Genomic DNA, 57,245 nt, shown 5'->3' with positions numbered 1-57,245 from the left:
AAGCTGAGCAGTACTGGGCGGCCGCTGGCTCCGGCGCAGATTGGTCGGATCCTCCAGCGCTTGGGTTTGTCGGGAAAGCTTCTGGGGAGTGACCAGGCCTGGGTTGCTGTCTGATGGACCCAGGAGGAAGCAGCGGGCATCGCGATATAAGTGAGATAGCTCCTGAACTGAGGCGCACACTGCTGGCATGGTGGGAAGTCCATGGTCGCAAGGTCATTGCCATCAAGCCGTGGATGTTCACATCAGATGGGCGTTGGCCCGAACCAAACGAAGATCTCGCGCTCTACGGCATTTGGATTGCTGAGGTGATGCTCCAACAAACCCAGTTGAGGGTGATGCGTCCCTACTGGGAGCAGTGGATGTTGGTGTTGCCAACGGTGCAGCATTTGGCTGCTGCTGAAGAGCGCCAAGTGTTGTTGCTGTGGCAAGGCCTGGGCTATTACTCTCGTGCCCGCAGGTTGCATCAGGCGGCGCGTCAATTGGCCGCTTCCCCTATGCCCTCTTCTCTTGAGGCTTGGCAGGCTGTTCCGGGTATTGGTCGTACCACGGCAGGGAGCATCCTTTCCAGTGCATTGAATAGGCGAGTGCCCATCCTTGATGGCAATGTGCGTCGTGTGCTGGCCAGAGTTCATGCTTGCTTGGATTCACCCCAAAGAGCGCAGGTAAGTTTTTGGCAGTGGAGTGAAGCCCTCCTCGATCCTTTGCGGCCAAGAGATTTCAATCAGGCCTTGATGGATTTGGGTGCGTTGGTGTGTACGCCTAGGACCCCCAGTTGTCAGTTATGTCCTTGGCAAAGTAGTTGTGCTGCCTACGCTGCTGGAGAGCCAAGCCACTTCCCCGTGAAGGATGCGAGCAAGCCCATTCCCTTCCAGCTGATTGGTGTGGGGGTCGTACTGAACGAAGCGGGTGAGGTCTTAATTGATCAGCGGCTTAATGAGGGATTACTCGGTGGTTTGTGGGAATTCCCTGGTGGTAAGCAGGAGCCAGGCGAAGCCATCGAAGCCACCATTGCTCGCGAGCTCAGGGAGGAATTGGCGATTGAAGTGCAGGTGGGTGAGCAGCTAATTGCTCTTGACCATGCCTACAGCCATAAGAAGCTTCGCTTTGTTGTTCATCTCTGCCGCTGGATTGCAGGAGAACCAAAGCCTTTGGCGAGTCAGCAGGTGTGCTGGGTGAAGCCTGAAGATCTTTCTGACTATCCCTTCCCGGCAGCCAATGCGCGCATGATTGCAGCGTTGATAGATCATCTTCGCGCAGACACGCTTAGCCAGTGTTCCTAGCTTCATCTCAGTAGCTGCTAACTGATGACGGGGACCAATCCTGTTCACAGCCTTGAGCCTGAGGTGATTTGCTTGGGCGAGGCGTTGGTGGATCGTCTTGGACCGCTGGGGGGAGATCCAGCTGTGGATCAGCCTGTCGAGGATTGCCTAGGGGGAGCCCCTGCCAACGTGGCTTGTGGCTTAGCTCGGCTTGGTAGCAAAGTGGCTTTTTTAGGACGTCTTGGAGACGATGCCATCGGGGCCAGGTTTCGAGAATTGTTTGATACTCGAGGCGTGAACCTTGCTGGTCTGCAGACCGATCAGCGCCGACCCAGTCGCATTGTGTTGGTGCGTCGTGATCTCGATGGGGAGCGGGTGTTCCAGGGTTTTGCAGGCGACCGCGGAGACGGTTTTGCTGATCAGGCTCTGTCTTTAGATGAGTTGGCGGCCAGCTGGCCTTTGCTGGTAGGTAAGGCGAGCTGGTTGTTGATCGGCTCCATTCCTTTGGCCACATCAGCTTCCGCCCAAGCCTTGCTTTGGTGCGTTGAGCAGGCACAAACAGCAGGCCTTGAGATAGCCCTGGATGTCAACTGGCGTCCAACCTTCTGGGATCCTGGCAGTTCTCCCGATAGTGGCCCTGATGAGAAGGCCTTGCAAGCGATTGCGCCGCTTCTTGAGCGTGCTGCTCTGCTCAAACTGGCTAGGGAAGAGGCCGTTTGGTTCTTTGACACTGACGATCCTGCAGTGATTGCGCGATCCCTTCCGCAGCAGCCGGATGTGGTTGTGACAGATGGGTCGCGTCCGGTGCGGTGGTGGATAGGGGGTTGTGTTGGGGAGCTTGCAGCGCTTTCTCCCCCTTCAGTTATCGACACCACCGGTGCTGGGGATGCTTTCACTGCAGGATTGCTGCATCAATTTTTGATGGATGCCTCATCTCAACGAGATCTGATCAAGGCCCGGGAGATGGTTCGTTTTGCAGCAGCCTGTGGCGCGCTTGTTTGTGGAGGGGCTGGTGGTATCGATCCGCAGCCGTCTCAGATGCAAGTGGAGGAGTTTTTGGGGTCGTTCGCAGGTGAGGTGAACTGAGCCAGACGACCTCCTTGAGCTCGATGCTGCAATTGCAATCTCCAGGCTTCAGGCAAGTTCAGGCTTAATCGATCAGGCCATTCCACGGCCATGAGGGCACCTAGTGCTTGGGCTTCTTCTTCCTCTTGCAGAAATAGCTCATTGGCAGTGCTGGGTTGCTCCAAGCGGTATAGATCTAGATGGATCAGAGGAGGATTCCCGTCCGGGTAGTGCTGAGCAAGAGCGTATGTAGGTGATGTGATCGGCTCACGGATGCCGAGAGCGGTTGCGATGCCCTGCACTAGAGAGGTTTTACCGGCCCCTAGGGGCCCTTCTAGCAACAGCACTGATAAAGAAGGTAGCCGCTGGACAAGGACTATTCCTAGGCATCGAGTGGCCTCAAGATTTTCAAGAATCCATGAGTCATCTGTAGATTGGCCCATAAGCGATGCCGAAGTCTCGGCGACTTCGCTGAGATTTCCGTCCACGATTCTCCCAAGGGAGCTTTGAACCATGGTGGCAGTGCCCACATCAACGGCCTCGTTGCAGGCCCCCTCTCAATACGTCGTAGCCGACATCGATCTAGCGGATTTTGGCCGCAAGGAATTGAGCATTGCTGAAACTGAGATGCCAGGTTTGATGGCCCTGAGGGTCAAGCACGGCAGCGAAAAACCTCTCAAGGGGGCTCGCATTGCTGGCAGTCTGCACATGACCATTCAGACCGGTGTGTTGATTGAGACGCTGGTCGCCCTCGGTGCAGATGTGCGCTGGGCTTCATGCAACATTTTTTCTACTCAAGATCACGCTGCTGCTGCTATTGCCGCTAGCGGCGTGCCTGTTTTTGCAACCAAAGGCGAGACTCTTGATGAGTATTGGGCCTATACCCATCGCATTCTCGAGTGGGGTGATGGTGGCACTCCCAACATGATCTTGGATGACGGCGGAGATGCAACTGGCTTGGTGATGCTTGGCAGCAAGGCCGAGAGCGATCGTTCTGTACTGGATAACCCTGGCAACGAGGAAGAGACGGCATTGTTTGCCTCGATTCGTACCAAGTTGGCCCAGGATTCCAGCTTTTATTCCCGCATCAAGAGCAATATTCAAGGGGTGACAGAAGAGACAACTACGGGTGTCGCGCGTCTGTATCAGATGCAGAAGAGTGGTGAATTGCCTTTCCCGGCGATCAATGTCAATGACTCGGTAACCAAGAGCAAGTTCGACAATCTTTATGGTTGCCGTGAGTCTTTGGTGGATGGCATCAAGCGGGCCACTGATGTGATGGTTGCTGGAAAGGTGGCTTTGGTGATGGGCTATGGCGATGTGGGTAAGGGTTCAGCACAATCGCTACGTGGCCTTGGTGCCACAGTGATGATTGCTGAAATTGATCCCATCTGTGCCCTTCAGGCAGCGATGGAGGGCTATCGGGTGGTACGTCTGGATGAGGTGGTTCACGATGTCGATATCTTTGTGACCTCCACAGGTAACTTTCAGGTGATTCGCCATGAACATCTGATCCGTATGAAAGACGAGGCTATTGTTTGCAATATCGGTCACTTTGATAATGAGATTGATGTTGCATCTTTGAAGGATTATCAGTGGGAGAATATCAAGCCTCAAGTTGATCACATCACTCTTCCTAGCGGCAATAAGATCATTCTTCTGGCTGAAGGGCGTTTGGTAAACCTTGGTTGTGCTACCGGTCACCCGAGCTTTGTGATGAGTAATTCCTTTACCAATCAGGTGTTGGCTCAAATTGAGTTGTTCTCGAAAGGTGATCAGTATGCCGATCAGGTGTATGTGTTGCCGAAGCACCTCGATGAGATGGTGGCCCGCCTTCACTTGGAGAAGATCGGCGCGAGGCTTACTGAGCTCACCAAGCAGCAGGCCGATTACATCAGTGTGCCTGTTGAAGGTCCCTACAAGCCCGACCATTATCGCTACTGATTGTCTCTAGGCAGGCAAGCTTGTTTTTCATAATTAGGCTTGTCTGTCTGGCAAGAAGATAACACAAGACTTGTTATAGATTGAGTGTTAAAAAGAGATAAATGCGGCTGAATGAACTCTATTTGAATGTGAAAATAAAAAAGTTGTTTTTAGCGAATTAATCCTGCCAGTTTAATATTTTGTGGCCTTGAATTATTCTGTCTGCATTCTTGGCCTATTTTATGGTGAAATTTGGTTTTTGACTGGACCGGCTGTTAATAGTCAGCTTGGAGTGAATTTGCTAGCTCAATACTTTGGTCGTGAGGCCATCAGTAATCAGTAATCAGCAAACATTGAAAGATGCCTCCCGAATGATTCGTCGGCACATTGTTGAGGCTTAAAGAGGCGTTGAGGCGCTTGACGAGTTCTGATCTCTGTGAGTCTTCTGCGAGCGTTGCTGATCGCATGACCATCAGGAACTCCGGCCCCATGGAAGACTTGCCTGGTGATGCGTAGGCTCCATGGGGCTTTCTGAACTGATTACTCAGTTGCCGGAGATGATCGGCCAGGCCGTGGAGGCCAACCAGTGGATGGGTTATGGCGCGATATTCGCGGCCATGTTTCTGGAAAATCTTTTTCCACCGATCCCATCCGAGTTGATCATGCCTCTTGGCGGTTTCTACGTGCAGCAGGGGCAGCTGCAGTTCTTACCAGTGGTGTTGGCCGGTTTGTTGGGCACCTTGCTGGGGGCTCTCCCTTGGTATGGCATTGGGCGGGTTATCAATGAGCAAAGGCTTGAGGTTTGGCTCAGTCGACATGGCCGTTGGATCGGTATCAGTCCGGCAGAACTTGCGCGCAGCCGTCGTTGGTTTAATCGTTACGGCACGGCGTTGGTGTTTTGGGGACGGCTAGTGCCTGGTATTCGTACCTTGATCTCTGTGCCTGCAGGCATTGAATTGATGCCTTTCGCACCTTTCCTGATCTGGACAACAGCAGGCAGCCTGATCTGGACTTTGCTACTCACCCTGGCTGGGTTGGGGCTTGGGGAGGGTTACAGCAATGTGGAGCTGTGGATAGATCCTGTCTCCAAGGTTGTTAAGGGGGGCCTGGTTATTGCGGTGTTGGCTGCAGTGGTGTGGCTGGGCCTGCGCATTTGGCGCAGGCGTCATCACACTCATTGATCAATGAGTCTTAAAAGGGGACTTCCTCTTCACTTGGGCCGTCCCCAAATCCCCCTCCGCCAAAGTTGCTCGCTTCTGCATCACGTTTGGAACCTAGAAGTTCTAGACGGTCCACCCGCACAACAGGCTTGGTTCGCTCTTCTCCGGTGTTGCGATCGGTCCAGCGGTCCAGTTTGAAGCTACCGATGATACCCAGCAGAGATCCTTTTTTGACATAATCCGCCGCGACTTGAGCCTGTTTGCCCCAGATCTCTAGGTTGAACCAGTCTGGTTCGTCGTCGCGACTGCGACGGTTCACGGCCATGGTGAGGTTGGCGACAACCGTTCCCGATTCGAAGTAGCGAACTTCTGGATCACGGCCTGCTCGGCCGACGAGTGTGACGGAATTTACGCTCATGAATGAAACCTATTTGTTTGAGTTTGGTCAATGATGCGCCACGGTTTAAGTGGCTGCTTATAAGGAGTTCCACCCTCATCGCTGGGTGTAACAAGCTGCATTGGCTACGACACCTATGATTCGCCGACTTGAGTCCAGCGCTTGTGTTTTTTCGTCGCTTTCAACTGTCACGCGACATCGGCATTGATCTTGGTACCGCCAATACCCTGATTTACGTGTCGGGAAAAGGGATTGTGCTTCAGGAGCCTTCTGTCGTAGCCCTCGACTTGGAGAACGGTGTGCCTCTGGCGGTGGGTGACGATGCCAAGTTGATGCTTGGCCGCACCCCTGGCAATATTCGTGCCGTGCGTCCACTGCGCGATGGCGTGATCGCCGATTTCGATGCAGCTGAGCAGATGCTGAAGACCTTTATTCAGAAGGGGAATGAAGGTCGAGGCATTGTTGCTCCTCGCTTGGTGGTGGGTATCCCGAGCGGAGTGACTGGTGTCGAACGGCGTGCCGTGCGGGAGGCAGGCATGGCAGGAGCTCGGGAAGTTCATCTGATTGATGAGCCTGTTGCAGCCGCCATTGGAGCTGGTCTTCCTGTTACTGAGCCAATTGGAACGATGATCGTTGATATAGGAGGAGGCACAACCGAGGTGGCGGTGCTCAGCTTGGGAGGAACTGTGTTGAGTGAGTCGGTTCGCGTGGCCGGTGATGAAATTAGTGATGCCATTGGGGTTTATTTGAAGAAGGTTCACAACCTTGTCGTCGGTGAGCGCACGGCCGAGGAGATCAAGATCCGCATTGGCTCCGCTTTCCCAAATCACGAGTTTGACCAGCAGGCCATGGATGTGCGGGGGCTGCATCTGCTCTCCGGTCTGCCACGTTCGATCAATTTGCAGGCTGGAGACTTGCGGGAGGCGATAGCAGAACCCCTCAACGTGATTGTGGAGGCCGTGAAGCGCACCCTTGAACGCACACCACCAGAATTAGCTGCTGACATTGTTGACCGTGGCATCATGCTTGCTGGTGGAGGAGCCTTGGTGCGCGGGATAAGCGATTTAATTAGCCATGAGACAGGCATCTTTACTCATGTTGCAGAGGATCCATTGTTGTGTGTGGTTAATGGTTGTGGTCAGGTCCTCGAGGATTACAAGCGACTTCGCAGGGTGCTTGATACTCCGGAATTCACTCGCTCTTCAATGACGGCTTGAATCGATGGGGGTTTCCCCGTGGCAGGCATCTTTCCGTTGGTGGCGTTGGCGTGGAGTTTTGCCTTGGCTGTTGTTAGTGGCAGCACTTGGTTTGGTGCGTTGGAGTAAAGGCGCCGGTTTTGCTGATGCTTATGCCCTTTTTAGTCGGCCGTTTTGGCCTGGATCAGCCCAGCGAGAATGGATCCAGTCTGGTATTCAGCTCGAGCAACAGAGCAAACTTCGGTTGCTTGAGCAGGACAATCAAAGACTGCGCGGGTTGCTTGCTCTTGGTCAGGCCTCAGGATCTGGTCGCATTTCCGCGGCTGTGATTTCCCGTACCCCGAAGGGGTGGTGGCAGCAACTGGAACTGGGCAAGGGGCGATTGCATGGGATTGCTCAGGGTGATGCTGTGATGGGGCCAGGAGGATTACTGGGGAGAATCCAAAGTGTCACCCCTGCCACTGCACGTGTTCAACTGCTCACTGCGCCAGGTAGTCGGGTTGGAGTTTGGATACCGCGAACCAAGCGTCATGGCCTCTTGGTTGGTGTGGGTACGAGTAGGCCTCAGTTGGAGTTTCTCGATAAGAATCCCTATGCAGTGCCAGGTGATCTTGTCAGCATCTCGCCTGCAAGCACATTGTTGCCCGCCAGCCTGCCTGTAGGGGTGATTCAGAAAGTGGATGACCGAGCAGTTCCGGCTCCTCGTGCAGCTGTGCAGTTAATCGCTGCACCAGAAGCCATCGATTGGGTGCAGGTGCAGATTCGCTGATGGCGCGCCTTCATCAGCAACCGATTTGCTTGGCTTCAAGCCTCTTCGTGCCTTGGCTGACCCTCGCTGCACCGACCTGGTTGAGCCTTTCTGGGGTGGGTCCCTGCTGGGCGGTGTTGTGGTTGTTGCCTTGGGCCCTTGTTGATGGACCTGTCTCTGGACTCACTGCTGGACTTTGTCTTGGCTTGGTATTGGATGGCCTCAGCCTTGGTGGTGCGAGTCAACTGCCGGCGTTGATGGCGCTTGGATGGTGGTGGGGACGGCTAGGCAGGCGTGCTCCACTGATTCAGGGCAGTTTCAATCTCGGATTATTGGCATGGATGGGTACAGCTCTGGTTGGCTTGAGTCTTTGGCTGCAAACGCTTTTGATTCAGTTCGATAGCTCGGTGTCTTGGCTTCATTCCTGGGGGTTGCATACCTTTTTGGCACAGTCGTTGGTCACTGGTTTGGTTGCTCCTCTGCTGGTGTCATGGATGCTGTTGATTTGGCGGCGGCTGGCTCGAGCTTGAACAGGTCATGAGAATGCTGCGGTCACGAAGAAAGGTTGTTGTTGCAGGCCTAGTGGTGCTTGGTGCAGCCTTGATTGGTTGGGGTTGTCGATCGAAGCAGGGATCTTTAACTGATTTGCAGCTCTGGACGTTGCAACTGGCGCCCAAGTTCACCCCCTATATGGAGGGGGTCATCAAAAACTGGCAGCAGAATCACCCCGGTGCGTTGGTGCGTTGGACAGATCTCCCCTGGGGATCAGTGGAGCGCAAGTTATTGGCTGCGGTGTTCGCGCGTACCGCACCAGACGTGGTCAATCTCAATCCCCCCTTTGCTGCAAATCTTGCCAGCAAAGGGGGGATTAGGGATCTGACGCCTTTGCTTCCAGACGATGCAGCCGACCGCTACCTTCCCTCGGTTTGGGAGTCTGGCCTGGATGCTGAGGGGCGACAGATCGCCATTCCTTGGTATCTCACGGTACGGCTGAGTTTGGTTAACCAGCAGTTGTTGCGACAAGCCGAACTGGAGGCTCCACCGCGACGTTGGCAGGATGTACCTTCCTATGCGCGCCGCATTCGTGAGCGCACAGGTCGCTATGGCCTATTCGTCACTGTGGTCCCTGACGATTCGACTGAACTGCTTGAGTCGATGGTTCAGATGGGAGTCACTTTGCTGGATTCTCGGAGGCGGGCTGGTTTTGCTACTCCAAAGGGTCAACGTGCTTTTGCCTTCTGGACCGATCTTTATCGGCAAGGTCTCCTGCCTCGAGAGGTGATAAGCCAGGGTCAGAAGCGAGCGATAGAGCTTTATCAGAGCGGTGAGTTGGCCATGTTGGCGAGCGGGGCTGAATTCCTACGCACGATCCAGACAAACGCTCCGGCTGTGGCCAGGGTGACTAACTCCTATCCACCGCTTGTCGGTGGTGATGGCAATGCGAATGTCGCTGTGATGACGTTGGTGGTGCCTCGTCAGAGCAGGCGCCAGCAGGAAGCCGTTGATTTTGCCTTGTTTCTAACCAATGGGGTTAATCAGGCAACTTTTGCGCAGCAAGCCAAGGTGTTGCCATCGTCTAGAAACGCCTTGCGACAGGTTCAGATTGCTCTTAAGGCTGAGCGTCCGGAGTCGCGTGAGGCTGCTCAGATCCGCTCTGCCAGAGCATTGTCTGCCAAGACTTTGAAGCGGGCGAAAGTTTTGGTTCCGGCTTTACCTGGGATCAAGCGTCTGCAGAGCATTATTTATACCCAGTTACAGCGGGCGATGCTCGATCAAATCAGCAGCGATGAGGCTGTGGAAGAGGCTGCTCGTCAGTGGAATCGCTACGCAGAAGCTAGATGGCCCTAAAGTGCAATCAATTAGTAATTGATACCTAAGTATAAGTACCTTTTAATTCTTAAATAAATAGAAAAACTGCTATTTCTCAAGCTCGTTAGCGATTTTTGCTCAAGGCGGAAGGTTAAGGTTGTGTTTCTTCATGAGGAAATGCTCATATGTCACATCCGGGGGGTTTATCTCAGTACCAAAGTCATGATGGGTCTGAGACGCAGGCTCCCGGGAATCCGAAGGCGACCATTCTTGTCGTTGACGATGAGCCAGCAGTCCTCCGGATTTTGGTCATGCGACTTCAACTGGCTGGCTATCGGGTGATTTGTGCCGAGGACGGGGAAGAGGCTCTTGAGATTTTTCATCGAGAACAGCCTGATTTGCTTGTTCTCGATGTGATGCTGCCCAAGATGGATGGTTTTGCTGTTTGTAGAAGGCTTAGGGCTGAGTCTTGTGTGCCGATTATTTTCCTCTCAGCATTAGAGGCCATTTCTGAACGTGTGGCTGGACTTGATCTTGGGGCAGATGATTACATTCCCAAGCCCTTTAGTCCCAAGGAACTTGAGGCTCGTATTGCCACGATTCTGCGTCGGGTTGGTCCAGGTTCCGCTACGGCTGAAATCAGAGATCTGCCAGTTGGGCAGGGTGTTCTGCGAGTTGGTGATTTGGTGGTTGACACCAATCGCCGCCAGGTGAGTCGTGCAGGAGAGCGTATTGGCCTCACCTACACCGAATTCAGTCTTTTGGAACTGTTGTTCCGTGAACCTGGACGGGTGGTACCCAGGGCCGAAATCTTGGAGCAGCTCTGGGGTTATCCCCCTCGCCGGGCGGCCGACTTGCGTGTGGTCGATGTTTATGTAGCTCGTTTGCGTGGCAAGCTCGAGCCAGACCCGCGCAATCCAGAGCTAATCCTTACGGTTCGTGGAATTGGTTACTCCTCCCAGCGCGTTGGGGATAGTCCTGCTCCTGCTCCTGCTCCTGCTCCTGCTTCTGCTCCTGCTTCGGTTGCCGTTGCGAGTTGATTAAGTCGATGGGGTGAGTAGAGCAACGACTCCATCGACCGGCAAGATGGCGAGGTCAGTCCTGAGTGCCTTGTCTGAGCTGCGTGAGACTCGCCTGGAAAAGGCACAAGCCCTCAAAGAGCTGGGGAATGGGCCTTATGCCCTGCGATTTGAGTCAAGTCATCGCACCGCTAACTTGCAGGCGGATCATGCTGATTTGGCCAAGGGTGAGGAGAGGCTTCTCACTGTGTCTGTGGCTGGTCGGGTGATGACCCGTCGTGTCATGGGCAAGTTGGCTTTCTATACCTTGGCGGATGAGACCGGCACGATTCAGTTGTATTTGGAGAAGGCCACCATTGATGCGGCTGCATCAAATGAGCTGGCTTCAGGAACTTTTGTTCAGCTCACCACCCTTGTTGACGCGGGCGACTGGATTGGGGTCACAGGCGTGCTTCGTCGCACTGACCGTGGTGAGCTTTCGGTGAAGGTTCAGCAGTGGCAGATCTTGAGCAAATCATTGCAACCCTTGCCAGATAAGTGGCACGGTTTAGCTGATGTGGAGAAGCGCTATCGGCAACGCTATCTGGATTTGATCGTGTCGCCTCAGTCGCGTGAGACTTTTCGCCGCCGGGCATTGATGGTGAGTGCAATCCGTCGATGGCTCGATGATCGTGCCTTCTTGGAAATCGAGACACCGGTGCTTCAGGCTGAGGCTGGTGGCGCCGAAGCTAGGCCATTCATTACTCACCACAACACACTCGATCTTCCTCTTTATCTGCGTATTGCCACAGAGCTGCATCTCAAGAGGCTTGTGGTTGGTGGATTTGAGCGGGTCTATGAGCTTGGGCGCATCTTTCGTAACGAGGGGATGAGTACCCGCCACAACCCTGAATTCACTTCTGTAGAGGTCTATCAGGCCTATGCGGATTACATCGACATGATGGTCCTTACTGAGCAGCTGATTTCCTCAGTTTGTACTCAGATCTGTGGGTCTACGAGGATCACTTATCAAGACATAGAAATCGACCTAACGCCCCCTTGGCGGAGAGCCAGCATGCACGAACTGGTGCAAGAGGCGACGGGGCTTGATTTCATGGGTTTTAAAGACCGTGCGGTAGCGGCTTCGGCTATGGCGCGGGCAGGTCTAGAGGTGCCGTCTAAGGCCGATAGTGTGGGCCGCTTGCTTAATGAGGCCTTTGAACAAGCAGTGGAGGTAAGTCTGATCCAGCCAACATTTGTGCTCGATTATCCGATTGAGATCTCTCCTCTTGCCCGACAACATCGCAGCAAACCAGGATTGGTCGAGCGCTTTGAATTGTTCATTGTGGGTCGGGAAACAGCCAATGCTTTTAGTGAGTTAATCGATCCCCTTGATCAGCGTCAGCGGCTTGAGGCTCAGCAAGCACGTCGTCAGGCTGGGGACCTTGAGGCTCATGGGGTTGATGAGGATTTCCTTCAGGCTCTTGAGGTGGGCATGCCCCCTACCGGTGGCTTGGGTATTGGCATCGATCGCTTAGTGATGTTGTTCACCGATAGCCCTTCAATACGTGATGTGATTGCTTTCCCTCTGCTTCGACCGGAGCTCAAAACTTAATCTTCAACGTCGGGAACCGTCGCAGTGGATAATTAACTCAATGGCATGGTCCTATTTCTATGAGTGGCGAGCGCGTAGGTTTCCGCTTCAAACACGCCGATGCGGTGGTCAAGCGCAATCCCCAGGGTCGATCCAGGCGCGGGTGGGTGATGGAACCCGTTGAGCAGACCACCAGTCGCGGCACCAAGATGCCCGCATATCGCATTCGCTGGCGTGATAGCGAGCGTCCAGAAATTGTGCTTCAGCACATGCTGATTGCTGATCCAGACCCAACTCCTCCTCCGGAGAACGTGAGTCTTGAGCCTCCGGCCCCAAAAGCCTGACTTAATTAGTCTTGTCGCGTTTTCGTATGAGCTCTTGGAGTTCTTGTTGGGCTGCGAATCGTATCCAGTCCTCTTCAAGAGTGGAGCTATCTCTTGCTGACTGTTCAGAAAGTGAGCAAAATTTCTTCTCGACGTCTTTGAAGCGATTGCCCAGTTGATCCAAATCGGACCATAGTTGCCGACCCTGCTCCATTAAATCGGCTATGTGTTGATCGGCCCGATCGGCCAGGGCCGAGGCTCCTGCCTTTCTGGCACGATTCGATCGAGTGCTCCACTCCCGAACTGTGCCGGCAAGGGTGAGGAGTTGCCGGCGAAGTTCCTCTGCTTCTTTTTGAAGTTGCTGTCGCTGCCTTTTCAGGTTTTGGTAATGGTCTTTTTGGTGTTGTTGGTGGAGGAGTAACTCCTGATATGGATTCTCGCGGAGGAAGTCGGTCAACCTCTCCTCTAAGACTCGTTCCAGTTCGTCGAGCCAGGTTGCGCTCATGACTGATCTGGGGCACGAGTAATCAGTGGGGCTTCGATCTCTTCTTGCAGGGGTTTGATAGCGCCCTCACGCGAGTGCAGTAACAGTTGGGTGAGTCTTGCCAAGCTTCCTTCCCCTAGGTCAAGCACTGTTAGTCGTTCAAAAGCCCTTCGGTAGATTCCTTCTAGCTCCCGGATTAGGCTTTCACGTTCTTGTCGCACGTTCTGGCGTTGCTGCTCTCGGCTCATTTAGCACTTCTTCTTTCTTCTTAGCTCAGTCTGACGGTTCCAGCAGATGCAGCGAGAGTGAATCGGCAGAGTCGTGCCATCTTTGGTTGATTCTCCAGCCCGCCTTTTCAGCCAGTCTGGCTGCCTCTTGTGGGTTGTATTTGACGCTGTATTCGGTGATGAGTGGTTCTCCGGCGCTGAATGACCAGGTGCTGTTGTCAATCACGATTGTTTGACTGCAGCGGCTCACTAGAGCCATTTCGATGCGATGAAACTCTTCTTGCCAACGGGCTCGATAAGAGAAGTGGTCCGGTCTGAAATCTGCTTCCAGCTCACGATTGAGACGATGCAAGAGGTTGCGCGCGAAAGCTGCTGAGATGCCTGCCGCATCATTGTAGGCAGCCTCGAGCTGGATTGGATCACGGGGTTGGTCGAGACCGAGCAGCAGGGGACCACCGCCAAGCAGCTTTCGGAACCGACGAAGTACTGCCACTGCTTCTTTTGGTGTGAAGTTTCCGAGGGAGCTGCCGGGGAAAAAGCCGATGCAGCGGACACCCTCGAGCCGGGGGTGGGGCGGTAGCGCTTGCATGCTGCTGTGGTCGCAGCAGATACCTAGCATTGACACCATGGGATAGGTGCTGGCGAGTCTGGTTAGCGAATCCCTTAGAGCTGCTTGGCTGATGTCCAGGGCCACAAAGGTTGACGGCTGGATTGCGTTGAGTAGGGGGGAAACCTTGTGGGCATTGCCGATGCCGAATTCCACGATGACGCCATCTCCTACGGCTTTGGCAATGGCTGGTGCATTCTCCTCCAGTAGCTTGATCTCTGTGCGGGTTAGGCCGTATTCAGGTTGTTCGCAGATCTGGGCAAATAGGCGTGATCCTTTCGCGTCGTACAACACCCAAGCTGGCAGTTGCCGCGGCTGGCATTTGAAGCCTGACTGCACCAGCTGCTTCAGATCCGCAGGGGCGGGATGTAGGTCAATCAGCTCGATGCTCATCGGGCCAGGCGCAGTCCTGCTGCCATCCAACGGTTTGCTGGTGCAAAGAAGTTCCGGTAGGTGTCGCGCTCATGGCCTTCCGGTGTGAGCCAGCTGCTGCCGCGCAGAACAAACTGGGAGCTCATGAATTTTCCGTTGTATTCACCCACAGCGCCTGGGGCCGGAAGGAATCCCGGATAGGGCCTATAAGGACTTGCCGTCCATTGCCACAGCTTGCCGTGAGCATCGTGGATCAGAGGTTGATGCTGTTGTAGGGCCACTTCCCATTCCGCTTCGCTGGGCAATCGAGCACCACACCACCGTGCGTAGGCATCGGCTTCGAACCAGCTCAAATGGCGCACCGGTGCTTTTCGATTCAAGTGCCGCCTTCCTTCCAGGGTGAATTCTTCCTGCCATTGATCTGCAGGCCCGTCGCCGCGCCAGTACCGGGGAGCCTGCCATCCCAGTTGTTGTTGTACGGCCCAGCCCTCACTCATCCAAAGTTCTGGGCGCTGATACCCCCCATCTGCGATAAAGCACCTGAAGTCGTCGTTGCACACCAAATGATCCATCAGGGCAAAGTCCTCCAGCCAGATGCGATGCGACGGCCCCTCGTTGTCAAAATGGAATCCCGCGCCAGCATGGCCGATTTCATAGAGACCTCCATCGCAGGAGATCCAGCGGGCTTGGGTTGGCTCTAAAGGTCCCAGATGATGATCGGCGCCAGTTTGATAAGCAGGCTCTAACGGTTGTCGGCTAAAGCCATCCAAGAGATCCATCAACAGCAATTCCTGATGCTGCTGTTCGTGATGTAGACCCAGTTCTGCCAGTTGCTGGATGTCTTCTTGGTCAGCGTCCGGGGAGGTCAGGAGTTGCGTTAATGCAGCGTCCACCTGTTGCCGCCACGCCAAGACCTCCCTGATTGTCGGCCGGGTCAGGACACCCCGTGAGGGTCTTGGATGGCGTGCCCCGGCCGCTTCGTAATAGGAGTTGAATTGATAACTCCAGCGTGGATCACAGCCTTCGTAGCCTTTGAGATAGGGCTGAAGCAAAAAGGTATCGAAGAACCAGGTGGTGTGAGCAAGGTGCCATTTCGGCGGACTTGCATCGGCCATGCCCTGAAGGCAGAGATCTTCCGGTTCGAGGGGTGCAACCAGCGATTCACTTCGCTGACGCACTGCCAAGAGCAAGTTCAGCATGAGGAAACGGTTTTACTGATTCCCACTTGTGCGCCCAAGCACCACGGCCGAATGGATCTGGTCATAGAAAAGCTCTTGGCCACGGAAGGGCACTGATAGGGAAATTTCCCTTGGACAAACGATCCAGGCAATCTACTGAGTGGCATCGATCGATCTGGTCGCAAAATATGTTGGGTTCGCGTGTTCAGCTTGGGTTGCATTGGTCATCAGTCAGGGCGGTTGAAGTTTCTGTTTCGACTTGAAAATTAAAGTGTAAAGTTTGGAGGTCGTCGAATCCATTGTTTTCTGCATTTATTGTGATTTAGCCTCTAGGCTTCGTGCTATTATTTATGCTCTTAGTGCTTGATCCGAGGTAATCTTTTATATGGCTGTGGCCCTATAATTTGCTGTCCTTTAATATTAAATCGCGCTGAATCATCCGCTATTGGGTGTGCTTGTTATTGGGCACGCGCTTGGTTGCTGGTTGGGTGTTGACCCTGGATGCAAGTGGGCGGCTCTTAGGTGTGCGTGTAAAAAGTCTTTGATTGCCATGAGTTATTTAATAATAGGACTTTTTATTTTCTCTTTTTGTGATGATTTCTCTTGGCTAATGCGGGCTCGTATTTTGGCTGGTTTTGCAGTGCAATTGTTTGTTCAGGTTAGTTCAGCAGAGCAGAATTTTTTCTGGTTCTGGCAAGCACGGTTCTGCGATTGCAGTTATCTATATCCGTGCGGCTGCGGGTGTAGCATTTGGTCCGATCATTGCTGCTCTATCTCTTGAGCTTGGAAGGGTCTTAACTTTTTCAATGCTTGGCTTTAGTGAGCTTTTGATGGTTGTCTTGTTTCTCATGCTTTCAAGGGATTCTTCTAAGGCGGCACAATCTTGGACCGTGTTCAGGCGCAACTTAGATACCAGTAAGGTTGCAATAGAGTTTTGAGTTGCTTCACTACCAGGATTTGCGATTGGAGTTCTTGCCGTGTCCGGTCCTTGTAGGCTTATGCAGTAGGCGCTGATTTTGTCTTATTTGCTCTTGCAATCATCTAGTTTGCAATTTCAAATGTATTTGTAGCACCCTATTTTGTTAGATGAGTGATAGGACATGCAGGCGTAGACCATCGTTTCTTGCGCTTCTCAAGGCTGTATTTGCTTTGATTCTTATCGTGATTGATTCCTGGAAGTTGACTTCCCTCATTCTAGTCGGGATTGCAGCTGCATTAATATTGGCGGTGGCGGGCCCAGGCTTGGTACTCGTTGATGAGGGCCTTCTAATGCGTTGTCAGGTGAGTCATGAAGCCAAGTCGCTGATGAATTTTGCTGGGGACCTGTTACTGCTCTTGGGTCAATCGCAGCTGTTTTCATACATGGGACTTTAGATATAGTTTGGTCCATATTATTGTTGACAGCCTTGGCCCTTTTTCTGCAGGTTTATGTCGACGTAATCCTCAGCAATAAAGATTATTTTTAAGGCAATCTTTCTTCTGGAAACGAGTCGATTTTGCTGTTTAGCGTTGCGGAAGTGGTTGCAATGGGTTGGCTATCTGTACGATCAGCCCATCAATGCTTCGGCGTCACGTGAGCGAACCCAGCGCCGTGGTTGCCGGCTCTGTGCTGGCACAGCGCTATCGGTTGGATGCGACCATCCAGAAGTCGAAGCCGATCCAGGGTGTGCTTTGGCGTGGGGTCGACATCCTTGAAGGTGACACATCCGTGGTGCTCCATCAAATCAGCGATGCCCCTACAAGGCAGCACTTTCAGAAGTTTTGGCCTGAGCTTCAATCCCTTTCCCATCCCCAGTTGCCGCGTTGTGGTGAATTGTTCGAGGCGGAGTTCAGCCTCTGGGCGGTGCGTTACTGGCAGGAGGGTGTTACTTACCGAAAGATTCAGCAGCAACGGGCCGAGGGTCAGTTGCTCTTCGGTGCTGCAGAAGTGTTGCAGTTGCTTTTGCAGCTGCTACCTCCTTTGATTGCGTTTCATGCCAAGGGGTTGGTGCATGGTGATATCAATCCCAGCGCCCTGTTGAGGCTTCATCAGGACGGCTTGCCGGTTTTGTTGGACTTTGGCTTACTGCAGCCCCAAGGGACTACCCCATTGGGTGGTGTTACTGCAGCGTATGCCTCAATTGCACAGAGCAGCACCGAACCAGCTGAAGCTTGGATGGATTTGCATGGCTTGGGCGTTACAGCACTGACTTTGCTGACTGGTCGTTGCCCCGAGGAACTTTGGAACAGTGATGTTCAGTCTTGGATCTGGCCAGAGTCTTGTGAGGTGGATGGGTCTTTTCGTCATGTGTTGGAGCGAATGTTGAGTGAGGCTCCTGACCAGCGTTTTGAAAAGGCATCGGATGTGATCTGTGCCCTTCAAGCTGTGATCATGCCCGAAAGCATCGGTCCAAAGCCCATAGAAGATCGCACTCTGGCACTCGCGTCTCAAGCAGTGCCTTTATCCGATCACCCCTCGCGTACGTCTCAATCGCTCTTAACGGAACATCGCTCTGCCATTCAGCCGCGGCGGCGGCGGCGGGCTGAAGAACGGGAGCAGGCTGCTGAAGGCAGGCTTTGGTCTGTTGTAGGTGCCTTGTTGGCGTCTGCATTGGTAGGCACGGCTATTGGCTGGTTCTTGCTCAGTCGTAGTTCCCCGCTAGGGATGGATCCTGTCAGGGATAGAGATCTCGTGGGCAATGTCCCAGTGGAGAGCCCATCAGCAGTAAAGGTGGATCATCGTCAGCAGTTATTGACTCGGCTGCGGGCTTTGCAGGTTAAACAAAGTTGGTTTCTGCAGTTGGTGGATGCCAGTGTGCTAACTCGTTTCCCTCATAGAGGTGGTCGCTCCCCCTCCGATGCTCTGGATGATGTTCCCTTGCGCCAGGTCTGGAATGACTTGGCTGAGGAATGGTTGGTCAGAATTGAACAGCTATCACCTCAGCTGCGCAGACGTTTAGGTGAGTTGAAGAACACTGACTGGCAGGAGCAGCGTGAAGGTCTGAGCGAATTGGGGGTGCATGGCCGTGTGATTGAGCAGTTGGTTACAGCAGGAGCACAGAAACTGCTTTTGGGTTCGTTCAATGATCAGAAGCCTCCAGAGCCCTATTTGCAGTTTTGGTATGCGGCAGCTCTGCACAGCCTGGCTGATGTGCAGATCGAAACCCTCAAGGCCAGACCTTCAACTCCCACTGTGTTTTCTTCAAGGGTTTCTCCTGGGGCTGTCCGCTTGATTTCCATTCAGGTGCCTGTTGGGCATCGACTAGTACTAGAAATCAAGGGCACGCCGTTGATGCAGATGACCATCTATGGCTCGCAGGGTGATGTCATTGCCGAGCGGGGATCGTTGCGCGTGGTGACCCTTGAGCCAGAAGCAGGTTCGCCTGTGCAAGTGCTGGTGACCAACGAGGGGTTGGCAACAGCTCTATTGACCCTCTCTTGTCGTGCCGATCAGCAAGCTTCTATGCCTTGACCAGCTTTCATATCCGAATCCGTTGCCGGATTCAACTCATGGCTTCCTTGGTCGGTCAGAACACCCTTCTAGAACGCCGACATTGCCTCGCCTCGTGCTTCGGCGAAAGAAAACTTTGTTCAGTTTCATTAACCCCCTTGGCTGATCAGTAGCGCGCCAGAGCGGACTTCACTTCTCGATCGGCTTGTTTGCGTTTCTCTTCTTGGCGTTTGTCGTGCAGCTTGCGACCTTTGCCCAGCCCAATTGTGAGTTTGATCCATGAACCCTTGAGATGAAGGTTGAGGGGAATCAGAGTGAGCCCTTTTCTGTCGAGTTGGCCGCGAAGTTTATCGATCTCACGGCGGTGCGCGAGCAGTTTGCGTGTTCGTAGTGGATCGTGATTGAAGTAGCTGCCGGCATGGCTATGAGGGGAGATATGAACGTTGTAGAGCTGTAGTTCGCCCTTGCGAATCAGGCAGAAGCCATCGCGGAGATTGGCTTGGCCGGCCCGGATTGACTTGACTTCGGTTCCCACCAATTCAATGCCAGTTTCGAGGGTGTCGAGGATCTCGTATTGATGCCTTGCCAGACGGTTGTCCGCGAGTAGACGGTTGGCCGCGGCTCGAGCTGCAGCAGTCGCTTTTTTGTTTCCTCCCTTGGCCATCTGCGTTTACCGATGCTTTCGACCCTATCCAGGGATCGGTACTCTTCCAACATGGCGATTGTGTCTTCCAGTGCTGGCCGAGCTGATTCCCAGCCGCTAGCAGCAAAGTCTCGGGTGGTAGATGCTTCACCTTTGCCTGAAGAGGCCAGTCCAGCTCGAGAAGATGGGCTTAGACCTAAGCGTTTGGAGGACTACATCGGTCAGCGTGAGCTGAAGCAGGTGTTGGGGATTGCCGTTAAGGCGGCCATGGGCAGAGGCGATGCTTTGGATCATGTTTTGCTCTACGGCCCTCCGGGCTTGGGCAAAACCACCATGGCCATGGTTTTGGCTGAAGAATTGGGGGTTAAGTGTCGGGTTACCAGTGCGCCGGCTCTCGAGCGCCCTCGTGACATCGTTGGTCTGTTGGTGAATCTGCAACCTCGCGAGGTTTTATTCATTGATGAGATTCACCGGCTCACAAGGGTGGCTGAGGAATTGCTTTATCCAGCAATGGAGGATAGGCGTCTCGATCTCACTGTGGGCAAGGGCAGTACCGCTCGCACCAGGGCATTGGAGCTGCCTCCGTTCACTCTGGTGGGTGCTACGACTCGCGCTGGTGCCCTTAGTTCGCCGCTGCGGGATCGTTTCGGTCTTATTCAACGATTGGAGTTTTATGGCCTGGAGGATCTGCAAGCGATTGTTGAGCGGGCGGCGGGGCTGCTGAGGTTGCAGTTAACAGCGCAAGCCTGCAAGGAGATTGCTCGTCGTTGTAGGGGTACACCGAGGATCGCCAATAGATTGCTGCGACGGGTTCGTGATGTAGCGAGTGTCTGTGGCGGGGAGAGCTTGATCGATGCTGCATTGGTGGATGAGGCTCTCACTTTGCATCGAGTCGATGCTCGGGGTCTTGATGCCAGTGATCGGCGCTTGTTGGACTTGTTGCTGGAGTCTCATGGCGGTGGCCCGGTCGGTTTGGAGACTTTGGCTGCCGCTTTGGGAGAGGATCCAGCCACTCTTGAAGCAGTGGTAGAACCATATCTACTGCAGCTGGGTTTTTTGCAGCGAACTCCGCGTGGGCGCGTGGTGACTGGCGCGGGGCGACGCCATCTTGGTTGGCCGGAGTTGCCATGAGTGTTCTCCAGGGGTTGAAAAACTGGGTGCCTAGATGGTCAGGGTTGCTTTTAGTTGTGCTGTTGCTGGTCATGGATCCCGTCACTGGAGCAGCTACCCCAGCACTCCAGACTCTTTTTGAGCAGGCACTCGAGGCTTCTCGACAGGGTGATTTTCAAGCAGCCCTACCTCTTTGGGATGAGTTTCTTGAGCTTGCGCCTGAGCAGCCTGCGGCGTGGAGCAATCGCGGCAATGTGAGGTTGATTTTGGGTGATCCCGAGGGTGCGATCGTTGATCAGACTAGGGCCATGGAATTGGCCCCAGCAGAGCTTGACCCTCATCTCAACCGTGGTATTGCTGAGGAGGTATTGCATCATTGGCAGCAAGCCGCTAGCGATTACAACTGGATTCTTGAGCGCGATGCTGTCAATGCATCGGCTCTTTACAACCTGGGCAATGTTTTGGGCTCTCAGGGCGACTGGTTGCATGCAGAAGCTCTTTACAGAAAGGCCTCTGACGCCAGCCCAGACTTTGCTATGGCTAGCTCCAGCAAGGCGTTAGCGGTTTATCAGCTGGGGGAATTTGATCTGGCGGAGAAGGAACTGCGTGCATTGATTCGCAGGTATCCCATGTTTGCCGATCCCCGTGCGGCCCTTAGCGGTCTTTTATGGCATTACGGTTCATTTGGTGAAGCTGAAAGCCACTGGACTGCCGCAGTCGGGCTGGATAATCGCTATCGCCAACGGGATTGGTTGTTGCAGATCCGCCGATGGCCACCACAGCCCACGGCTGATCTGATGGATTTTCTTGGTTTGTTGGAGGCTCCATGACTCTTCTTCTTCATTGGAGCGAGCGTCTTGATCAAGCTTTGCCCGAGCTGATTGAGTTGCGGCGCCATCTGCATGCTCATCCAGAACTGAGTGGTGAGGAGCATCAGACGGCAGTCCTTGTAGCAGGTCAGTTGCGGGGGGATGGTTGGCGGGTGTCTGAGGGGGTGGGGCGCACAGGTGTGTTGGCGGAGTTGGGGCCAATCGGTGGTCCGTTTGTGGGCCTGCGGGTGGATATGGATGCTCTGCCAGTGGAAGAGCGCACAGGGCTTGTTTATGCCTCACGGCGAGAGGGGGTGATGCATGCCTGTGGCCATGATCTGCATACCTGCATTGGTCTTGGGGTTGCAAGGGTTTTGGCCAAAGAGGAGTCGATGCCAATAGGCGTAAGGCTGTTGTTTCAACCGGCAGAAGAATTGTGCGAAGGGGCTCGTTGGATGCGTATGGACGGGGCGACCGATGGCCTCGAGGCCCTGTTTGGGATTCATGTTTGTCCGGAATTGCCGACTGGAAGTATTGGTGTACGTAGTGGGTGCTTGACGGCTGCGGCGGGAGAGCTGGATATCGAAGTGATTGGTGAAGGAGGCCACGGTGCAAGGCCTCATCAGGCTATGGATGCCATTTGGCTTGCCGCTCGAGTTGTTTGTGGACTGCAGGAGGCGATCAGTCGTCGCTTGGATGCCTTGCATCCTGTGGTGGTGAGTTTCGGGAAGATCGAAGGTGGTCAGGCTTTCAATGTGATTGCAGATCGAGTTCGGCTGCTGGGTACGGTCCGCTGTTTGGACGGGGCTGTTTTTGACAAGCTCCCAGCTTGGATCGAGCAGATTGTTCAGGCCATCTGTGGAAGTTTTGGGGCAGAGGCGATCGTGCGCTATCGCAGCATTACGCCGCCTGTTTACAACGATCCTGAACTCACAGACCTATTGGAAAGTTGTGCTATCTCTCAGATAGGAAAAGAGCGTGTGTTGCGGCTTGAACAACCCTCGCTTGGTGCTGAAGACTTTGCAGAACTACTGCAAAATGTCCGTGGAACAATGTTCCGATTAGGGGTGAGCGGTTCTAATGGGTGCGCGCCTTTACACAATGGTCAGTTCTGCTTAGAGGAGAGCAGTCTTGGAGTTGGTATTCGGGTGCTGACCGCGACCCTATTGGCCTGGATGGATGAGCGTTCAAGGCTGGCTTTGGAGAGGACATGAAGCGTCTTGGCTATCCCTTGCTATCTCTTGCAGCTCCTTTGCTGATCGTCTTGGCCATGCTCTGTTTGATGCATCGGCAGGGCAGCGATCGATTGCAGTCAATACCAGCAGTTTTGGTGGGTGCTGGTCTAATTTTCAGCGGGGCTGTGGGCCGCCGCCGTCGCCGCCGCAAGCTGCTTGCAGCACTTCACAGCACCCAAACCGAGGAGCAGGAGCACTGACTTGATGTTGCACAGAGCCATGCCTTTATCACAGTTGGACCTTGAAGCGCTGCAGGACAAGATCCATGCGGTTTTGCACGTTTAGCGGGATGGATTGCGGCTCGGATCAAAAACCACTGCTAGGTTTTACAAAACACTAGGGGTGCCACTCAGCAATCTCTGAGTGGCTGAGATCACACCCTCCGAACCTGATACGGGTTGTGCCGGCGCAGGGAAGTGAAATGACGTGATCATTGGTTTTTCGCCAAACCCTGGTATCCATTTCGCCTTTTGATCATGCGCGCCTCTTGGGTGGCTGCCCGTAAGGGTCAGGCCAATGTCTCGCAATTGCATTTCGCTCGACAGGGCGTTGTCACTCAAGAAATGGACTACGTGGCCAAGCGTGAAAACTTGCCTGAATCGCTTGTCATGGAGGAGGTGGCCAGGGGCAGGATGATTATTCCTGCCAACATCAATCATGCAAATTTAGAGCCGATGGCGATTGGTATCGCCTCCAGCTGCAAGGTGAATGCAAACATTGGCGCCTCACCTAACGCCAGTGATGTAGCTGAAGAGCTCAAGAAGCTCGAGCTGGCAGTTAAATATGGCGCAGACACCGTGATGGATCTGTCCACTGGAGGGGTCAATCTTGATGAGGTGCGTACGGCGATCATTAATGCTTCACCCGTGCCGATCGGCACTGTGCCTGTCTATCAGGCGTTGGAAAGCGTGCATGGCTCGATTGAGAAGCTCGACGAAGATGACTTCCTACACATCATTGAGAAGCATTGCCAGCAGGGTGTCGACTATCAAACCATTCACGCCGGTTTGTTGATTGAGCACCTTCCGCTGGTGAAGGGACGCCTGACAGGCATCGTCAGTCGCGGGGGTGGAATTCTTGCTCAGTGGATGCTTTATCACCACAGACAGAACCCTCTTTTCACCCGCTTTGACGACATCTGCGAGATCTTCAAGCGCTACGACTGCAGTTTTTCACTTGGTGATTCTCTCCGTCCTGGTTGTCAGCACGATGCTTCTGATGCAGCTCAACTTGCCGAGTTGAAGACCCTTGGAGAATTGACTAAGAGAGCTTGGGCACATGACGTGCAGGTGATGGTCGAGGGTCCTGGTCATGTACCAATGGATCAGATCGAATTCAATGTGCGCAAGCAGATGGAAGAGTGCAATGAGGCACCCTTTTATGTGCTTGGCCCTTTGGTGACAGACATCGCACCGGGTTATGACCACATCACGAGTGCCATCGGTGCGGCGATGGCAGGCTGGTATGGAACAGCGATGCTTTGTTATGTGACCCCGAAGGAGCATTTAGGTCTGCCAAACCCTGAGGATGTTCGTGAGGGCTTGATTGCCTACAAAATTGCAGCGCATGCCGCTGACATCGCTCGTCACCGTCCGGGTGCTCGAGATCGCGATGATGAATTAAGCCGAGCAAGGTACAACTTTGATTGGAACAAACAGTTTGAGCTTTCACTGGATCCAGAGCGAGCCAAGCAGTATCACGATGAAACTTTGCCAGCTGACATTTACAAGCAAGCTGAGTTTTGTTCAATGTGTGGTCCAAAGCATTGTCCAATGCAGACCAAAATTACGGATGAGGATCTCGAAGGTCTCGAAAAATCTCTAAAAAGTAAAGGGAAAGTTGACTTGCCAGCTTAGAAGGGTGAAACAATCAAATCATAACTTGCTTGACTCTTATGTGATGTCTGCATAGAGAATGCATTTGGCCATGATGCAATGAAAAAACCATTATAATTCTAGAATATTCGCCTATATAAGGTTTTTCTTATATAGGCAAGCATGAATAGATGGTCAGCGATTTTTGCGTTAAAGCCATTCTTATTGCCAACCTTTAAAAAGGCAATATCGATCTGCTTTAAGGCCTGATCGCTTCTCTCTTGGTGCTATATATTTTGCATGATTGGGTATTTAGACTTGCCTCTTGCAAAAACTATAGCCCAGTAATTTTACTTTTATTGAGAATTTTCTAGTCAACACATCTGGCGGATTGATTTCCGCTGCAGGAATTAATGTGAGACTTATCTTTTAGCTGCCAACTCATTCACTAATTGTTGTGATCATTTTCAACGTTGGCGAAGCGCTATGTGTCCTTGCCGGGCCTAATTTTTAATTTGACGATGCTTAATTGACTGCTGATGACATCCTGCCTCTTAGTAAGTTGCTTTTATCGCTATAGCCTCAGCCACGAAAGGACTTGTGCAAAACCCTAGAAGAAGGATGCCGACGCCTAGGACATGGCGGCAAGATAGCTCTACTGGTAAGTATTTATACCTAATTTCGGTGCTAGGGCTGTCGCATGGGCTAGCGAATTGATTGTTTAGATTATGCTTTTGTCAAATCAATCACTCATCAGTGTTTGAGGATATCTACTGAAGGCCTAGCGGTGTTAAATATTTTAACTCTAAGGGCAAAAACTTTGTTAGAGGTCGTAAATAATTAGCCTATTTAATCTTAATTGCTAGAAAAAATACCATAAAATACCATATTTAACAGAAAGAGTCACAGTGAGGGCTGAGATGATTAGAAATATGGGACGTTAAGCTGATTCATAATCACTTTAGAAATAAAAGATATGTAGTCTAGGGCAATCTCAAGGGATAGATTAGGGTATCCAATCCTAGTAATAATTGGGTTTAGACATTTTTGCATGATGAGATTGGCAACGCATTGGATAGTGCTTATTATTGGGAAGCTCAATCCTTAAGCTATGAAGCTTTTACAGGTTTTCGGCATCTTTTTGATCGGTTGCTTGGCAGGGTCACAAGCAGTTTTATGCTTTCCTGAATCAGTAAAGCCACCACTTATTTCTAAAAATACTCCTTCAAAAACTGATTTAGGGTTTGGCTTTTAGGGAAAAGTGTAAATCTTGCTAAGTTTGCTAGTGATGGAGACATAGAATGCCATAATAATGATCTATGGTAACCGTATGCCTACAAGCCGAGCTTTTTAGTTTTATTATTCGAAATCTTGAGACGGCCTGTTATTCAAGAGTCACAACTTATCTTGGGATAACTACATCTGGTTCAAATAAACATCTCTATTTTTCAGCATGTCTTAATAAAAACTTGTCTTCATTACGCTTGTCACTGATATTATCGATCAACCTTCTAGCTACTAATTAATTGATCTAGCCATGTGTGCATTTATTTGATCAGTTTAGTTGAATACACTGCTCATTACCCTTATTTCAAATTTTATTTTGAATAGTTAGTGTGCCTTTTGTTGGCCTGTGATGATCATAAATCCTATGATGAGCGTTAGAAGTGCATTGCAAGCCATCGTGATAAGATTTGCCTGACTAAAAAAATCTGAGAACATCGTAGGTAGGCTTGTTCTTATCTATTCTATGCCTCAGTCAAGGGCTGCATGCCATTCAATAGAACAATTTATTTATAATACCGGTACTAGAATGATCTCTATTATTTCTTGTAGCTTTATTAGCAATAAGGCTAGGTTTTCATTGAAAAAAATGATATATACGCTAACTTTATAACAAGTAAGTCTTAAGATCACGCAATCAAGAGAATAAGATGGAAAGCAAATAGCATCTAATGATTAAATGAGTATTGCTGGTGCAATTTTGACGAGTTTGTTTTCAGAAAACTGGTCAGGATCGATCTAAAACGGCAAGTTCTGACAGCCAGCATTTTCTTCAAAACAACAAGCTAGCCCAGGGCATGAGGTTGAAGGATTTAAAAAAAGAGCAAGGCAATAGCAATAGCAAGCTCTCGACTGGAACAAAAGTACTAAACCTTTGAAACAAGAATATGCTCGCTAAGTCTAGTTTTTTGAATACATATTCACTGATCATCTTGATTCATTAAGAATGTATCTTTATACTTGCCGAGACTGAATGTCTTATGAGCAACTGAAAGCATTTGTGGCTAAAGTCAAACAAGACAAAACTCTGCAAGATCAAGTTAAGAAAGAAAATGCTGACCTAGTATCTATCGCTAAGGCAGCTGGTTTTTCGATTACGACTGATAATCTGCGCATAGCATACACTGAGTGGGTGAGGGATTCACTGGCAAGCTGAAAAAAAGATATATCTCTACGCTACTTTTCAAAATGACTTTAATAATGATTGCATATTGAAGCTGTTCATTATTTTAGTTTCTAATCTTATTCTAAAATTAGAAACTCTTTTATATAAGCCGCCACTCAGGATATTTACCGGACGGATTGAAGAGTAATTGAAGAAATATATGTACCAAGTGATTTTTATATTGATTACATTTTGCCGATGTCCGACAATACCTGTTCTGCTAAGATTCAAGTTTGTTTTGCTAATGCATAGTAGAAAATTGCCATAGAAGCGATGTAGTTGTACATCAGTAATTTCTAAATCTTATATAGGCAAGCTGATAAGATATAGTCCATAACCTTAATTTTTATAGTCTGGTAGGCTATAAAAAGTTTAATTCGACTTATGCCTAAGCCAGAAGAACCCAACTCAGACATTGAGAAGTTTTCAGATGAAATGAGTAAGGATTTGTCAATTCTAGATCGAAAAGATGCTACACGAGAATGGACCTTGTCTGAATGCCAGGAGAGATGGAAATCACTTAAAGATGCACAACGCTCTGGTTCAGGATTATCGATGAAGGAGTGGGAGAAAAGAAATTGTCATGGAATTTGGTGAATTCATAACTAGATTCTAGTAAAGCTTTAAATCTAAATGCAAAAATCTGCTTTACATAAACAAGTTTTCTTATTGATAAACAGAAGATGTTAGATTTTCCCTGTAATGGCATGAGTATATGATGATTATTATGGATAACCTACTAGAGCTTGAATATGATTATATATAGCTGTTAGGATCTAGTATATTTTGTGTCAGTGGCAATTGGAATTGTATCTTAAGTCTTTATCCATTTATAATTGCGAGTAAAGGTTTTCAATTCTGTTTCTATTAACACCTAGATCTCCAAGTCCTATTCTAGAAGCAGATCTCACTTGAATAATTCCTTTTTTTGGTATTTTTAGGATCTCAATATCATCTGGAAACCTAAATATTAGGCTGTGTACAACACCATGCCAATAATTTTCTGTTCTTTCTACTACTTTTAACCTTGGTAGGGATTCTGCAATGTCAATAAGCTTGTCGTATGATTTCTTTACATTATCAAAATCCCATTCGACAAGCACACAGTTGGTAGGGATCACACAACTTGAAAGAGTACCATCATTTGTTAAGACCATTAGTTGTACTAGTTAGATGTGAGTTGATGAATAAGAAGAGATTGATGTATTCCTATAGAAATCGGATCCTACATAATCACTTATAAATTCATCATATCGATTGATTCGTGTGTAATGACTCGGCCAACCTTTTAATCGAAATGAATGTTCATGTATTTTATGATGTTAAATGATCAATAATATCAACAATCTATAGTGATTAATCTTTCGCTCGGCATTCTGTAAAAGTTGAATATATACTCCTCAAGTTTTATGAAAATCAGAGAGTATTAAATATTGATGCAGTATCTGATTTAGAGTGATGATTGTCCAAATTTTATTATAGATATAATGGGATTGCCTAAATCTTTGATATTTGTATAAATATCTTCGGAAATCTATACTAATTCCCTTTTTATTCAATTTAGTGTGCAGCTTGATACATGGTTTTTCTATCTATATTCATATTGGAAACTTATTATGACAGATGGATTTCTTTACAGATTACTGCTCATAGTCGATCCTTAGTCTTCACATATATTATGCTGGAAATTACCATCCCTAAAGCTATAACTGTGGCTGCCAACAGATATTGAAGATATATAGGAGGCAGATCAAAAAAGATGGGCAGTGGTAGCATGATGTCTAGCCTTTAACAGAATTATAGCCTTATTTATCCGCACCATATATATTTGGTATAGCACTGTCAGACAGGAGAAATGCTTATAGATCTGATATCTTTTCACAATTCTTATGACTATATTTCTATTTTTTCATCTATAATGAATCTTAATTCAGCAATAGCATCTGCTTTTTAATTTTTATAGAAATGCAAAGCATATTATGCTTACACAGGCCACTGTAAACCTAGCATTTGATTTTTAAACTATCAATAAAATACTGTAGGTTGGAAATCTTTATGAAAAACAGTTAAAGGATTCAATGCTTTAGCTCTTATCCATTGATTATTATAGCCATTGAAAAGCTATAAAATAGTTGCTGCCTCAAATATATTTATCTGGATTAATAGCAAATCGAATACTTATATTCTAGGCTACTTAGCATTTGTTGACTCAATGTTAATTATATGCTTAGTAATAGCCATAATGGATTCCTCTATGGATTTAGTTATATCACTACTCTACTTTTTATCCAACACAACAACTAGCAGAGACTCAGATAACGACTAGCAAATATGATAAATAGAAATAAATAATACAATTCTCCCATAATGACTATTTGACAAATATGAGAGTTCCACTTTGATTTGATGTATCAAATTTATACCCATATTGGCAGATAATTCATCATTAATCTCTCCATATTCTTTATTAGTTTGCTCTCTTTGTGGAGATTTTACCATATTTTTGTGTCAATGCATAAATATGTCTCACTATCAACCCACTCTTTTTCGATGCATCAATCAATCTAAAATCATGCCATATACTCTCACTAATTGACCCGAGCGATAATCTCAATATTGATATTTTCCTTCAGATAGTCCATGATTGCATTCCATTCCTTCTCTGTATATTCCATTGGATTGCCATCTCTCAATAGCCCAATATTACCATTTATTATAATATCCTTTAAGCAATGATCGTTCATCTGTTTGTTTAGTTCGTGAAGAGCAGCTTGAATCGTAGGAGTATTTGGCATCATGTTTTCCTTAAATTGTAACGGTTTGCATTTCTTTGATCTTAGCTTTTAGCTTTTTATTCTCATCTCGTAGCGCCGTACATACTTTCATTAGGTCTGTCTTTTTCATTGATGTTGTTATTTCCCACTCCTTATTGCCTTTAACCAACTCCTCAATGGCTTTATCGCTGACCTCTTTCTCTGTAACCTTTTCGCCTCTCTTTATTTTACCTACTGCATCTTTTCGCGTCCCAGGATCAGCTTTCCCAATTGCTGCTAGCGTTCTCATGCTTGTACCAACCAGCTCTTGGTCAGTCACATCGGTATTCTTTAGCCATGACTCCCATGCCGAAGTTAGGTCTCTAATCTGGCCTGCAGTCATTGGAATGATGCCAGACTCTCTGAACCTTGTCCATTGCTGTTGCTTCTTAAGAACACATTTAAGCCGATGGAGCTCAGCCGCAGTGCTTCGAACTAGCTCTGCTGCAATCCTTGAATTGATATTGACAGCATGAACCGTATCTCTCATGATGCCTATCTGAACATCATTTAGCCCTTCCGTCAGAGTCTCTGGAAGGACGATTGACTCGGATCCGGCACTGTGCCTGTCTGGCGAGATGACTTTGAAGTCGATCGCTGAATCAGTCATTGAGGCACTCCACTGTCCGGACCCTAGCGCATTTGAACGAGTCGTTCAAATGGAGTATTTTTGAACTACTTCGCTAGGCCATCATTCGTCCGCCTCTAGGATCTATTTGCCGGAATAGACATCTGATAATGCCTAGCTTTGCTTTCCTTGGGCTAACTTATTAAAGTTCTCCTTTAATGTTGCCAGTTGAGATTCTCAATTTCGCTTCTTGATTGATCTATCTCGATATGCTGCTATCTTGAAGGAAGGTCAACATAACCAATCTCAATTGCTTCCCTGCATGCTATACATATTTAGTTGAATTTTGCTGATGATCTTATCCTATTTATTTAAATACCTTTTATTACTCGAGATTGACCCTGGAATATATTTAGTGTGCTCAAAACTAATATTATCTATGGCATCGAATGCTATCGCTGTTTAGGCTTTTCATTTTCAGCCCTTGATTTTAGGAGGATGTCCTGTTCAGTAGTCTTCTTCTTGATTAAATTTTGCTAGTTATTATTAGACTATTTTTCCTTCTTAGTATTTTACCTTTCTTGTTGCTCTAGAAATATTTCTTGAGCGATCATTATTATCCCATGAGATAATTCTTCTCGGATTACTTCAGGGAAATGCATCTTGGCCTGCATAGATTGTGTATACGCACTCCATACAAGACGAAATATACTTTAAAATTTATATACTTACTTAAAACGAAGCATATTTAGTAGTAATCGTATTAGGATCTAACTTTAGGCCTTATATCCCATTCTCTAGGCTTTAAATCTCTATCTATATGGGCTGTACTGCTTACATTTTTTAACTAGTTCATCTATAAAAACTTTATAAGGCAAATACTAGCCTTGAGTTAAGGATAGAAGATTTAATTCTCTTATTTAGATTAGTCTTTGCTCCCGGCTTGCCGTTAATTCATGGATAATTTTAATAATGGATGGGTTTTATTGTAATACTGACCCCATTGATTGCGGAAGAGGCTCTATAGTTTTTCATTGATTCTTGCTTCAGTTGATCCTCAATAAAATCTCGACGATATTGCAATCAGAAATTGTATTTTTTCATATTTGCGATGTCTAGGAATTAATCAAGTCATTAATCAACTTAGATCATTTTACTTAGATAGCATGCCATGTTTTATTATATTATTTAGTTATTTAAGCTATTTGTTAACCATATTGACAGTGCTTAGCGCGTTAATACAATTTTTATCGCTCTCTCGTTGTCTTTGCTTGGCTTGTTCCTAACTGGCTCCACGTTGCTTTCTCGGAGACCCAGTCCAGCAAGGCTTGTACGTAAGTATTTATACTTACGTACAAGCCTTGCTGATTCACTGTCTTCCATGTTGCTACTTTCTTGCCTGAATGTACTTTCTTTGATATCGGATAAAGCTTCTGATGGCCTTCCTGGCTTGTTCCTTTAGTAGATTATCTTCGCTGTAATACAGTTTATGTTTCAATCCAGTCGGCTGAATTTGTCTCAGAAATGCCTCTAATTAGGGATCGCACTTCTTCTAGTCGCCTCTTGTCATTTAGGAAACGCTATTTGTTATCTATCACATCTTGATGAGTCATAACCTCTAATCAGCCACTAGTAGTGGTTCATTGAATCTGTCAGGTTGATTTCATCATTCCTTCTGCAGGTTGTATCGTTCGCGGCCTTTGGTTTGGTACCATTTATTTGAATTTGTGTATTTAGCTTGAGAAAAAAGCTGATTTTAGCCCTGATACGCCTATGGCTAACTCACGCTGAATACGCAATCTATAGATTGATATGTCTATCTTGCTTTCGATAATACTCGTCTACCTTCTCGATCATTCTTTCTGACTGCAATGCTTGAATCTTTCATTCGGGTCTATTCAGCTTTAATTCGAGTCCATTATTTTTGCCTGCTTGTATTGACTAGATCTCCGATAGGGATGTGTTCCTGTCTATAGCCCTTTCTTCGTTATGAACGGTTATTTTTTTATTTTAGCAACTAGAATAAGAAAGTAATGTCTACCTGGCAGGCTGATTTATATGTGTTGAGTGAATGAATTCCTGCAACATGCTTGAGATGTACTATCTTCCAGTCCCTTAGACTTTTAGTTTATTGTCAAGTCATCGATTGATCGTCTGTTTTGATTGGAATTGGCTATCAGGTTAATCCTCTGGACTTAAACGGTCTATTCTTTAGTACTGACAAATTACTTGCTTTAACCATTCATTTGTGGAGGGGGCGATAACAGCTGGGGCAGGAACTCAATAATCTTTAGCGCAATCCCGTCTGATTCCTCTGCTCCCACTTCCACATGCAAGTCTGCTTCGCAATAAAGCGGTAGGCGCTCGGCAAATAAACAGTCGAAGGCTGCTTCTGGATCTTCTGTTTGGAGTAAAGGCCTATTGCCGCTGTCGGCATGTAAGCGTCTGAGTAGTTCTTCTCGCCCAGGGTTTAGCCAGATCACGATGCCCTGATGCAAGACCCCCCAGTTTTCTGGCTTACTCACTATCCCCCCGCCAGTAGCAACAACAAGTGAATGGCGTTGACCAATGGCATTGAGTACTTGAGACTCCATTGCTCGAAAGCCTTCTTCTCCTTCTTCGCTAAAGATCTTCGGGATTGGTTGGCCAGCAAGTTGTTCGATGACGGCATCTGTATCAACAAACCCATAGCTGAGTTGTTCGGCTAGAGGTCTGCCTGTGCTGCTCTTGCCACTGGCCATCATTCCCACCAAATAGAGGTTGCGACCACCAAGCCTTTGCTTGAGGGGGTGAGGGGCTGGGCTTTCGTTCATTGGTTCGCAAATGTCTATAGATCTCTAGGATGACTTCTAGTCCGAGAGAGCGATGACTGACGTCCCCGATTTGGAACGCCATGGTCATGGCCGCGGCTGTGTGATCACTCGCAAAGCTACTTTCAGTGCTAGCCATCGCTATTACTTACCGGAACTGTCAAGCGATGACAATGCAGCTCGTTTTGGATTCTGTGCTTTGCCTGCTGGGCATGGACACAATTATGAGCTGATCGTCGCCATGGCTGGCGGGCTTAATGTCGATGGCATGGTGTTGAACCTCTCTGAGGTGAAGCATGCCATCCGCTCTGAGGTGACCGATCAGCTTGATTTTCGCTGCCTTAACGATGTTTGGCCGGAATTTGATCTTTCCAGGCCAGAGGGCTGCCTGCCAACCACGGAGGCTCTGCTAAGAATCATCTGGACTCGTTTAATGCCTCATCTGCCAATCGTGGCCATTCGGCTTTACGAACAAGAAAACCTCTGGGCTGATTATCACGGAGATGCCATGGACGCCTATTTAACGATCCGTACTCATTTTGCGGCTGCCCATCGGCTTGCCAGGGTCGAACTGAGTCAGGAGGAAAACGAACGTATTTATGGCAAATGCGCGCGGCCTCATGGGCATGGTCATAATTATTTTGTGGATGTCACCGTGCGCGGAGAAATTGATTCTCGAACAGGCATGGTCTGTGATCTAGGTGCTTTGCAAAGCCTTGTGAATGACATTGTTGTGGAACCTTTTGACCACACCTTCTTAAATAAAGACATTCCTCATTTCGCTAACTGTGTACCAACAGCAGAGAATATTGCCTTGTACATTTCTGATTGTTTAGCGAAACCGATCCGAGCGATCGGAGCCCATCTCCACAAGGTGCGCTTGCAGGAAAGCCCTAATAATGCAGCTGAGGTCTATGCAGAAACCCCAAGGCTTGAAGCCATCCCTAAGGTATTGCATGCTATGGCGGCTCACTAGCCAAGCATTTGCAAAAGCAGTTTTGGCTTCGTCTTGTCCTAGCGATCAGCTTGGATGGCCGGCTGGCACCTGCGATTGGTGGGCCGGCCCAATTGGGTGGAGTTGGTGATCGACGGGCTTTAGAAGAGGCTTTGGCTTGGGCTGATGGGGCCTTGCTCGGTGCCGGAACGTTGCGTGCCCATCGCAGCACTTGTCTGATTCATGATCAGGACTTGCTGAACCAGCGCAAGTCTGCGGGGCATAGTGCGCAGCCCACGGCGGTGGTTGTTAGTCGTCAGCAGTGGTATGCAGCAGAGTTACCTTTCTTTCAACAGCCGCTTGAGCGTTGGCTGTTGAGCCCTCATTTAGCTAAAGCAAAGGGACCGAAAGATCCTTTGCTTCCTGTTGGCTACGAGCGTCAGGTGTTGTTTGAGCAAGATTGGCCTCAGGCACTCAATCGATTGGCTGAGCTTGGGCTGTTTCGACTTGTTTTGTTGGGTGGAGCTCAGCTGGCCGCATCGCTATTGCAGGCTGATGTTGTCGATGAGTTGCAACTCACCCTCACACCAAAATTGCTTGGTGGCATGCATGCATGGGTTCCCTTGGAAGGCGGTGGTTTGCCAGATGATCTTGGCGACGCTGAGGCTTGGCATTTGCAAACCGTTGAGCCATTAACTGATAATGAACTACTACTGCGTTACGAGCGCAAGCGCGTTGAAGGTTCCCGAGCGGACCGGCCTATTTAATTCAGTGAAGCTGGCTCGCGGTGGCCCCTCTTGATCTCAAGGGGCAGCGCTATGGCGCATTTGTTTTTGATCAGCCCTTTGCTCGTTTAGTAGGTGATCTTGGTTTGGGGTATTACCCCAAACTGCTTGGGATTAGTTCTGTGAGCCCTATGCAGGGCTATCGCTTCTAGGTGGCGCCAGGGGAGGACGAGGCAGAGTTGACAGTTCTGATGCTGGAGAGCATCGATGCTTGTGCGCGTCGCAACCAGATTCTCAGCTGTAACTTTCTTTATGTTGATCTGCAGTGGCGTCTGCTGGTGGGAGCAGGCTCCAGGTTATTTCTCTGCCTTGATGGGTGATGTGAAACCCTAACTTCTTGTTCTTCCTCTTGTTACTGCAATGGCTTTAATCCTCTCTATGGGATGTCTTTAGCGTGGATGTCAGTGCAACAGCAGCAGTTATGTTGCTTAGTCTTTTGAATAAAAACTTTTGAGGCACAGATTCGATCCTCAATGGTTAAGAACGTCGAAGCCACATGCTTCATCTGTTTGCGGCAGCTGGTTATGGTCGTTTCAGTCTGTGCTTAAGGCGCGCTTCAAATCGCCAACCTCTCAGTCCGCTGGCACCGCTCCATTCACGAGATCCCATTGCATCATTGGGAAAGCCTGGTTGGTGATCAGGCAATTCCTTTCTTTCGCTGGCGGTGGCTTGCTGCTCTTGAAGACTCAAGCAGCATTTCCGCCAAACATGGTTGGCAGCCACTGCACTTAGCCCTGTGGCGAGGCGATACGCCTGTAGCGGTTGCCCCTCTTTATCTCAAGGGGCATAGCTATGGCGAATTTGTTTTTGATCAGGCATTTGCTCGCCTGGCAGGTGATCTTGGTTTGGGGTATTACCCAAAACTGCTGGGGATGAGTCCTGTGAGCCCTGTGCAGGGCTATCGCTTCTATATGGCGCCAGGGGAGGACGAGGCAGAGTTGACAGTTCTGATGCTGAAGACCATCGATGTTTTTGCGCGTCGCAACCAGATTCTCAGCTGCAACTTTCTTTATGTAGATCCTCAGTGGCGGCCTTTGGCGGAAGCTGCTGGCTGTGCCACTTGGTTGAACCAGCAGAGCCTTTGGTCAGCGGAAGGGCAGTCTGATTTCTCTGCCTATCTCAATAGCTTCAATGCCAACCAGCGGCGCAATATCAAGCGTGAACGCAAGGCTGTCCAGCAGGCGGGGCTCAAGGTTTCAGCGTTGACAGGAGCAGAACTTGATGTGCAGCTGTTGAGGTGCATGCATGGCTTTTATGAGCAGCATTGCGCTCGTTGGGGACCTTGGGGAAGCAAGTATCTCTCTGAAGCGTTTTTTGAGGCCTTGGCAGATTCGTCTCTCAGAGATCAGGTGGTGTTGTTTAGTGCCCATCGTGAGAGCCCTCGAGAGCCTGTAGCGATGTCTCTTTGTATACAGGATGGACGAATGTTGTGGGGGCGTTATTGGGGTAGCAAGGAGGAGATCGATTGCCTTCATTTCGAGGTTTGTTATTACGCGCCGATTGCCTGGGCGCTGGAACATGGCTTAGAGAATTTTGACCCTGGCGCAGGAGGTCAACACAAGCGCCGTAGGGGCTTTGTGGCGAAGCCCCATGCCAGCTTGCATCGTTGGTATGAACCGCGTATGGATGCTTTGATTCGTGGCTGGCTGAGTAAGGTCAATCCTCTAATGCTTGAGGAGATTGAGGCGGTGAATGCTGATTTGCCGTTTCGGGTTGAGCTTACCCCTCAGTTAATTGTGGAATAACTATCACTCATGCTCCATTGATCTGGCCCAGCCCTAATTGCGATTGCTTGAATCCAATTTTTGTTAATCGATCTTCATAGATGTTGTTAAGCTAGAATACTTAGGGCGCCTACGATGGTCTTCTGTTCGATGATACGTTCGCTGTTGTTGTTGCAACTGATTCTCACTGCTCTGCCTGTGGATGCTAGGCCTGAGCTTCAAGTCGAAGAGAATAAAGAAAACTCAACTGAGATCACCATAGACACTGGGATGATTAATCTAGGTCGAGATATTGGTTGGATAGATGCAACTTGTTCTTGGTTTGGATGGGGGCATCTTAGCCTTGAGAATACCAAGACAAGTATTGCGGTGATCACGGAAGGAATCGAAAAAGAGCATGGTGCTGATATGTATGCATGGGTTATTGAGCGAACTGCAAAGAGATATCCAAAATGTAAACTTGGGCTGCCAAGTTTATGATTATGGACTGGTCTTTATGTTTGCCCAAAATGTAGTTAGCATTGCATTTTGGGAAGAGTGATGATGTCTTTACTTCTGCATTATTCAGTATCATGATCTTGGGTTCGCTGCCAAAGTTAAGGTGTTGATAAATTTGCCTCTACTTCGGAGGTTTTAAGTAATGAACCTATGCGGTGAAATTTTAACTGATCTTGGAAGGCGGGTATTTTAATTTGCGCATGAGCAGGCCAATGGTGAAGAGGAGCGTGGATTGATTGTTATCTTTGGCTTCTTAAGGATTGTTAGGAGCAGATTCCATGCTTCTAGCTTGTAATTCAAGGCTCTGATTTGTAGGCTGAAGAAATAGTCCAGAGAACCATTGACCTCCCAGTGATGTCTGATGCCATCAGTGCCATAGATGATCAGCTTTCGCAGCGCTTTATTGCGCTTGATCCAAGTGGCTATTTCTTGATACGGGTGGATGCTTCAGCTGCAGAACTGGTCGTGGAGCATTACCTGAACGATATTGATGAGCGCGGCCGAGCTACCGATCCTGTGACTGGTGATGTCCTTGCTTGTCGTGGAGGCACACTCTCCCCGGCGACTGTCTACAGGGGAAGAACTGCCAAGCAGCTAGGGATTCAGCTCACAGAAGGGCAGGGTCCATATCCCTTGAGCAAGCTTGACCATGCTCTTTATTTGGGGCGGGAACTGCAACGCGCTGAGAGCTGTCTTTTCAGCGGTACGCCTTATGTTCAAGATTGAGCTTTGAGGTTCAATTCAGACAGGTTGCAAAGTTTTTTGTGGGCTGGGCTCCTCTGGTGGAATTGATTCAAGTTGTTCGCGAATCTCTCGCTGCACAATGGATCGGTATTCCATGAAATGTTCGTTGTGGGCCAATACAACTAAGAACTGTTCAAGCATGGCTGGATTGTTTCGTGCCATGCCCAGCATGTAGCGCCAGAAACGGCTGCGGGTGTTGCGTTTGATGCCTTGTCTCCAGATGACAATGGCTAGAGCACGAAGATCGATCCAGCTGGGTAATGTTGCCGTTCCTTGCCAACGAGGAGCCCCCATTTTTAGGTAGTAGGAGTAGACGCGATCCATATAGGCGTTGGGCTCATAAAGAGCACAGAAGGCCTCGACGTATTCGTTGGCGATATCTCGGATGGGTCTGGTGGGCTGGAAGTTCAGCAGATTGGTTTGATTGACTCCTTTGGCAGCATCCTTGTCCTCAATCAGGCGACCCTCTTTCTCTAGTCGATGCCATAGGGCTGTGTTTGGCAAGGCCTGGAGCATTCCCATCATTGCGGCGGGGATGCCAGTGCGGGTTACGAAATCAACAATCCGATCTCCTGCTCCATTTTTTTCACCATCAAATCCGATGATGAAGCCTGCCATCACTCGGATCCCATTTGCGGTGATTTTGTCGACAGCTTCATCGAGAGGATGACGTGTGTTTTGAATTTTTCTAGCTGTTTCTAGACTGGCCTCATCAGGTGTTTCAATCCCCAAGAAAACACTTTCGAAACGCGCTTCGTGCATCATTCGCATCAGCTCATCGTCATCGGCGAGATCTACAGAAGCTTCAGTAGCGAAACTAAAGGGATAGCCTTTTTCTTCCTGCCATAGTCGAATGGCTGGTAGCAACAATTTGGCATTGCGTTTATTGCCGATGAAGTTGTCATCAACAAGAAAGATTGAGCGTCGCCAGCCCAAGTCGTAAATCGACTGAAGCTCGGCAATTAATTGCTCTGGTGTTTTCGTACGTGGTTTGCGCCCATACAGCACGATGATGTCGCAGAACTCGCAATTGAATGGACAACCCCTTGAGAACTGAACGGACATGGAGTCGTAGGCATCCAGCTCTAGAAGGTCGAAACGAGGGATGGGAGTTGAGGTCACATCTGGCTTGTCTCCTTCAGCACTGAAGCGGCCGCTGGTGTCACCGCGTTGAATGGCCTCTACAAACATTGGCAGGGTGATCTCTCCTTCATCCAGCACCTTGAAATCTGCTAGACCGATTTCAGGAGCTTCTGGCGTAGAGCTGGCGAATGGACCTCCAACAGCAACTGAAAGACCACGTCGTTTGGCCTCAGCGATTTGCCGCTGCATGTCGTCTTTTTGAACGATCATCCCGGAGATCACAACAAGCTCGGCCCATTGCCACTCCGCTTCGCTGAGTTCTCGGACGTTGAGATCAACGAGCTTCATCTCCCATTCTTGAGGCAGCAGGGCTGCCACGGTGACTAGTCCGAGAGGTGGAAGTAGCACCTTGCGGTTCACCAGCTCGAGGATCTTCTCGTAGCTCCAGAATGTTTTGGGGAACTTAGGGTAGATAAAGAGAGTGCGCATGCAGATCTATGCGACAGAGAAGAGATGTGGAAGGTCGACTCGGGGCTGAAACCTCTCCGAGTGTTGGATAGGGAATTGCTGAAACCTTAGGCGCTTTGAGGAAGTGCCGGCCCGATTTCTGATCTAATGGTGTTCACCTGATTTGTTGCACATGGGCGTCGTTTTTTATTTGGTGTTCGTCGCAGTTGGCCTGGTGGCGGCATTCGCACTAACCAAGGTTCTTAAAGGCATCAAGCTGATCTGACCTCCTCTAGTACGGTTCTGCCTTTTTGCCAGAACCCCCAGAGGGCTAGGCCAAGTCCGATTCCACCTGCGGTGGCGAAGGTCGTGGATATGCCGGCTGAAATCACCATCTGAGCGGCAAGAAGGCCACTTAGCCCTCCTCCCCCAAGGAAGGCGATTTGACTTAGCCCTGCCATGCGCCCACGCAAGACCTGAGGGGACCCCACTTGGGTGATCATGTTGCAGCTGCTCAATAGGCCTGCAGTACCAGCTCCAATCAGCAGGGTCATTGTGAGGCTGAATGCTAGTGGCGTGTTTTCAGTTTGAGCCATTCCCAATTGGGCGATGGCAGTGATGAGAGCGAACCCACTCAGAGTGAGAAATGGGCGTCTACAGAATTGTTGGCTATTGCGTTGTAGTACCACCCCCCCAGCAATGCTCCCTGCTGCAAGCACGCTGGTGAACACGCCAAGATCTCTTGGATCTGAACCCAATACCTGGTCTGCGATTAGAGGGGCTAGACCAGGGTGGAAAAAACCTACCAAGCAGAGTGTTGCGGTGAAGCCCAGCACATGTCGAAGCGAAGAGCTGCTGTTGTGCCATGCATAGAGCATTGTTGATTGCTTACCCGGAACGCTGCGTTGTTCTTGGCTTCGGTTTGGATCGAGTAACCAGAGGAGACTGGCGATCGGTAGTAAGTAACTTGCGGCATCAATGCTGAGAGCAGCCGCAGGTCCTGTGATGACCAGTAACCATCCTCCTATGGGAGGCCCAAGCAGTTTGCCTACGTTGAACACAACCGCAAAACTAGAGAGATAGGGGGCCAGTTGATTGGGCTCGTCTATCAATAGGGCGCAGTATTTATTGCGGGCAGTGAGTTCGTAAGCACTCGCGATCCCGACAAGCAACGTGCTGGTTAATAGCATTGTCACGAGCGCGGTTCCTGTCATCAGAGGAATGGCCAGTGCTCCCAGTAACGCAGCTGCTAAAAGGCCCCACTGGGCTTGCACAAGAACCCGTTCACAGCCGAATCGGTCTGTGCAGGTACCTGCTGCTCCACTCACCAGCAGGGTTGGCAGGGAAAGGGCGGCGAAGTGGGCGGCAAGCAACATTGGATTGTTGGTGCCGTCCATGAGGATCCAGCCTTTTGCAGTCATTCCAGCGAACGAGCCTGCTGTACTGATGCCAGAGGCTGTCAGAAAGATGTTGCGTTGATGGGCTCGCAAAGAGGGGAATGGACTCACTTAGACGTCTGGGCTGTGACCGCCATGACGTTGGTGTCTACCAGCTGGCCGGTGAGGTCATAGACATCAGAGCCGGTAATGAAGACAGGAACCATCGTTCCTGGACTGGCCTGAAGACCTTTCTCACTAGGCAGTACCAACACCTCGCCATCGACCTCCGGAGCGAAACGATCGCAGCGGCCAATCATCGCTCCGGTTTCGGGGTTGTGTTGCTCGATCAGCACATCGATGGTGCGTCCAACCCATCGTTGGTTCCTTTCCGCTGAGATGGGTTGCTGAAGCGCCATCAATCGATCCTTGCGGGCTGCGGCGATGGAAGGGTCTACCCTGTCTGGCAGATCGGCTGCGGCGGTTCCATCTTCTGGAGAAAAGGTGAATACGCCAACGTGATCAAAACGCTGCCGTTCGATGAAGGCGGCGAGGTGATTGAAGTGATCTTCAGTTTCCCCTGGGAAGCCGACGATGAGCGTGGTACGCAGGACTGCGTCTGGTAGCTGCTCACGAATCCGATCCAAGAGCCGTTCGTTCACATCCGTTTGCCAGGGACGGTTCATAGCCCGTAGCACCTCTGGATGGCTGTGCTGCAGTGGAAGGTCGAGATAGCGAAGCACATTTGGCACCTCCCGATAGGCCGCCAGCACCTCTGGAGTGAGGCCAGTGGGGTAGGCGTAATGCACCCTCACCCAGGGGATGTCTACCTCCCCCAGCGCCTGTAGCAGCTCTGCAAATTTGGGCTTGCCATAGAGGTCAAGGCCATAGTTGGTTGTGATTTGGCTGATCAGGATTAGTTCCTGCACCCCTTGCTCAGCCAGCTGGTGCGCCTCTGCCACAATCGACTCCACCGGTCGGCTGCGCTGGTCGCCACGCAGCTTTGGGATGATGCAGAAGGCACAGCGGTAATCACATCCCTCAGCCACTTTCAGATAAGCCACAGCCTGATCAGTGGTGCGCTGCCGGGGGAGAGTCTCATCGCCAACAAAGGTGGGGAATGCGCTGACACGGTTCACCCGTTCACCCGCTTCTACTCGCTTCAGCACATCGACGATGTGCTGATAGTCACCGGTGCCGACGATTGCTTTTGCCTCCGGGATTGACTCGAGTAGTTCCTCCTGAAAATGCTGGGCAAGGCATCCGGCGATGATCAGTTCCTTGCCCTGTTCTGCTAGACCAATCAACGTCCGCACGGATTCCTCCCTCGCGTCCTGGATGAAGCTGCAGGTGTTGACCACCACGACGGCGGCATCGTTTTCATCGCTGCTGACGCTATAGCCCGCTTCTGTAAGCAGTCCCAGCATGTGCTCGGTGTCAACGCGATTTTTCTCACAGCCCAAATGGGCAAAGGCCACCGATGGTTTTTCTTGTTTGTGGGCTGTGGGCTTCATTGGTATGTCGGATCGCAACTCAGGCTTGGTCATGGAAAGGGTTGATTTCTGGGCTGCCTAGGCAGTTCCCGCTAGGCGCCACCCTAAAGAGAGGCTGGCTTCTTCCAGGGCTGCCACAATTCTTAGATCTGTGTAGCCGAAATGGGTTCGTCTCGCCTCACCAGCCGCCGCCGTCAGGATCAGGGGTTGAAGTGGCCTCGGATTGCGATGGCGGTGCTTGCCACCGTTGGGTTGATCGATACAGGTTCAATCACTCTGCATCGCTGGGGATGGATTGGATCTCTCTCTTGTCCTGGGGGGAATGAAGGTTGCGACAAAGTTCTCAACAGCGCCTGGGGAACGCTTTTTCAGGGAGATGGCGTATCGATCCCACTTTCATTGCTGGGCTTTTTGGCCTACCTCGCCATTTTGGTGATGGCTGTGGTGCCCTTGTTGCCAGGGCTTTCAGAGAACCGAGCAGACCTGTCCCGCCGCACATGGTGGGGTTTGTTTGCCTTCTCTTGCGGTATGGCCGTGTTCAGCCTGATTTTGATCGGGTTGATGGTTTTCAAGATCGATGCGTTTTGTTTCTTCTGCGTTCTTTCTGCTGCCCTATCCATGGGCATGTTGGTCTTGTCGTTGATTGGAGGAGGTTGGGATGACCCTGGAAAGTTGATTTTTCGGGGTGTTCTGCTTGCCTTGGCAGTGTTGCTCGGAGGTTTGATTTGGTCTTCGGTTGTTGATCCGAGTCGTCCTGGCGTTGGTGTAGGTGGGCCAGGGGTCCCCCCAGTTGTGAAGACGAGGAGTACGCCATCTGCGCTGGCTTTGGCTGAACATCTCAAAGAGACTGGTGCAGTGTTCTATAGCGCTTATTGGTGTCCTCATTGCCACGAGCAGAAGGAGATGTTTGGTGAAGAGGGCGCCGCTCAACTGCAGGTCGTTGAGTGTGCGTTAGATGGTCAGAACAGCCAAAGAGATCTGTGTGAACGCAAAGGTATTGATGCCTTCCCTACCTGGGAAATTAACGGGGAGCTCGAATCCGGCGTGAAACCGCTCAATAAACTTGCTGATCTGAGTGGCTATCAGGGCGGGAGGCAGTTCTGAAGCAGCCCAGTTAGGACCTCACTGGCCGTGTGGAGAGGTCTTCTCCTCGCTTTTGGCGTGAATGGCGTTTCCACTGAGGCATTGCTTCAGGGGCATCAGTTCTGAAATGTCCGCCGCGACTTTCGCGGCGGAACAAACAGGCTTCCAGCAGTAAGGAGCTGGTCAATTGGCGATGGTTGAGGTCCAGTAGCAAGTTGAGGTCCCTTCTGGCCGTGTCATCGAGACGATGGCAAATCTCTTTGGGCTGATGGCTTAACAGCTTGAGCAAAGGCTGTTCACCAATGTGCTGTAGATCCTTACGGATGCTCGCGAGGCTTTGTTTCATTCCCTTTGCTGAGCGATCTACACCCGCCTTTCGCCAGCAAAGCTCTCGAAGATCTGCGATGGCGCGAGTTAGAGACTCTGCACTTTCAGTGCCATGGAGTTGCTGATAGCAAGGCTCGGGGGAAGAATCTCTTTGATGAACACCCATACGAGGCAAAGAGCCCAGTTCGATTGTGGCCATTTGTCTGGCAAATACCATGCATTCCATCAGTGAGTTGCCAGCGAGTCGGTTAGCTCCATGCACTCCGGTGCAGGCGACTTCCCCAATCGCATAGAGCCCTGGAAGATTGGTTGCGGCTTGAAGGTTGGTGGCGATTCCGCCCATCCAGTAGTGAGCTGCTGGGGCTACCGGGATCGGTTGGTTGAGTGGATCTAAACCTAATTCCCGACAGCGTTCCAGGATGGTGGGGAAACGGATCTCGGCCTGCGCTGAAGGGATGGGTGTGAGATCTAGGCCAAGGTGCTGGACCCCTTGCTGATGCATGGTTTGGATGAGGGACCGGCTGACTTGGTCGCGGGGAGCAAGATCACCAGCGCTCAATTCCTTTACAGGACTTTGCCCCTGGGCATCAACCAGTACGGCACCTTCGCCTCTGACTGCTTCTGAAATCAGAAAGCATGGAGCTCCTTCCAGTTTCAGAGCAGTGGGATGAAACTGCACGAATTCAAGATCCTCGATCGTGGCGCCTGCTTGCCAGGCAAGGGCTAAGCCTTCTCCGCAGGCCTGAGCCGGATTGGTGGTGTTTGCGAACAGATGGCCACCGCCACCAGTTGCCAGGACTACGGCTCTGGCCGAAAGCCAATGGAGCAGCGTTCCGTCGAGAACTTGTACCCCGTAGCAGCGATTGTGCTCAATCCAAAGCTGGGTGGCGCGTACCCCTCGCCGGTGCAAGAGGTTGGGGCGCCGTTCCACTTGCTCTTGCAGCGCTTCAACCAAGGCGCGGCCCGTTTGGTCCTGCACATGCAGCACCCTTCGATGGCTGTGGGCTGCCTCCAAGGTGGTGGCTAGCGCATCACCTTCGCGGTCAAAGGCCATCCCAAGCTTCTGGAGACGTTGAACGCAGTGGGGAGCTTCTTCTACAAGTTGTCTGACAGCATCAGCATCACAGAGGCCTGCGCCTGCTTTGAGAGTGTCTTCTGCATGACTCTCTGCGCTGTCTTTAGGTCTTGTTACTGCGGCGATGCCACCTTGTGCCCAGCGGCTGGAGGAGTGGCGGCTGGTGTTGCGGTTCAGCAAAAGCACCTTCAGCTGAGCAGGCAGCTCAAGGCAGGTCATCAGTCCTGCTGCCCCTGCGCCGATCACCACGACATCCCAGGGACCCTTAGGAATGGGCGTGGATGGGTTAGAGAGACTCATGAAACCTACAAAAAAGCCGCCGGGTGTACCGACGGCTTGCGGTTGAGCTGATTGTTGAGTGAGGAATCGTTTATCTGTACTGACCGTCGTTGATCCGATCGAAACCTTCATTCACAGCAATTTCTTGGTCTGTGACAGTGAAGTTGTCTTTGTACTTGTCGAAAACAGATTTTTGTGAGCCATCAAGAACTGATGACGCATCACTCACGCTGGCATAAGGCCCGCCTACAACAATTTTTCCGGCGATGGTTGGGAACATGCCGGGGAACTGCCTAAAGGCTCGTACTGATGAGTTGTTTAGGTCCACCTTCTCGCCTCTATCTCCGAGTTTGTCGTCAGAGACATTGGCGTAGGCGGACTGGGGAAATATCAGGGCCATTAGCAGGCCTGTCATCACCAGAACCCCAGTAAGCAAGGACACCAGGCGCTTCATCAAATACTCCGCAGTGGATCGGAACAGGTCTTCCGGCTATGCCGGTCTACCAACTTTACAAGTTTGGACAGGAACTTAACCCAGGACTGTGATCAGCTTTTGCAGTTCGTTTCAGATCAAGCCGCTCAGCCCTGGGTTGATTAGGGCTGCAATCAGGAAAAGTCCATCGATTATTACCGTTGTCACTAGTACTGCACTGGCTACAGCCCATGTGTTGCGAAATTCTGAAGCCAGATGGGTTTTTTGCTGCATAGCTTGCGCAAGCAGCACGATCAGCGTTGCTGCACAGACCAGAGCGATAAGGGGTAGGGGATGAAGAAGCTGCTTAGCAGTTTCGTGAAGCAATCTTGGTGCTTGCTGTAGTGGAGCCATCACCACAACAGGCCATTGATTCATGACACCGGTCATGACCATCATTAGATCAGTGCAGGCTGTTCCAAGCAGGGAGGCCAAATAGAAACTTGAACTCAATCTCCAGCGGCTCGAAAGCCCCAACAGGGCAATAGGCAGCACTACAGATTCAACGGGTAAGTGCCACAAGGGCTGCGTTCTCAGCCATCCCCAGTAGAGGCATCCCGCGAGCCAGCTGCCGCTCACCCCTACCAAAAGCTCGCCAGCCACCGCCCATCCCCGTTGGCCGATGAGGGCAAGGGGAATGCCAAGAGCGAGCAGGAACAGCGTGAATAAGCAGGCTGATAATGGATTCAGGCGTACCCAGGGGGCCTGCACAAAAACAGGCAGCACGACCAGGGCACCTGCCCAAAGTTGCAATTGCTGAAGGTCTGAAAGATTGGCGTCGAAATCTTTTTCAGATGTTTGCGATTCGACAGGATTCCTCAGGGGTTGATTCCGTACAAATGTGCTGCTGTCGGGCTGTTTTTTTTTGATCAAGCCGCTGGACAAAGCACCCCCTCACTATGCAGTCAAGACATTGAACCTTATAAGACTCTCTGGAATTACGCTGCTTTTGGCATTGGATCCATGGGGGCAATAGCCTCCATGGGTCCCCTGTTTTCCTTGATGATTCTCCTGGCTGCGACCTCTGAACTGCTGGCCGCCTGTTGGAGGAACTTGGTGCTGGGAGTGGTGCAAGGTCTTACGGAGTTTTTGCCGATTAGCAGCACAGCTCATTTGAAGGTCGTTCCCATGCTGGTTGGTTGGGGTGACCCCGGCGTCTCTGCGACAGCTGTGATCCAACTAGGCAGCATCTTGGCGGTGATCGCTTATTTCAAGAGGGATCTTGCTGAGGTCCTTAAGGGCATCGCTTTAGCGTTTAAGCATGGTCAGTGGCGTGAACCGAATGCCCGTCTTGGTCTTGCGATTGCTATAGGGACGATGCCGATTCTGTTGGCGGGTATGGCGATCAAGCTTTTCTGGCCTGGTTACGAGGCCTCTTCAATTCGCAGTCTGCCTTCAATCGCAGTGGTTTCGATTGTGATGGCTTTGATGCTGGCATTGGCTGAGAGCTTCGGCCCGCGGCTGAAGCAAATGCATCTAGTCAAGGGGCGTGATGGCTTTGTCGTGGGCTTAGCTCAGGCGCTGGCCTTAATTCCGGGTGTGTCGCGCTCGGGTAGCACTCTGACTGCCTCGCTATTTGATGGCTGGCAGCGTCAAGATGCTGCGCGCTTTTGTTTTCTACTTGGTATCCCGGCGATCACTCTGGCCGGTCTGGTTGAACTCAAAGATGCCTTTGCGGAGCTCTCCTTAGGAGGAGTTTTGCCGCTGCTTGTTGGAATCGTTTCTGCGGCGTTTGTGTCATGGTTGGCGATTGATTGGTTGCTCAAATACCTTCAAAGGCACAGCACTTGGATCTTCGTGGCCTATCGCTTGTTGTTTGGGGTGTTAGTGCTCGCCTGGTGGTTGAGCGGCAGATCAAACTAAAACAAACCGCCCTCCTCATTTGTGTGGAATGAGCCCTCCGCTGGTGTTGCGGTGTCAGCATTGGATACTGAATCTGCGGCGCCCCAACCACGACCTGCCGTAGTTGCATCGGTTGAGAAGGGATCGATCGGAGAGCAATTGGGCTTTGAACCCGGCGATCAACTTTTAAGTGTTAATGGGGTGCGACCAAGGGATCTGATTGATTATCGCTACCTGATCGTTGAGGAGGAGCTTCATCTCGAAGTCAGGGATGCAACCGGGGCATTCCATCAAGTGGACCTTGAGAAAGACTCTGATGATGGTTTGGGTTTGGCTTTTACAGAAGCCTTATTTGATGGGCTTCGCCAGTGCAACAACCACTGTCCTTTCTGTTTCATTGATCAGCAGCCACTTGGACGACGCAATAGCCTCTATCTCAAGGACGATGATTATCGCCTCAGTTTTCTCTATGGGTCTTATCTGACTCTTACCAATCTTAAAGAGGCAGATTGGCAAAGGATCGAGACACAGCGCCTTTCACCTCTTTTTGTGTCTGTCCATGCAACTGAGCCATCCTTGAGGGCTCAGTTACTGAAAAATCCCCGCGCGGGACTTCTCCTTGAGCAGTTGGAGTGGTTCACTGAGCGCGATCTTCAGGTCCATGCCCAGGTGGTGGTTTGCCCAGGCTTGAATGACGGTTTGGCTCTAGATCGCACCCTGCGTGAGCTTGCTGATTTTGGAACCGGTGATTGGCCTGCTGTGCTTTCAGTGGCTGTGGTGCCGGTGGGATTGACCCGTTTTCGTCCAGCAGAAGATGGATTGTTGCCTGTTGGTTCTCCTTGTGCAAGGCGTGTGATTAGCCAGGTGGAGCTTCTTCAGGATCAGTTTCAGGTTGTTATGGGATCCCGTTTCGCGTGGCTTTCGGATGAGTGGTATCTGATTGCAGGTGCGCCTCTTCCACCTCGCAGCACCTACGAGGATCTTCCTCAACAAGAAAATGGCGTTGGCAGTATTCGCTCCTTTTTGGAAGCTCTTGACCAGGCCACGGTCATTCTTCCCAAGCGGTTAAGGCAGCCCAGGCGCTGCAGTTGGGTGGTAGGTCGGTTGGTCGAACAGGCTCTGGGACCTGCTTGTGAACGACTCAATGCGGTTGAAGGCTTGGTAGTGGAGTTACATGGGCTGCCGAGTCCTTATTGGGGGCAGGATCAGGTTGTAACTGGTTTGCTCACTGGTCATGACTTGCTTGTGGGATTGAAGGCTCTTGATCTTGGCGATCAGTTACTCCTGCCTTCAGTGATGTTGCGTCAGGGTGAGCTTGTGTTTCTAGATGACATGACTCTGGAACAGCTAAGTGAGAAGCTGCAGATCTCGATACGTATCGTGCATGGGGCGGCTGACATCGTGGCCGCTGCGATGGGAGATGGCCAGGAAATTCATTAAGCTCCCCGCAGTTTTCAAATTGCTGTGCGTCTTATTACCGCAAGACTTTTTCTCCTTGCAGGCGTATTGGCTCAAGGGTGCACTGGTGTTCGAGCTCAACAATCGCTTGAGGTTCAACAGCATGGCAGTAGCACTGATCAAGCGCCAGCCTCACTAGAAGCTGAGGCTGATGGTTCAGCTTTAATCGATCAGTCGACTCTTCCGAGTTCCATTGAGCTCAAGGGATCTCGCCCCAGGGTTGACCCTTCCGTAGTGAAGCCTGCAGCAACTAGTTTGCCTGAGACTCTTTCTTCGCTTGGGGCCCCGCCAAGTCTTGCGCTGCCCAATAAAACTTCAGAGGTGAGGATTAGGGAGCTTCGACCTCTCAGCTTGTCTGAAGTAGAGCAATTAGCTGAAGTCAATAGTCCCACACTTAAAGCTGCAGCGAGTCAGGTAGAGCAAGCAAAGTCAAACCTTTTAGCTGCTCTATCAACCTGGTATCCAACGTTAAACCTTTCTTCTTCTGTTGATTTTAAAGGTTCGGAGAGTCGTACAAACCCTGAAAATCATCAGTTAATCGCTGAGGAATATACTTTTGGGGAAGAATGGATTACAAATTTTGGAGCTACTGTTAAGTGGAAACTCATTGATCCTGCAAGAGTCCCCCAAATCGCATCTGCTAGAGATAGCTTTGAAAAGCAGAGAGATACTTACCTGATTGCTCTTCGCGACTTACGTTTAAATGCTGCAGACGTTTATTTTCAATTGCAGCGAGCTGATGAAGGTGTGGGTATTGGTCAAAATGCCGTTCGTGCTTCTCTCGTGAGCTTGCGTGATGCTCAGTCACGCTTGCAGGCTGGGGTCGCAACCAAGCTTGAAGTGCTCGAGGCGGAAACTCAGCTTGCTCGAGATACTCAGTCTTTAAATCTTGCTTTAGCTCAGCAGAACACTAGACGCCGAGATCTTGCTCAATTGTTAGACTTGCCCCAAGATGTAACTCCTACAGCGGCTGACCCTGTTCAAATTATTGGTATTTGGCAGCCTTCACTTGAGGAGAGTATTGTTGCAGCTTATGCTTTTCGTGAGGAACTTGATAGCTTAATACTTGATATCTCTATCAATAATAGTAATGCCAATGCAGCACTTGCTGCAGTCCAGCCAGTCATTAGTCTCTCTAACACTTATCAAGCCACTCGAGGAGAGGGGCAAGGAAGCGTGGCTCTTGGCAGCTCTGTCGACTGGAAGCAACATCAATGGTCCTCTAATAACACAGTTGGCTTGGGCTTCAGTTGGAATATTTTTGATGGAGGCAGAGCATGGGCCCAATATCGTCAGAATAAACAGAAAGCTCAGCAAAGTGAGTTTGAATTCGCAGCAAAGCGTGATCAGGTTCGCCTAGAAGTTGAGCAAAGTTTTTTTAATCTTGGTGCCTCTAGCCAAGATATTAGGACAACGAGTATTGGAGTTTTATCTTCAAGAGAATCACTTCGATTGGCGCGTTTGAGATTCCAGGCAGGAGTGACAACGCAAAGAGAGGTTGTGAATAATCAGCGTGATCTTAAACAGGCCAAGACTCTCTATGCAGATGCAATGCTGAAATACAATCGAAGCATGATCGAGCTTAGTCGCCGTACAGGCCTTGATCAGATTGCGGCTTGTGATTCCTTGGAGCTTTCCAATAAGAAACCTAAAGATGATCTCTTTGATTCGGACGAAATTCCTATCAAACCTTCTCCGCTTACTCCAGCCTGCAAGGCTTCCATCCTGCAAGCTGAGTGATGAGTAGTGGGCCTTTGCCTGAATCTCTTGGTTCTTTGCAACTGAGCGCAGTTCATCAACTCCTTGATCGAGTTGCAGATCGTCAACGCCAAGACTTTGGCAATATCGTTTCCGATTTCAAGCCTGACGGTTCATTGATTACTTCTTGTGATCGTTGGAGTGATGCAGCCATCGTCGCTGGTCTTGATCAGATTGCGGAACAGGAGGGTGTGTTGAGTGAGGAAGGTTCCAAACGCGTTCCTGATTCACCGGCTTATTGGGTGGTTGATCCTTTGGACGGAACTACGAATTTTGCAGCCGGTATCCCTTATTGGGCTATTTCCATGGCTCGCTTTGTGGGAGGAAGACCAGTGGAGGCTTTTCTGGATGTTCCTTCCCTTAACCAGAGAATTGTGGCTATTCGAGGTGAGGGTGTTTGGCGTAATGGCAAGCGGCTCACGAATAAAATGCGTTCGACTGGGAGTGCCTGTGTCTCACTTTGTAGTCGTTCCATTCGGGTTCTGCAGCGCAGGCCTGATCAACCTTTCCCCGGCAAAATAAGACTCCTCGGTGTGGCCAGCCTTAATCTGGTGAGTGTGGCCATGGGGCAAACTGTTGCTGCTTTGGAAGCCACGCCGAAGATCTGGGACCTTGCTGCGGCTTGGTTAGTCCTCAATGAGCTCAATTGCCCCATGCAATGGTTGGCTGCAGATCCTGCTCAGCTGCATCCCGGGCAAGATTTGACTACGGCTGACTTTCCTGTGTTAGCGACTGGTTCCCCTGCAGAAATGCAGCGTTTGCGCTCTTGGGGAGAGGCTTTGCTGCATGGCTGAGTAAGAGTCAGGTCAGGATTGAGAAAAGATTGCGAGAGGGGTATGAAATGGGCTATGTTTTTTGACTGCGCGAAGGGCTGAGCCCTGTAGCGCAACCCACGCGGTGCTGATAGCGAAAGCTTGAGGCGTCAGTGGGCGCTTACAAGAGCAGAGGAGCGATCCGCTGGTGTTGTAGGTTTTAGAAGCGATCGCAAGATCGCAGCGCCTGACACTCCTTACAAGGGAGTGGAGGAGCAGAACCTGGACAACTTAAGAGTTTAGGAACTGACGCTTTTGTCGCGTTTAGGCCCGATGAGCAGCGATCAAAAGCTGATCAAAGGGTTTGAGCAGATATGCGACGAGAGTGTGAGGTCCCGTCAAAAGAAATTAGTTGCAGAAACCTGTTACAGCATCAATTTTTGCTTTCACGGGCGAGGATTGATGTCAAAGGTGTGACAGGTGAAAGCAACGACCGGATCTGAGATCCTGGAAAGTCACAGAAGGAAGAGATTCTGAAGTGCACTCTTGTAATCCTTCTGTCAGAGGAAGGGGGCAACAACTGCTTGTCGTACGCCAGTGCGAATGAGTGGGTGAAGCAAATCAGACTGAGTGATGAGCCTGTAAGGGTTGATTGCGAGAGGGTTTGATCTACTACGGAGAGTTTGATCCTGGCTCAGGATGAACGCTGGCGGCGTGCTTAACACATGCAAGTCGAACGAACCTTCGGGTTAGTGGCGGACGGGTGAGTAACGCGTGGGAATCTGCCCTCAGGAGGGGGATAACGGTTGGAAACGGCCGCTAATACCCCATATGCCGAGAGGTGAAATGAATTTCGCCTGAGGATGAGCCCGCGTCTGATTAGCTAGTTGGTGAGGTAATGGCTCACCAAGGCATCGATCAGTAGCTGGTCTGAGAGGATGATCAGCCACACTGGGACTGAGACACGGCCCAGACTCCTACGGGAGGCAGCAGTGGGGAATTTTCCGCAATGGGCGCAAGCCTGACGGAGCAACGCCGCGTGAGGGATGAAGGCCTCTGGGCTGTAAACCTCTTTTCTCAAGGAAGAAGATCTGACGGTACTTGAGGAATAAGCCACGGCTAATTCCGTGCCAGCAGCCGCGGTAATACGGGAGTGGCAAGCGTTATCCGGAATTATTGGGCGTAAAGCGTCCGCAGGCGGCTTTTCAAGTCTGCTGTTAAAGCGTGGAGCTTAACTCCATCAAGGCAGTGGAAACTGATTGGCTTGAGTGTGGTAGGGGCAGAGGGAATTCCCGGTGTAGCGGTGAAATGCGTAGATATCGGGAAGAACACCAGTGGCGAAGGCGCTCTGCTGGGCCATAACTGACGCTCATGGACGAAAGCCAGGGGAGCGAAAGGGATTAGATACCCCTGTAGTCCTGGCCGTAAACGATGAACACTAGGTGTCGGGGGAATCGACCCCCTCGGTGTCGTAGCCAACGCGTTAAGTGTTCCGCCTGGGGAGTACGCACGCAAGTGTGAAACTCAAAGGAATTGACGGGGGCCCGCACAAGCGGTGGAGTATGTGGTTTAATTCGATGCAACGCGAAGAACCTTACCAGGGTTTGACATCCTGCGAATCTCTTGGAAACGAGAGAGTGCCTTTGGGAACGCAGTGACAGGTGGTGCATGGCTGTCGTCAGCTCGTGTCGTGAGATGTTGGGTTAAGTCCCGCAACGAGCGCAACCCACGTTTTTAGTTGCCAGCATTCAGTTGGGCACTCTAGAGAGACCGCCGGTGATAAACCGGAGGAAGGTGTGGATGACGTCAAGTCATCATGCCCCTTACATCCTGGGCTACACACGTACTACAATGCTACGGACAAAGGGCAGCAAGTTCGCGAGGACAAGCAAATCCCATAAACCGTGGCTCAGTTCAGATCGTAGGCTGCAACTCGCCTACGTGAAGAAGGAATCGCTAGTAATCGCAGGTCAGCATACTGCGGTGAATACGTTCCCGGGCCTTGTACACACCGCCCGTCACACCATGGAAGTTGGCCACGCCCGAAGTCGTTACTCCAACCCTTGTGGAGGAGGACGCCGAAGGTGGGGCTGATGACTGGGGTGAAGTCGTAACAAGGTATCCGTACCGGAAGGTGCGGATGGATCACCTCCTAACAGGGAGACAAAACAATGATTTTGATGTCTGAGTATTTTAATTCTTAGGCCGAAATCCTGTCACCTTAGGTCGATCGGTACCTCAAGTTGAGAATCAAAGAAAAGCTGAGTAATCAGCTTGGAGACTGATGATTGATTTTAGTTCCTAAACTTGTCTAGGTCACACCCCGCAAGGGTTACTCCTGGGCCATTAGCTCAGGTGGTTAGAGCGCACCCCTGATAAGGGTGAGGTCCCTGGTTCAAGTCCAGGATGGCCCATTCGGTGTTGGGGGTTTAGCTCAGTTGGTAGAGCGCCTGCTTTGCAAGCAGGATGTCAGCGGTTCGAGTCCGCTAACCTCCACTGACGAATCTTCTGACAACGAGCCAATGGTGAGAATCGTTGTGTGATGTGATTTAGAATTTAAGTTTGCTGGCAGACCCTAGCTTCTTATCATTCCAGGTCTCAATCAATTGAGGTTAGGTTGATAGGACGCTGGGCTCACTGTAATTCGCAAGAATTGCAGAGATGTTCAGCAGAACCTTGACAACTGCATAGGTAAGTCTGGAAAGAATAAAGCATCTCATGGATGCATGATTCTTGGGAATCAGCTAGTGCAATCTGCGTCAGTAGAGAGCTGAGGTTGATGAACGAGAATGATGTTTGATTCTTGAGTCAAGAGCCGAGACTCTATAGCGTTCTTTCGATGTCATCGAGGCATCGAGAGTTTGATTGGTCATTCAAACCATCTTCAATGACAAACAATTCAGTTTAACTGGAGAAGTTTGAGACTGAAGCCAGGTGAATTGCTAAGAATACGTATTCAACTACGTGAAGCGTTATAGAGATTAATTGGTCAAGCTACAAAGGGCTCATGGTGGATACCTTGGCACACAGAGGCGATGAAGGACGTAGTTACCTGCGATAAGTCTCGGGGAGCTGGACACACGCTTTGATCCGGGAATTTCCGAATGGGGCAACCCCTAGTACGGCCAGCTGAATCCATAGGCTGGTGCGAGCCAACCCAGCGAACTGAAACATCTTAGTAGCTGGAGGAAAGGAAAGTAAAAACGACTCCCTAAGTAGCGGCGAGCGAACGGGGAAGAGCCTAAACCGATGGTTTCGACCATCGGGGTTGTGGGACAGTAATGTGTATCAGGGATGTTAGGAGAAGTGTTTGAATGGCACACCACAGAGGGTGAAAGTCCCGTAACCGAAAACTGAACTGAACTAGCTGTATCCCGAGTAGCACGGAGCACGTGAAATTCCGTGTGAATCCGCGAGGACCACCTCGTAAGGCTAAGTACTACTGTGTGACCGATAGCGCAACAGTACCGCGAGGGAAAGGTGAAAAGAACCCCGGGAGGGGAGTGAAATAGAACATGAAACCATGAGCCTACAAGCAATGGGAGCCCGACTAAATCGGGTGACCGTGTGCCTGTTGAAGAATGAGCCGGCGACTTATAGGCACTGGCAGGTTAAACCGGAAATGGTGGAGCCATAGCGAAAGCGAGTCTGAATAGGGCGATCGTCAGTGTTTATAGACCCGAACCCGGGTGATCTAACCATGGCCAGGATGAAGCTTGGGTGATACCAAGTGGAGGTCCGAACCGACTGATGTTGAAAAATCAGCGGATGAGCTGTGGTTAGGGGTGAAATGCCAATCGAACCCGGAGCTAGCTGGTTCTCCCCGAAATACGTTGAGGCGTAGCGTCTAGTGCTCCAGCAGGGGGGTAAAGCCACCATTTCGGTGCGGGCTGCGAGAGCGGTACCTAATCGAGATGAACTCTGAATACCCTGTGTGTAACTAGGCAGTCAGACTGTGGGGGATAAGCTCCATGGTCGAAAGGGAAACAGCCCAGACCGCCAGCTAAGGTCCCCAAATCAACACTAAGTGATAAAGGAGGTGGGATTGCCCAGACAACCAGGAGGTTTGCCTAGAAGCAGCCATCCTCAAAGGAGTGCGTAATAGCTCACTGGTCGAGCGATCCTGCGCCGAAAATGAACGGGGCTAAGTGTTGTACCGAAGCTGCGGATTTAACTTGTTAAATGGTAGGGGAGCGTTCTATGTGGGGCGAAGCGTTAGCGTAAGCGGGCGTGGACTGCATAGAAGTGAGAATGTCGGCTTGAGTAGCGAAAACATGGGTGAGAATCCCATGCCCCGAAACCCTAAGGGTTCCTCCGGCAGGCTCGTCCGCGGAGGGTTAGTCTGGACCTAAGGCGAGGCCGAAAGGCGTAGTCGATGGATAACAGGTCAACATTCCTGTACCGGTTATGTTTTGGGAAGGGGGACGGAGAAGGCTAGCCAAGCCAGATGTTGGTTACTGGTTTAAGCGTTCGAGGCGTTGAGGAGCGGCGAAAACGTTCTGAGCTAAGGCGTGAATACGAGCTGCTACGGCAGCGAAGTTGGTGATGTCATGCTTCCAAGAAAAGCCCTATACCCGTTAAGGCATAACTGCCAGTACCCGAAACCGACACAGGTAGGGTGGTAGAGAATACCGAGGGGCGCGAGATAACTCTCTCTAAGGAACTCGGCAAAATGGCCCCGTAACTTCGGGAGAAGGGGTGCCAGCGAGAGCTGGTCGCAGTGAAGAGGCCCAGGCGACTGTTTACCAAAAACACAGGTCTCCGCTAAGTCGCAAGACGATGTATGGGGGCTGACGCCTGCCCAGTGCCGGAAGGTTAAGGAAGCCGGTCAGCGTAAGCGAAGCTGGCGACTGAAGCCCCGGTGAACGGCGGCCGTAACTATAACGGTCCTAAGGTAGCGAAATTCCTTGTCGGGTAAGTTCCGACCCGCACGAAAGGCGTAACGATCTGGGCGCTGTCTCGGAGAGAGGCTCGGCGAAATAGAATTGTCTGTGAAGATGCGGACTACGTACACCCGGACAGAAAGACCCTATGAAGCTTTACTGTAGCTTGGTATTGTGCCCGGGCTCTGAATGCGCAGGATAGGTGGGAGACGTTGAAGTAGTGCTCGTGGGTGCTACTGAGTCAATGGTGAGATACCACTCTTTCAGAGCTAGGGTTCTAACGTTCACCCGTTATCCGGGGAGCGGACAGTATCAGGTGGGCAGTTTGACTGGGGCGGTCGCCTCCTAAAAGGTAACGGAGGCGCGCAAAGGTTCCCTCAGGCTGGTTGGAAATCAGTCGACGAGTGCAAAGGCAGAAGGGAGCTTGACTGTGAGACCTACAAGTCGAACAGGGACGAAAGTCGGCCTTAGTGATCCGACGGTTCTGAGTGGAAGGGCCGTCGCTCAACGGATAAAAGTTACTCTAGGGATAACAGGCTGATCTCCCCCAAGAGTTCACATCGACGGGGAGGTTTGGCACCTCGATGTCGGCTCATCGCAACCTGGGGCTGAAGTCGGTCCCAAGGGTTGGGCTGTTCGCCCATTAAAGCGGTACGCGAGCTGGGTTCAGAACGTCGTGAGACAGTTCGGTCCATATCCGGTGTACGCGCAGGAACATTGAGAGGATTTCTCCCTAGTACGAGAGGACCGGGAGGAACGCACCTCTGGTGTACCAGTTATCGTGCCAACGGTAAACGCTGGGTAGCCATGTGCGGAGTGGATAACCGCTGAAAGCATCTAAGTGGGAAGCCCACCTCAAGATGAGTGTTCCCATGGCATAAGCCAGTAAGGTCACGGGAAGAACACCCGTTGATAGGCTCTACGTGGAAGTCCAGTAATGGATGCAGCGGAGGAGTACTAATAGACCGAGGGCTTGACCATCCATTTGGTTCTTGCCCGAGAAACAAGTTTTATTCAATTCAGAGCATCATTCGCAAGGATGATGACCTATGCAGTTCTCAAGGTTCACTCCTTGGGAATGATTTTATCCTGGTGTTCATGGCGATGTGGAACCACTCCGATCCATCTCGAACTCGGTTGTGAAACGCATCAGCGGCGACGATATTTTGGGGGTAGCCCTCTGAGAAAATAGCTCAATGCCAGGTAAAACA

Annotated in this window: 49 protein-coding genes, 2 tRNA genes, 3 rRNA genes, 1 pseudogene and 1 riboswitch (1 of these 56 running past the window's edge); of the genes and pseudogenes, 37 read left to right on the top strand and 18 right to left on the bottom strand. The window is 50.5% G+C overall.

The window, feature by feature from the left end; genetic code table 11:
- The 3 genes in view from SIB80_RS00275 to SIB80_RS00265 are tightly spaced (at most 24 nt apart) and all read left to right on the top strand, a layout consistent with a single transcriptional unit that may run on beyond the window.
- Positions 1 to 114, top strand: partial view of a hypothetical protein gene (locus SIB80_RS00275; RefSeq protein WP_236065936.1) — the 3' portion only. 57 nt of this gene lie to the left of the window's left edge; the window shows 114 of its 171 coding nt (coding positions 58-171); the start codon falls outside the window, past its left edge; its stop codon occupies positions 112 to 114.
- The gene (mutT, locus tag SIB80_RS00270) at positions 114 to 1,280 is read left to right on the top strand and encodes an 8-oxo-dGTP diphosphatase MutT (RefSeq protein WP_063419002.1); all 1,167 of its coding nucleotides are present in this window, start codon (positions 114 to 116) and stop codon (positions 1,278 to 1,280) included. Before SIB80_RS00275 ends, mutT begins: the two co-directional genes overlap by 1 nt.
- Before the next feature lie 24 nt (positions 1,281 to 1,304).
- Positions 1,305 to 2,345 carry a carbohydrate kinase family protein gene (locus SIB80_RS00265; RefSeq protein ID WP_063419009.1) on the top strand — a complete coding sequence of 347 codons (1,041 nt, stop codon included), beginning with the start codon at positions 1,305 to 1,307 and terminating at the stop codon, positions 2,343 to 2,345.
- Here SIB80_RS00265 and tsaE read toward each other — a convergent pair.
- Positions 2,294 to 2,767, bottom strand: coding sequence for a tRNA (adenosine(37)-N6)-threonylcarbamoyltransferase complex ATPase subunit type 1 TsaE (tsaE, locus tag SIB80_RS00260; protein WP_063419087.1), 474 nt, complete (start codon positions 2,765 to 2,767; stop codon positions 2,294 to 2,296). The genes SIB80_RS00265 and tsaE overlap by 52 nt on opposite strands.
- A gap of 70 nt (positions 2,768 to 2,837) precedes the next feature.
- On the opposite strand from tsaE, the gene ahcY reads away from it, so the two are divergent.
- Positions 2,838 to 4,268, top strand: coding sequence for an adenosylhomocysteinase (gene ahcY, locus SIB80_RS00255; RefSeq protein WP_063419016.1), 1,431 nt, complete (start codon positions 2,838 to 2,840; stop codon positions 4,266 to 4,268).
- A gap of 308 nt (positions 4,269 to 4,576) precedes the next feature.
- On the opposite strand, the gene SIB80_RS00250 is transcribed toward ahcY, so the two are convergent.
- Positions 4,577 to 4,738, bottom strand: a complete 162-nt coding sequence (locus SIB80_RS00250) for a hypothetical protein (protein ID WP_169276480.1) — start codon at positions 4,736 to 4,738, stop codon at positions 4,577 to 4,579.
- A 30-nt stretch (positions 4,739 to 4,768) separates the two neighbouring features.
- On the opposite strand from SIB80_RS00250, the gene SIB80_RS00245 reads away from it, so the two are divergent.
- Positions 4,769 to 5,428, top strand: coding sequence for a DedA family protein (locus SIB80_RS00245; RefSeq protein WP_063419018.1), 660 nt, complete (start codon positions 4,769 to 4,771; stop codon positions 5,426 to 5,428).
- 10 nt (positions 5,429 to 5,438) lie between these two features.
- On the opposite strand, the gene SIB80_RS00240 is transcribed toward SIB80_RS00245, so the two are convergent.
- Positions 5,439 to 5,825, bottom strand: coding sequence for a single-stranded DNA-binding protein (locus SIB80_RS00240; protein ID WP_011129520.1), 387 nt, complete (start codon positions 5,823 to 5,825; stop codon positions 5,439 to 5,441).
- Between the two features lie 143 nt (positions 5,826 to 5,968).
- Between SIB80_RS00240 and SIB80_RS00235 the strand changes: the two genes are divergently transcribed.
- From SIB80_RS00235 to SIB80_RS00205, 7 genes are all read left to right on the top strand, one after another.
- Positions 5,969 to 7,021, top strand: coding sequence for a rod shape-determining protein (locus tag SIB80_RS00235; RefSeq protein WP_011129521.1), 1,053 nt, complete (start codon positions 5,969 to 5,971; stop codon positions 7,019 to 7,021).
- A 4-nt stretch (positions 7,022 to 7,025) separates the two neighbouring features.
- A complete protein-coding gene (gene mreC, locus SIB80_RS00230; protein ID WP_063419021.1) occupies positions 7,026 to 7,769 on the top strand; it encodes a rod shape-determining protein MreC in 744 nt (247 codons plus the stop codon).
- Entirely contained in the window at positions 7,769 to 8,278 is a 510-nt protein-coding gene (locus SIB80_RS00225; protein WP_063419023.1) for a hypothetical protein, read from the top strand. Before mreC ends, SIB80_RS00225 begins: the two co-directional genes overlap by 1 nt.
- Positions 8,279 to 8,291: 13 nt before the next feature.
- A complete protein-coding gene (locus SIB80_RS00220) occupies positions 8,292 to 9,596 on the top strand; it encodes an ABC transporter substrate-binding protein (RefSeq protein WP_063419025.1) in 1,305 nt (434 codons plus the stop codon).
- Between the two features lie 146 nt (positions 9,597 to 9,742).
- Complete coding sequence (gene rpaB / locus SIB80_RS00215) at positions 9,743 to 10,597, top strand: response regulator transcription factor RpaB (protein ID WP_063419027.1); 855 nt, start codon at positions 9,743 to 9,745, stop codon at positions 10,595 to 10,597.
- A 46-nt stretch (positions 10,598 to 10,643) separates the two neighbouring features.
- Complete coding sequence (gene lysS, locus SIB80_RS00210) at positions 10,644 to 12,170, top strand: lysine--tRNA ligase (protein ID WP_205909607.1); 1,527 nt, start codon at positions 10,644 to 10,646, stop codon at positions 12,168 to 12,170.
- Positions 12,171 to 12,229: 59 nt separating this feature from the next.
- Positions 12,230 to 12,493, top strand: coding sequence for a hypothetical protein (locus tag SIB80_RS00205; RefSeq protein WP_006042532.1), 264 nt, complete (start codon positions 12,230 to 12,232; stop codon positions 12,491 to 12,493).
- 1 nt (position 12,494) lies between these two features.
- On the opposite strand, the gene SIB80_RS00200 is transcribed toward SIB80_RS00205, so the two are convergent.
- Genes SIB80_RS00200 through egtB form a run of 4 tightly spaced genes read right to left on the bottom strand, consistent with a single transcriptional unit; the run spans position 12,495 to position 15,361 of the window.
- A complete protein-coding gene (locus tag SIB80_RS00200; protein WP_063419031.1) occupies positions 12,495 to 12,977 on the bottom strand; it encodes a hercynine metabolism protein in 483 nt (160 codons plus the stop codon).
- Positions 12,974 to 13,204 carry a hercynine metabolism small protein gene (locus SIB80_RS00195; protein WP_063419032.1) on the bottom strand — a complete coding sequence of 77 codons (231 nt, stop codon included), beginning with the start codon at positions 13,202 to 13,204 and terminating at the stop codon, positions 12,974 to 12,976. The genes SIB80_RS00200 and SIB80_RS00195 overlap by 4 nt, the downstream gene beginning before the upstream one ends.
- Positions 13,205 to 13,229: 25 nt before the next feature.
- Positions 13,230 to 14,183, bottom strand: a complete 954-nt coding sequence (gene egtD / locus SIB80_RS00190) for an L-histidine N(alpha)-methyltransferase (RefSeq protein ID WP_063419033.1) — start codon at positions 14,181 to 14,183, stop codon at positions 13,230 to 13,232.
- The gene (gene egtB / locus SIB80_RS00185) at positions 14,180 to 15,361 is read right to left on the bottom strand and encodes an ergothioneine biosynthesis protein EgtB (protein WP_063419034.1); all 1,182 of its coding nucleotides are present in this window, start codon (positions 15,359 to 15,361) and stop codon (positions 14,180 to 14,182) included. Before egtB ends, egtD begins: the two co-directional genes overlap by 4 nt.
- Before the next feature lie 629 nt (positions 15,362 to 15,990).
- Between egtB and SIB80_RS00180 the strand changes: the two genes are divergently transcribed.
- Both SIB80_RS00180 and SIB80_RS00175 read left to right on the top strand, forming a co-directional pair.
- A complete protein-coding gene (locus tag SIB80_RS00180) occupies positions 15,991 to 16,278 on the top strand; it encodes a hypothetical protein (RefSeq protein WP_063419035.1) in 288 nt (95 codons plus the stop codon).
- A 620-nt stretch (positions 16,279 to 16,898) separates the two neighbouring features.
- Entirely contained in the window at positions 16,899 to 18,791 is a 1,893-nt protein-coding gene (locus tag SIB80_RS00175) for a serine/threonine protein kinase (protein ID WP_063419037.1), read from the top strand.
- 145 nt (positions 18,792 to 18,936) lie between these two features.
- Here SIB80_RS00175 and smpB read toward each other — a convergent pair whose 3' ends face one another.
- A complete protein-coding gene (smpB, locus tag SIB80_RS00170) occupies positions 18,937 to 19,434 on the bottom strand; it encodes an SsrA-binding protein SmpB (protein ID WP_063419039.1) in 498 nt (165 codons plus the stop codon).
- A gap of 51 nt (positions 19,435 to 19,485) precedes the next feature.
- Here smpB and ruvB point away from each other — a divergent pair, with 51 nt between their 5' ends.
- From ruvB to SIB80_RS00140, 6 genes are all read left to right on the top strand, one after another.
- Positions 19,486 to 20,544 carry a Holliday junction branch migration DNA helicase RuvB gene (ruvB, locus tag SIB80_RS00165; protein ID WP_063419041.1) on the top strand — a complete coding sequence of 353 codons (1,059 nt, stop codon included), beginning with the start codon at positions 19,486 to 19,488 and terminating at the stop codon, positions 20,542 to 20,544.
- Complete coding sequence (locus tag SIB80_RS00160; RefSeq protein ID WP_063419043.1) at positions 20,541 to 21,353, top strand: tetratricopeptide repeat protein; 813 nt, start codon at positions 20,541 to 20,543, stop codon at positions 21,351 to 21,353. Before ruvB ends, SIB80_RS00160 begins: the two co-directional genes overlap by 4 nt.
- On the top strand, positions 21,350 to 22,546 hold the full coding sequence (locus SIB80_RS00155) for an amidohydrolase (protein WP_063419045.1): 1,197 nt from the start codon (positions 21,350 to 21,352) through the stop codon (positions 22,544 to 22,546). Before SIB80_RS00160 ends, SIB80_RS00155 begins: the two co-directional genes overlap by 4 nt.
- A complete protein-coding gene (locus SIB80_RS00150) occupies positions 22,543 to 22,767 on the top strand; it encodes a DUF3188 domain-containing protein (RefSeq protein ID WP_063419047.1) in 225 nt (74 codons plus the stop codon). The genes SIB80_RS00155 and SIB80_RS00150 overlap by 4 nt, the downstream gene beginning before the upstream one ends.
- A 128-nt stretch (positions 22,768 to 22,895) precedes the next feature.
- A riboswitch (TPP riboswitch) is annotated at positions 22,896 to 22,999 on the top strand.
- Between the two features lie 44 nt (positions 23,000 to 23,043).
- Positions 23,044 to 24,423 (top strand): phosphomethylpyrimidine synthase ThiC, encoded by a 1,380-nt coding sequence (thiC, locus tag SIB80_RS00145; protein WP_063419091.1) that lies wholly within the window; start codon positions 23,044 to 23,046, stop codon positions 24,421 to 24,423.
- A 2,215-nt stretch (positions 24,424 to 26,638) separates the two neighbouring features.
- Positions 26,639 to 26,821, top strand: coding sequence for a Nif11-like leader peptide family RiPP precursor (locus tag SIB80_RS00140; RefSeq protein WP_063419049.1), 183 nt, complete (start codon positions 26,639 to 26,641; stop codon positions 26,819 to 26,821).
- Between the two features lie 839 nt (positions 26,822 to 27,660).
- Here SIB80_RS00140 and SIB80_RS00135 read toward each other — a convergent pair.
- The 4 genes from SIB80_RS00135 to SIB80_RS00120 form a co-directional block, all read right to left on the bottom strand.
- On the bottom strand, positions 27,661 to 27,987 hold the full coding sequence (locus SIB80_RS00135) for a DUF1499 domain-containing protein (protein WP_063419051.1): 327 nt from the start codon (positions 27,985 to 27,987) through the stop codon (positions 27,661 to 27,663).
- A gap of 1,431 nt (positions 27,988 to 29,418) precedes the next feature.
- The gene (locus SIB80_RS00130) at positions 29,419 to 29,628 is read right to left on the bottom strand and encodes a hypothetical protein (protein WP_011824885.1); all 210 of its coding nucleotides are present in this window, start codon (positions 29,626 to 29,628) and stop codon (positions 29,419 to 29,421) included.
- A 7-nt stretch (positions 29,629 to 29,635) separates the two neighbouring features.
- The gene (locus SIB80_RS00125) at positions 29,636 to 30,253 is read right to left on the bottom strand and encodes a hypothetical protein (RefSeq protein ID WP_063419053.1); all 618 of its coding nucleotides are present in this window, start codon (positions 30,251 to 30,253) and stop codon (positions 29,636 to 29,638) included.
- A 2,192-nt stretch (positions 30,254 to 32,445) separates the two neighbouring features.
- A complete protein-coding gene (locus SIB80_RS00120; RefSeq protein ID WP_063419055.1) occupies positions 32,446 to 33,024 on the bottom strand; it encodes a shikimate kinase in 579 nt (192 codons plus the stop codon).
- Between the two features lie 52 nt (positions 33,025 to 33,076).
- Between SIB80_RS00120 and SIB80_RS00115 the strand changes: the two genes are divergently transcribed.
- The 6 genes and pseudogenes from SIB80_RS00115 (at position 33,077) to SIB80_RS00090 (ending at position 37,688) form a co-directional block, all read left to right on the top strand.
- A complete protein-coding gene (locus SIB80_RS00115; RefSeq protein WP_063419057.1) occupies positions 33,077 to 33,997 on the top strand; it encodes a 6-carboxytetrahydropterin synthase in 921 nt (306 codons plus the stop codon).
- Between the two features lie 8 nt (positions 33,998 to 34,005).
- Positions 34,006 to 34,722, top strand: a complete 717-nt coding sequence (locus tag SIB80_RS00110; RefSeq protein ID WP_063419059.1) for a RibD family protein — start codon at positions 34,006 to 34,008, stop codon at positions 34,720 to 34,722.
- A gap of 14 nt (positions 34,723 to 34,736) precedes the next feature.
- Positions 34,737 to 35,027 (top strand): annotated as a pseudogene (locus tag SIB80_RS00105) (peptidogalycan biosysnthesis protein); the annotation flags it as partial.
- Positions 35,028 to 35,348: 321 nt separating this feature from the next.
- On the top strand, positions 35,349 to 36,485 hold the full coding sequence (locus tag SIB80_RS00100) for a GNAT family N-acetyltransferase (protein ID WP_063419061.1): 1,137 nt from the start codon (positions 35,349 to 35,351) through the stop codon (positions 36,483 to 36,485).
- Positions 36,486 to 36,635: 150 nt separating this feature from the next.
- The gene (locus SIB80_RS00095; protein WP_413681491.1) at positions 36,636 to 36,944 is read left to right on the top strand and encodes a penicillin amidase; all 309 of its coding nucleotides are present in this window, start codon (positions 36,636 to 36,638) and stop codon (positions 36,942 to 36,944) included.
- Between the two features lie 372 nt (positions 36,945 to 37,316).
- Positions 37,317 to 37,688, top strand: a complete 372-nt coding sequence (locus SIB80_RS00090) for a DUF4346 domain-containing protein (protein ID WP_063419065.1) — start codon at positions 37,317 to 37,319, stop codon at positions 37,686 to 37,688.
- A 15-nt stretch (positions 37,689 to 37,703) separates the two neighbouring features.
- Here SIB80_RS00090 and SIB80_RS00085 read toward each other — a convergent pair whose 3' ends face one another.
- Positions 37,704 to 39,278, bottom strand: a complete 1,575-nt coding sequence (locus SIB80_RS00085) for a B12-binding domain-containing radical SAM protein (RefSeq protein WP_063419067.1) — start codon at positions 39,276 to 39,278, stop codon at positions 37,704 to 37,706.
- Between the two features lie 151 nt (positions 39,279 to 39,429).
- Here SIB80_RS00085 and SIB80_RS00080 point away from each other — a divergent pair, with 151 nt between their 5' ends.
- Complete coding sequence (locus tag SIB80_RS00080; RefSeq protein WP_041384239.1) at positions 39,430 to 39,522, top strand: cytochrome b6; 93 nt, start codon at positions 39,430 to 39,432, stop codon at positions 39,520 to 39,522.
- Here SIB80_RS00080 and SIB80_RS00075 read toward each other — a convergent pair.
- Both SIB80_RS00075 and rimO read right to left on the bottom strand, forming a co-directional pair.
- The gene (locus SIB80_RS00075; RefSeq protein ID WP_063419069.1) at positions 39,509 to 40,744 is read right to left on the bottom strand and encodes an MFS transporter; all 1,236 of its coding nucleotides are present in this window, start codon (positions 40,742 to 40,744) and stop codon (positions 39,509 to 39,511) included. The genes SIB80_RS00080 and SIB80_RS00075 overlap by 14 nt on opposite strands.
- Entirely contained in the window at positions 40,741 to 42,159 is a 1,419-nt protein-coding gene (gene rimO / locus SIB80_RS00070) for a 30S ribosomal protein S12 methylthiotransferase RimO (RefSeq protein WP_063403079.1), read from the bottom strand. Before rimO ends, SIB80_RS00075 begins: the two co-directional genes overlap by 4 nt.
- A 108-nt stretch (positions 42,160 to 42,267) precedes the next feature.
- Here rimO and SIB80_RS00065 point away from each other — a divergent pair, with 108 nt between their 5' ends.
- The gene (locus SIB80_RS00065; RefSeq protein ID WP_063419071.1) at positions 42,268 to 43,209 is read left to right on the top strand and encodes a vitamin K epoxide reductase family protein; all 942 of its coding nucleotides are present in this window, start codon (positions 42,268 to 42,270) and stop codon (positions 43,207 to 43,209) included.
- A 10-nt stretch (positions 43,210 to 43,219) separates the two neighbouring features.
- Here SIB80_RS00065 and nadB read toward each other — a convergent pair whose 3' ends face one another.
- The 3 genes from nadB to SIB80_RS00050 form a co-directional block, all read right to left on the bottom strand.
- Positions 43,220 to 44,890, bottom strand: coding sequence for an L-aspartate oxidase (nadB, locus tag SIB80_RS00060; protein WP_063419073.1), 1,671 nt, complete (start codon positions 44,888 to 44,890; stop codon positions 43,220 to 43,222).
- Between the two features lie 70 nt (positions 44,891 to 44,960).
- A complete protein-coding gene (gene psbU, locus SIB80_RS00055) occupies positions 44,961 to 45,323 on the bottom strand; it encodes a photosystem II complex extrinsic protein PsbU (protein WP_063419075.1) in 363 nt (120 codons plus the stop codon).
- A 111-nt stretch (positions 45,324 to 45,434) separates the two neighbouring features.
- Positions 45,435 to 46,226, bottom strand: coding sequence for a DUF3120 domain-containing protein (locus SIB80_RS00050; protein ID WP_063419077.1), 792 nt, complete (start codon positions 46,224 to 46,226; stop codon positions 45,435 to 45,437).
- 96 nt (positions 46,227 to 46,322) lie between these two features.
- Between SIB80_RS00050 and SIB80_RS00045 the strand changes: the two genes are divergently transcribed.
- From SIB80_RS00045 to rrf, 9 genes are all read left to right on the top strand, one after another.
- Positions 46,323 to 47,204, top strand: coding sequence for an undecaprenyl-diphosphate phosphatase (locus SIB80_RS00045; RefSeq protein ID WP_205909595.1), 882 nt, complete (start codon positions 46,323 to 46,325; stop codon positions 47,202 to 47,204).
- 21 nt (positions 47,205 to 47,225) lie between these two features.
- Complete coding sequence (locus tag SIB80_RS00040; protein WP_063419079.1) at positions 47,226 to 48,623, top strand: TIGR03279 family radical SAM protein; 1,398 nt, start codon at positions 47,226 to 47,228, stop codon at positions 48,621 to 48,623.
- A 24-nt stretch (positions 48,624 to 48,647) separates the two neighbouring features.
- The gene (locus tag SIB80_RS00035; RefSeq protein WP_063419081.1) at positions 48,648 to 50,381 is read left to right on the top strand and encodes a TolC family protein; all 1,734 of its coding nucleotides are present in this window, start codon (positions 48,648 to 48,650) and stop codon (positions 50,379 to 50,381) included.
- Positions 50,381 to 51,193 carry an inositol monophosphatase family protein gene (locus SIB80_RS00030; protein ID WP_063419083.1) on the top strand — a complete coding sequence of 271 codons (813 nt, stop codon included), beginning with the start codon at positions 50,381 to 50,383 and terminating at the stop codon, positions 51,191 to 51,193. The genes SIB80_RS00035 and SIB80_RS00030 overlap by 1 nt, the downstream gene beginning before the upstream one ends.
- A 629-nt stretch (positions 51,194 to 51,822) precedes the next feature.
- Positions 51,823 to 53,307 (top strand): 16S ribosomal RNA (locus SIB80_RS00025).
- 184 nt (positions 53,308 to 53,491) lie between these two features.
- Positions 53,492 to 53,565 (top strand) — tRNA-Ile (locus SIB80_RS00020).
- Positions 53,566 to 53,574: 9 nt separating this feature from the next.
- Positions 53,575 to 53,647, top strand: a tRNA-Ala gene (locus tag SIB80_RS00015).
- A 491-nt stretch (positions 53,648 to 54,138) separates the two neighbouring features.
- Positions 54,139 to 57,015, top strand: a 23S ribosomal RNA gene (locus SIB80_RS00010).
- A gap of 107 nt (positions 57,016 to 57,122) precedes the next feature.
- Positions 57,123 to 57,239: ribosomal RNA gene (gene rrf / locus SIB80_RS00005) — 5S ribosomal RNA — on the top strand.
- Together the 16S, 23S and 5S rRNA genes with 2 tRNA genes alongside form the textbook arrangement of a ribosomal RNA operon.
- Positions 57,240 to 57,245: the final 6 nt, after the last annotated feature.

It is taken from the genome of Prochlorococcus sp. MIT 1327, from assembly GCF_047304785.1.
GTDB lineage: Bacteria > Cyanobacteriota > Cyanobacteriia > PCC-6307 > Cyanobiaceae > Prochlorococcus > Prochlorococcus marinus_D.
The sequence above is the reverse complement of the archived record's forward strand: the minus strand, read 5'-3'. Positions and strand labels throughout refer to the sequence as shown.

Excerpts from the sequence above, each read along its gene's own strand:
- mutT (WP_063419002.1), top strand. The coding sequence starts at position 114 with ATGGACCCAGGAGGAAGCAGCGGGCATCGCGATATAAGTGAGATAGCT.
- SIB80_RS00265 (WP_063419009.1), top strand. The coding sequence starts at position 1,305 with ATGACGGGGACCAATCCTGTTCACAGCCTTGAGCCTGAGGTGATTTGC.
- tsaE (WP_063419087.1), bottom strand. The coding sequence starts at position 2,767 with ATGGGCCAATCTACAGATGACTCATGGATTCTTGAAAATCTTGAGGCC.
- ahcY (WP_063419016.1), top strand. The coding sequence starts at position 2,838 with ATGGTGGCAGTGCCCACATCAACGGCCTCGTTGCAGGCCCCCTCTCAA.
- SIB80_RS00250 (WP_169276480.1), bottom strand. The coding sequence starts at position 4,738 with ATGGGGCCGGAGTTCCTGATGGTCATGCGATCAGCAACGCTCGCAGAA.
- SIB80_RS00245 (WP_063419018.1), top strand. The coding sequence starts at position 4,769 with ATGGGGCTTTCTGAACTGATTACTCAGTTGCCGGAGATGATCGGCCAG.
- SIB80_RS00240 (WP_011129520.1), bottom strand. The coding sequence starts at position 5,825 with ATGAGCGTAAATTCCGTCACACTCGTCGGCCGAGCAGGCCGTGATCCA.
- mreC (WP_063419021.1), top strand. The coding sequence starts at position 7,026 with ATGGGGGTTTCCCCGTGGCAGGCATCTTTCCGTTGGTGGCGTTGGCGT.
- SIB80_RS00225 (WP_063419023.1), top strand. The coding sequence starts at position 7,769 with ATGGCGCGCCTTCATCAGCAACCGATTTGCTTGGCTTCAAGCCTCTTC.
- SIB80_RS00220 (WP_063419025.1), top strand. The coding sequence starts at position 8,292 with ATGCTGCGGTCACGAAGAAAGGTTGTTGTTGCAGGCCTAGTGGTGCTT.
- rpaB (WP_063419027.1), top strand. The coding sequence starts at position 9,743 with ATGTCACATCCGGGGGGTTTATCTCAGTACCAAAGTCATGATGGGTCT.
- lysS (WP_205909607.1), top strand. The coding sequence starts at position 10,644 with ATGGCGAGGTCAGTCCTGAGTGCCTTGTCTGAGCTGCGTGAGACTCGC.
- SIB80_RS00205 (WP_006042532.1), top strand. The coding sequence starts at position 12,230 with ATGAGTGGCGAGCGCGTAGGTTTCCGCTTCAAACACGCCGATGCGGTG.
- SIB80_RS00200 (WP_063419031.1), bottom strand. The coding sequence starts at position 12,977 with ATGAGCGCAACCTGGCTCGACGAACTGGAACGAGTCTTAGAGGAGAGG.
- SIB80_RS00195 (WP_063419032.1), bottom strand. The coding sequence starts at position 13,204 with ATGAGCCGAGAGCAGCAACGCCAGAACGTGCGACAAGAACGTGAAAGC.
- egtD (WP_063419033.1), bottom strand. The coding sequence starts at position 14,183 with ATGAGCATCGAGCTGATTGACCTACATCCCGCCCCTGCGGATCTGAAG.
- egtB (WP_063419034.1), bottom strand. The coding sequence starts at position 15,361 with ATGCTGAACTTGCTCTTGGCAGTGCGTCAGCGAAGTGAATCGCTGGTT.
- SIB80_RS00175 (WP_063419037.1), top strand. The coding sequence starts at position 16,899 with ATGCTTCGGCGTCACGTGAGCGAACCCAGCGCCGTGGTTGCCGGCTCT.
- smpB (WP_063419039.1), bottom strand. The coding sequence starts at position 19,434 with ATGGCCAAGGGAGGAAACAAAAAAGCGACTGCTGCAGCTCGAGCCGCG.
- ruvB (WP_063419041.1), top strand. The coding sequence starts at position 19,486 with ATGGCGATTGTGTCTTCCAGTGCTGGCCGAGCTGATTCCCAGCCGCTA.
- SIB80_RS00160 (WP_063419043.1), top strand. The coding sequence starts at position 20,541 with ATGAGTGTTCTCCAGGGGTTGAAAAACTGGGTGCCTAGATGGTCAGGG.
- SIB80_RS00155 (WP_063419045.1), top strand. The coding sequence starts at position 21,350 with ATGACTCTTCTTCTTCATTGGAGCGAGCGTCTTGATCAAGCTTTGCCC.
- SIB80_RS00150 (WP_063419047.1), top strand. The coding sequence starts at position 22,543 with ATGAAGCGTCTTGGCTATCCCTTGCTATCTCTTGCAGCTCCTTTGCTG.
- thiC (WP_063419091.1), top strand. The coding sequence starts at position 23,044 with ATGCGCGCCTCTTGGGTGGCTGCCCGTAAGGGTCAGGCCAATGTCTCG.
- SIB80_RS00140 (WP_063419049.1), top strand. The coding sequence starts at position 26,639 with ATGTCTTATGAGCAACTGAAAGCATTTGTGGCTAAAGTCAAACAAGAC.
- SIB80_RS00135 (WP_063419051.1), bottom strand. The coding sequence starts at position 27,987 with ATGGTCTTAACAAATGATGGTACTCTTTCAAGTTGTGTGATCCCTACC.
- SIB80_RS00130 (WP_011824885.1), bottom strand. The coding sequence starts at position 29,628 with ATGATGCCAAATACTCCTACGATTCAAGCTGCTCTTCACGAACTAAAC.
- SIB80_RS00125 (WP_063419053.1), bottom strand. The coding sequence starts at position 30,253 with ATGACTGATTCAGCGATCGACTTCAAAGTCATCTCGCCAGACAGGCAC.
- SIB80_RS00120 (WP_063419055.1), bottom strand. The coding sequence starts at position 33,024 with ATGAACGAAAGCCCAGCCCCTCACCCCCTCAAGCAAAGGCTTGGTGGT.
- SIB80_RS00115 (WP_063419057.1), top strand. The coding sequence starts at position 33,077 with ATGACTGACGTCCCCGATTTGGAACGCCATGGTCATGGCCGCGGCTGT.
- SIB80_RS00090 (WP_063419065.1), top strand. The coding sequence starts at position 37,317 with ATGTCTGATGCCATCAGTGCCATAGATGATCAGCTTTCGCAGCGCTTT.
- SIB80_RS00085 (WP_063419067.1), bottom strand. The coding sequence starts at position 39,278 with ATGCGCACTCTCTTTATCTACCCTAAGTTCCCCAAAACATTCTGGAGC.
- SIB80_RS00080 (WP_041384239.1), top strand. The coding sequence starts at position 39,430 with ATGGGCGTCGTTTTTTATTTGGTGTTCGTCGCAGTTGGCCTGGTGGCG.
- rimO (WP_063403079.1), bottom strand. The coding sequence starts at position 42,159 with ATGACCAAGCCTGAGTTGCGATCCGACATACCAATGAAGCCCACAGCC.
- SIB80_RS00065 (WP_063419071.1), top strand. The coding sequence starts at position 42,268 with ATGGGTTCGTCTCGCCTCACCAGCCGCCGCCGTCAGGATCAGGGGTTG.
- nadB (WP_063419073.1), bottom strand. The coding sequence starts at position 44,890 with ATGAGTCTCTCTAACCCATCCACGCCCATTCCTAAGGGTCCCTGGGAT.
- psbU (WP_063419075.1), bottom strand. The coding sequence starts at position 45,323 with ATGAAGCGCCTGGTGTCCTTGCTTACTGGGGTTCTGGTGATGACAGGC.
- SIB80_RS00045 (WP_205909595.1), top strand. The coding sequence starts at position 46,323 with ATGGGTCCCCTGTTTTCCTTGATGATTCTCCTGGCTGCGACCTCTGAA.
- SIB80_RS00030 (WP_063419083.1), top strand. The coding sequence starts at position 50,381 with ATGAGTAGTGGGCCTTTGCCTGAATCTCTTGGTTCTTTGCAACTGAGC.